This is a genomic window from Daejeonella sp. JGW-45 (genome assembly GCF_029360805.1).
Taxonomy (GTDB): domain Bacteria; phylum Bacteroidota; class Bacteroidia; order Sphingobacteriales; family Sphingobacteriaceae; genus Daejeonella.
Map to the genome: position 1 here is coordinate 115,344 of NZ_JARKNC010000008.1, position 57,671 is coordinate 173,014.

Annotated in this window: 43 protein-coding genes (2 of these 43 cut by a window edge); 6 read left to right on the forward strand and 37 right to left on the reverse strand. The window is 45.1% G+C overall.

All coding sequences use genetic code 11. From position 1 onward, the window contains the following. From P2W76_RS09980 to P2W76_RS10135, 32 genes are all read right to left on the reverse strand, one after another. Positions 1-862, reverse strand: partial view of a hypothetical protein gene (locus tag P2W76_RS09980; RefSeq protein ID WP_276347669.1) — the 5' portion only. The gene continues 665 nt to the left of window position 1, outside the view; only the first 862 of its 1,527 coding nucleotides appear in the window; it begins with the start codon at positions 860-862; the stop codon falls past the left edge of the window. After that, the gene (locus tag P2W76_RS09985) at positions 862-2,328 is read right to left on the reverse strand and encodes a neutral/alkaline non-lysosomal ceramidase N-terminal domain-containing protein (RefSeq protein WP_276347670.1); all 1,467 of its coding nucleotides are present in this window, start codon (positions 2,326-2,328) and stop codon (positions 862-864) included. The genes P2W76_RS09980 and P2W76_RS09985 overlap by 1 nt, the downstream gene beginning before the upstream one ends. A gap of 217 nt (positions 2,329-2,545) precedes the next feature. Next, the gene (locus P2W76_RS09990; RefSeq protein ID WP_276347671.1) at positions 2,546-4,036 is read right to left on the reverse strand and encodes a hypothetical protein; all 1,491 of its coding nucleotides are present in this window, start codon (positions 4,034-4,036) and stop codon (positions 2,546-2,548) included. Positions 4,037-4,186: 150 nt separating this feature from the next. Continuing rightward, complete coding sequence (locus P2W76_RS09995; protein WP_276347672.1) at positions 4,187-4,762, reverse strand: LUD domain-containing protein; 576 nt, start codon at positions 4,760-4,762, stop codon at positions 4,187-4,189. Then, the gene (locus P2W76_RS10000) at positions 4,763-6,127 is read right to left on the reverse strand and encodes a lactate utilization protein B (RefSeq protein WP_276347673.1); all 1,365 of its coding nucleotides are present in this window, start codon (positions 6,125-6,127) and stop codon (positions 4,763-4,765) included. Beyond that, positions 6,124-6,861, reverse strand: a complete 738-nt coding sequence (locus P2W76_RS10005; protein WP_276347675.1) for a (Fe-S)-binding protein — start codon at positions 6,859-6,861, stop codon at positions 6,124-6,126. The genes P2W76_RS10000 and P2W76_RS10005 overlap by 4 nt, the downstream gene beginning before the upstream one ends. Positions 6,862-6,889: 28 nt before the next feature. Next, complete coding sequence (locus P2W76_RS10010) at positions 6,890-7,966, reverse strand: carbohydrate kinase family protein (protein ID WP_276347676.1); 1,077 nt, start codon at positions 7,964-7,966, stop codon at positions 6,890-6,892. 358 nt (positions 7,967-8,324) lie between these two features. Continuing rightward, entirely contained in the window at positions 8,325-9,449 is a 1,125-nt protein-coding gene (locus tag P2W76_RS10015) for a Gfo/Idh/MocA family oxidoreductase (protein WP_276347677.1), read from the reverse strand. A 68-nt stretch (positions 9,450-9,517) separates the two neighbouring features. Beyond that, entirely contained in the window at positions 9,518-10,357 is an 840-nt protein-coding gene (locus P2W76_RS10020) for a hypothetical protein (RefSeq protein ID WP_276347678.1), read from the reverse strand. Positions 10,358-10,571: 214 nt separating this feature from the next. Next, positions 10,572-11,495, reverse strand: coding sequence for a Gfo/Idh/MocA family oxidoreductase (locus tag P2W76_RS10025; protein WP_276347679.1), 924 nt, complete (start codon positions 11,493-11,495; stop codon positions 10,572-10,574). 6 nt (positions 11,496-11,501) lie between these two features. Beyond that, a complete protein-coding gene (locus tag P2W76_RS10030; protein ID WP_276347680.1) occupies positions 11,502-14,588 on the reverse strand; it encodes a PVC-type heme-binding CxxCH protein in 3,087 nt (1,028 codons plus the stop codon). A gap of 41 nt (positions 14,589-14,629) precedes the next feature. Beyond that, a complete protein-coding gene (locus P2W76_RS10035) occupies positions 14,630-15,562 on the reverse strand; it encodes a hypothetical protein (protein WP_276347681.1) in 933 nt (310 codons plus the stop codon). 51 nt (positions 15,563-15,613) lie between these two features. Continuing rightward, positions 15,614-16,390, reverse strand: coding sequence for a PIG-L deacetylase family protein (locus P2W76_RS10040; protein ID WP_276347682.1), 777 nt, complete (start codon positions 16,388-16,390; stop codon positions 15,614-15,616). 20 nt (positions 16,391-16,410) lie between these two features. Further along, positions 16,411-17,433, reverse strand: a complete 1,023-nt coding sequence (locus P2W76_RS10045; RefSeq protein ID WP_276347683.1) for a Gfo/Idh/MocA family oxidoreductase — start codon at positions 17,431-17,433, stop codon at positions 16,411-16,413. Between the two features lie 67 nt (positions 17,434-17,500). After that, on the reverse strand, positions 17,501-18,523 hold the full coding sequence (locus P2W76_RS10050; protein WP_276347684.1) for a Gfo/Idh/MocA family oxidoreductase: 1,023 nt from the start codon (positions 18,521-18,523) through the stop codon (positions 17,501-17,503). Between the two features lie 142 nt (positions 18,524-18,665). After that, complete coding sequence (locus tag P2W76_RS10055; protein ID WP_276347685.1) at positions 18,666-19,709, reverse strand: SUMF1/EgtB/PvdO family nonheme iron enzyme; 1,044 nt, start codon at positions 19,707-19,709, stop codon at positions 18,666-18,668. A gap of 217 nt (positions 19,710-19,926) precedes the next feature. Further along, entirely contained in the window at positions 19,927-21,552 is a 1,626-nt protein-coding gene (locus P2W76_RS10060) for a RagB/SusD family nutrient uptake outer membrane protein (RefSeq protein ID WP_276347686.1), read from the reverse strand. A 108-nt stretch (positions 21,553-21,660) separates the two neighbouring features. After that, a complete protein-coding gene (locus tag P2W76_RS10065; protein WP_276347687.1) occupies positions 21,661-24,687 on the reverse strand; it encodes a TonB-dependent receptor in 3,027 nt (1,008 codons plus the stop codon). Between the two features lie 271 nt (positions 24,688-24,958). Further along, a complete protein-coding gene (locus P2W76_RS10070; RefSeq protein WP_276347688.1) occupies positions 24,959-25,924 on the reverse strand; it encodes a ThuA domain-containing protein in 966 nt (321 codons plus the stop codon). A 193-nt stretch (positions 25,925-26,117) separates the two neighbouring features. Further along, positions 26,118-28,223: a pyrroloquinoline quinone-dependent dehydrogenase gene (locus P2W76_RS10075; RefSeq protein ID WP_276347689.1), complete on the reverse strand. Its 2,106-nt coding sequence runs from the start codon at positions 28,221-28,223 to the stop codon at positions 26,118-26,120. Between the two features lie 79 nt (positions 28,224-28,302). Continuing rightward, a complete protein-coding gene (locus tag P2W76_RS10080; protein ID WP_276347690.1) occupies positions 28,303-30,018 on the reverse strand; it encodes a RagB/SusD family nutrient uptake outer membrane protein in 1,716 nt (571 codons plus the stop codon). A gap of 11 nt (positions 30,019-30,029) precedes the next feature. Continuing rightward, positions 30,030-33,437 carry a TonB-dependent receptor gene (locus P2W76_RS10085; RefSeq protein WP_276347691.1) on the reverse strand — a complete coding sequence of 1,136 codons (3,408 nt, stop codon included), beginning with the start codon at positions 33,435-33,437 and terminating at the stop codon, positions 30,030-30,032. A 241-nt stretch (positions 33,438-33,678) separates the two neighbouring features. Next, the gene (locus tag P2W76_RS10090) at positions 33,679-34,875 is read right to left on the reverse strand and encodes a FecR family protein (protein WP_276347692.1); all 1,197 of its coding nucleotides are present in this window, start codon (positions 34,873-34,875) and stop codon (positions 33,679-33,681) included. 88 nt (positions 34,876-34,963) lie between these two features. Next, positions 34,964-35,554 carry a sigma-70 family RNA polymerase sigma factor gene (locus P2W76_RS10095; protein WP_276347693.1) on the reverse strand — a complete coding sequence of 197 codons (591 nt, stop codon included), beginning with the start codon at positions 35,552-35,554 and terminating at the stop codon, positions 34,964-34,966. A gap of 246 nt (positions 35,555-35,800) precedes the next feature. After that, positions 35,801-36,847: a ThuA domain-containing protein gene (locus P2W76_RS10100; protein ID WP_276347694.1), complete on the reverse strand. Its 1,047-nt coding sequence runs from the start codon at positions 36,845-36,847 to the stop codon at positions 35,801-35,803. A 133-nt stretch (positions 36,848-36,980) separates the two neighbouring features. After that, positions 36,981-38,099 carry a D-TA family PLP-dependent enzyme gene (locus P2W76_RS10105; RefSeq protein ID WP_276347695.1) on the reverse strand — a complete coding sequence of 373 codons (1,119 nt, stop codon included), beginning with the start codon at positions 38,097-38,099 and terminating at the stop codon, positions 36,981-36,983. 14 nt (positions 38,100-38,113) lie between these two features. Beyond that, complete coding sequence (locus P2W76_RS10110; RefSeq protein WP_276347696.1) at positions 38,114-39,202, reverse strand: membrane dipeptidase; 1,089 nt, start codon at positions 39,200-39,202, stop codon at positions 38,114-38,116. Between the two features lie 11 nt (positions 39,203-39,213). Further along, a complete protein-coding gene (locus P2W76_RS10115) occupies positions 39,214-39,615 on the reverse strand; it encodes a Rid family detoxifying hydrolase (protein WP_276347697.1) in 402 nt (133 codons plus the stop codon). Between the two features lie 126 nt (positions 39,616-39,741). Beyond that, positions 39,742-40,740 carry a 3-hydroxyacyl-CoA dehydrogenase family protein gene (locus P2W76_RS10120; RefSeq protein WP_276347698.1) on the reverse strand — a complete coding sequence of 333 codons (999 nt, stop codon included), beginning with the start codon at positions 40,738-40,740 and terminating at the stop codon, positions 39,742-39,744. A 47-nt stretch (positions 40,741-40,787) separates the two neighbouring features. Beyond that, a complete protein-coding gene (locus P2W76_RS10125; protein ID WP_276347699.1) occupies positions 40,788-41,870 on the reverse strand; it encodes a Gfo/Idh/MocA family oxidoreductase in 1,083 nt (360 codons plus the stop codon). 98 nt (positions 41,871-41,968) lie between these two features. Then, a complete protein-coding gene (locus P2W76_RS10130; RefSeq protein WP_276347700.1) occupies positions 41,969-43,672 on the reverse strand; it encodes a GMC family oxidoreductase in 1,704 nt (567 codons plus the stop codon). A 31-nt stretch (positions 43,673-43,703) separates the two neighbouring features. Beyond that, a complete protein-coding gene (locus P2W76_RS10135; protein WP_276347701.1) occupies positions 43,704-44,276 on the reverse strand; it encodes a gluconate 2-dehydrogenase subunit 3 family protein in 573 nt (190 codons plus the stop codon). A 376-nt stretch (positions 44,277-44,652) separates the two neighbouring features. Between P2W76_RS10135 and P2W76_RS10140 the strand changes: the two genes are divergently transcribed. Together P2W76_RS10140 and P2W76_RS10145 are read left to right on the forward strand one after the other, a co-directional pair. Then, on the forward strand, positions 44,653-44,793 hold the full coding sequence (locus P2W76_RS10140; protein WP_276347702.1) for a hypothetical protein: 141 nt from the start codon (positions 44,653-44,655) through the stop codon (positions 44,791-44,793). A 127-nt stretch (positions 44,794-44,920) separates the two neighbouring features. Beyond that, positions 44,921-45,319 (forward strand): GreA/GreB family elongation factor, encoded by a 399-nt coding sequence (locus P2W76_RS10145; protein WP_276347703.1) that lies wholly within the window; start codon positions 44,921-44,923, stop codon positions 45,317-45,319. A gap of 116 nt (positions 45,320-45,435) precedes the next feature. Here the strand turns inward: P2W76_RS10145 and P2W76_RS10150 are convergent, their stop codons facing one another. Both P2W76_RS10150 and P2W76_RS10155 read right to left on the reverse strand, forming a co-directional pair. Continuing rightward, positions 45,436-45,651: a hypothetical protein gene (locus P2W76_RS10150; protein ID WP_276347704.1), complete on the reverse strand. Its 216-nt coding sequence runs from the start codon at positions 45,649-45,651 to the stop codon at positions 45,436-45,438. 3 nt (positions 45,652-45,654) lie between these two features. Next, positions 45,655-45,894: a hypothetical protein gene (locus tag P2W76_RS10155; RefSeq protein ID WP_276347705.1), complete on the reverse strand. Its 240-nt coding sequence runs from the start codon at positions 45,892-45,894 to the stop codon at positions 45,655-45,657. Between the two features lie 171 nt (positions 45,895-46,065). On the opposite strand from P2W76_RS10155, the gene P2W76_RS10160 reads away from it, so the two are divergent. Continuing rightward, entirely contained in the window at positions 46,066-47,361 is a 1,296-nt protein-coding gene (locus P2W76_RS10160) for a M20/M25/M40 family metallo-hydrolase (RefSeq protein WP_276347706.1), read from the forward strand. A gap of 110 nt (positions 47,362-47,471) precedes the next feature. Here the strand turns inward: P2W76_RS10160 and P2W76_RS10165 are convergent, their stop codons facing one another. From P2W76_RS10165 to P2W76_RS10175, 3 genes are all read right to left on the reverse strand, one after another. Beyond that, positions 47,472-49,439: an acetylxylan esterase gene (locus P2W76_RS10165; RefSeq protein ID WP_276347707.1), complete on the reverse strand. Its 1,968-nt coding sequence runs from the start codon at positions 49,437-49,439 to the stop codon at positions 47,472-47,474. A gap of 888 nt (positions 49,440-50,327) precedes the next feature. Next, positions 50,328-53,081: a hypothetical protein gene (locus P2W76_RS10170; protein WP_276347708.1), complete on the reverse strand. Its 2,754-nt coding sequence runs from the start codon at positions 53,079-53,081 to the stop codon at positions 50,328-50,330. Between the two features lie 80 nt (positions 53,082-53,161). After that, positions 53,162-53,827 (reverse strand): lipid-binding SYLF domain-containing protein, encoded by a 666-nt coding sequence (locus P2W76_RS10175; protein WP_276347709.1) that lies wholly within the window; start codon positions 53,825-53,827, stop codon positions 53,162-53,164. A 285-nt stretch (positions 53,828-54,112) separates the two neighbouring features. Between P2W76_RS10175 and P2W76_RS10180 the strand changes: the two genes are divergently transcribed. The 3 genes from P2W76_RS10180 to P2W76_RS10190 all read left to right on the forward strand — a co-directional run. Then, the gene (locus tag P2W76_RS10180) at positions 54,113-54,583 is read left to right on the forward strand and encodes a hypothetical protein (protein ID WP_276347710.1); all 471 of its coding nucleotides are present in this window, start codon (positions 54,113-54,115) and stop codon (positions 54,581-54,583) included. 218 nt (positions 54,584-54,801) lie between these two features. Further along, complete coding sequence (locus tag P2W76_RS10185; RefSeq protein WP_276347711.1) at positions 54,802-56,229, forward strand: SGNH/GDSL hydrolase family protein; 1,428 nt, start codon at positions 54,802-54,804, stop codon at positions 56,227-56,229. 270 nt (positions 56,230-56,499) lie between these two features. Further along, positions 56,500-57,671, forward strand: partial view of a PAS domain S-box protein gene (locus P2W76_RS10190; RefSeq protein ID WP_276347712.1) — the 5' portion only. Its footprint extends 907 nt past the window's final position; the window shows 1,172 of its 2,079 coding nt (coding positions 1-1,172); the start codon lies at positions 56,500-56,502; the stop codon falls past the right edge of the window.

Sequence of the window (57,671 nt, forward strand, 5' to 3'; positions counted from 1 at the left end):
CGACCTGTGTGATATCTCCACAGGCGCCTTGCATAAATACTACAGGCAATGCCGCATTTCCCGTAGCACCCCGGATAGTGCGTTCCATAGATCCGATCCAACTGGCCGAAATACCTCCCGGACTGGTAGTAGCATGGCATGAAAAATTCACTACGGTGCCCAGTAAATTACCTTTTAAATCCCATACGCCAATAGTTCCAACCTGTGGATCGATTGGGCCCGCATAATCTATGATATCAGGATTTCCTGCTCCAGGATGAGAATAACTCAGCCCATTCTTCATCCGTAAACGACGGTTGAACGATACTTTGTCCTCGTGGCCGTTCCCAACAGCCAGCTTTGCATCTACGCGATTCTCATATGCAAATACGACCGCGTCTACGATCTGCTTTTTCAGAAGCTGAGTATAGCCAGGATTGGACACAATTGAATGATTATTTACCAGGTCTTTGACCAGGGGCGAGGCTTTATCGAAATCCCCTGGTTCTCCCATGCCAATCGGGCCCGATGAATGCGAATGCGAAGCGCCGATCATAACTGCCTCGGGCCGGATACCACAACGCTTTTGAATCTCGGCACGAACCTCTTGTACCAAATGTCTGGTTACAAAAAGAAGGTCGATACCCACGAGCGCCACAGGCTTCTGCCCGTCATCGAAGACAACTGCTCTAACTTTACACGGGTCGTGGAAGCTTTTATGATGCGACTTTCCGTAATTTCCAGGCGATTCCATACCTATGTCCGGTGTAATATCCTTCTCGGCAAAACCCGCCTTAAAAACAGATGCAGGTTTTGGACCTCCTGCCGACACTGCCGACAATGCCAGTAAACATAATATGAGTAGTGGTAGAACTTTCTTCATTACTTTATTTGATTGAAAAGATTTAAGATTTCAGCGACTATTTTTCTGGATGCCTCAGTTTCCACCTTGTTTGTTCCAAGCCAGGTCTCGTACCCTCCAACCTTGTGTTGCTCCGGAGTAGGCAGATACCCATAGGATCCATTTGCTATTGAAATGGTAAAGGACGGTTTGAACGGACTACGAGCTTTTATATCAAGACCGATCTCGGTAAAGACTTCAAAAGGGATAGCTGCTACGCCCAGGTCGCCAATGCGAAAAGCTTGCATCACCGCATTGATATTTGCTGGCCAGCCATTTAGCTGCATGGTCCGTTCTGCATAAGTCTTTTCCAGATTATGTACCGGCTTTTCCGTGTCTGGCTTAGCCAAGACTTTCTGTGCATAAGCGAGCATCTCAGGTGTCGGCTTACGTACCTTCAAATTAAGTTCTGATTGTGCGGCACGAAGCCGAACCCAATTTTTGTATTGGATCGTCTGATAGACCCGTAAAACTTCCGTGGCCACATCGTTCGCCACAATACGCATTTTAGCATACGGTTCGTGCTTTTCGGCAGGCCCGCGGAAATTGATATTATTTACATCTCCGGATGTTCCGTTCGACATAATACCCACAAACGGTGGATCCTGCCGGTCGGCTTTAAGCAGTTCCTGTATACGATCAGCAAAAACTGCGAAGTAATCGGCAGAAATATGGTCTCTTGGTACTCCCCCTACATAATGCAAAGAATAATTAGCTAGCAGGCCAATCGGGCGCCCTTTAAGAGATTGTACCGAAATGAACGAAACCTGCGGATCTGTAGGGCCGGCTGGCTCCACCAAATCAGGATTGCCGACTCCCGGATTCATCCGAACCTGATCCATCCCGCCGAAAGGATTTACAACCGGGGATTTCATCTTCCACCGGCGGTTAAAAAGATGCTGCGGTACATTCCCGGCACCCCAACCAATACGAGCGGGTTCCAGGTTGTTAACTGCAACACGTACGCCGTCTGCAATGCGGCGAATTAAAAAGCGCTGGTACTCATCGAAAGTTTTGCCTTGATGAGCGTTTCCTCTTAGTGCACCTATGCCGCTGGCGCTGCTGGCCGAATGCGTATGATCGGACGAAATAAGCACTTGTGCTGGCGGAATCTTTGTTTCCTCAAAGATCAGGCGCTTTGCCTCATCGAGCACTTCACGAATCACACCAACGTTGTCGATAACAACAAAAACCAGTTTTGTTGTCCCGTCATCTAAAACAAGGCTGCGCGCATGCAATTCGTCATGCACATAGTTTGCGGGAGGCGGCACACCAAAATTACCCACTAAGCCTGAGCCCAAAGGCGGAGTAATATTTGCAGTAGATGCCCCAGCTTTAAAAACGGCGTTTTGAGCATACAAATTCGAGGCAAAAGAGAGTGTCAGTACTATAGTCAAGATCGGCATTAACAGCTTGCACGATTTCTCAACATACAGAATCCTGGTCATTTTTTTCATACTGATTCGTCATTTAGTCCATTTAAATTATAAGAAACCTTATTGAGTAATATTGATATCCAGAGCAGGAGGATAAATGAAATTAAAACGCTTGTTTCAACCAAATCTACCTTCCAGGGCACACACAAACCAATACTTATTTCGCCAATACCAATACTATATTCTGTCCGGCTGAACGTTAAGGTCGTGTAGAGTACCAAAAAGCCATCTATTTAATCTGGCCAAAAAGTTTGAGGATCTCTCTCACTATTTCCCGTGATGCTCCTTTTTCTACTTTATTTACACTCAACCAGGTTTCGTATCCGCCCAACTCATGTTGTTCAGGCGTAGGCAGGTACCCATAGCCACCATTGGCTAGCCCTATTGTAAACGATTTCTTAAATGGACTTCGGGCTTTGATCTCTAAGCCTGTTTCAGCAAATACCTCGAAAGGAATTGCAGCAATTCCTAATTCTCCTATTTTGAGGGTTTGGAGAATTACGTCTATTTTCTCAGGCCATTCTTTCATCTGTATTGCCCTCTCGGCGAAGATCTTCTCCATGGGATGGTCAGTCTTTGCCTTCAACATAATGTTCTCAGCCCAGGCTAGCGTTGGTCCGTCCGGCTTCCGTACATTGAGGGTAAGTTCAGTTTGAGCAGCGCCGAGTGGTACCCAGTTTTTATATTCTATAGTTTGATATATTTTAAATACTTCTTCTGCTACGTCATTAGCAACTATTTTCATTTTAGCATATGGCGGATAGCTTGGAGATGCTCCCCGAAAGTCTATATTATTTACATCCCCTTCAGTACCATTTGACATGATGCCTACAAACTTAGGTTCCAGGCGATCGGCCTGCGCCAGCTGCTGAAGCCGGTCGGCGAATAAGGCAAAATAATCCGCGGAAATATGCCCCTTGGGAACCCCTCCCACATAATGCAACGAATAATTGGCGAACACCGCTATCGGACGACCCTTAACTGACTGAACTGAAAAGAATGAAACCTGCGGATCGGTAGGACCAGCGGGTGTCAATATATTAGGGTTTCCGATTCCTGGGTTCATCTGCACTGCTTCACTTACCCCAAAGGGGTTGGTTACCGGTGATTTCAATTTCCAACGGCGGTTGAAAACATGCTGAGGAACTTGTCCTGTTCCCCAGCCTATCCGGGCTGGCTCCAGGTTGTTCAATGCGATCCTCACCCCATCTGCCATACGTCGGACAACAAATCGCTGATAAGCATCCAGAGGCTTAGGATAGTTTCCACGGGTGTTATCCCGAATGCTGAGAGCAGGTTCGGGTGGATCGATCTCATGCCCTGCCCAGGTAGACGAATGGGTGTGGGTTGATGACATAAGGATCTGTTCTTTGAGAATTCCGGTTTCTTCCGAAATCAGTCTCTTTGCCTCGTCAAAAACCTCCCGTGGGAGTTCAACATTATCAACTACCACCAAAGCCAGTTTTATTTTTCCGTCATCCAATACAAGGCTCCTGCTGTGCAGTTCATCATGTATATGAGTCGCTAATGGTAAAGGCATCCAGCCACCTGCAATTCCCTGGCCCAGATCCGGGCTAATGTTTGCCATGGACGCACCTGCACGAAATACTTCACTTTGTCCGTAGATGATAGATGTTCCGGTAAACAGCAGTATTCCAATATGAAACATCTTTTTGACGCCAACTTTCATGGCTTGCTTTGCGATAGCGATTTTTTTCATGATCCCATTTAAAGTTTAGCTTTCCAGCAAGGCCGATACGCTTAAATCATTCGCTTTTTAAGGATAGTTGATTTCCTTTTCGTACTTTCCATGGCTATTTTTTACTTATCTAAATAAAGAACGTTCTCCCGCTAATTCTTCCTTTCCGTTTTAGATTACATATACACGCAAACTTCGGGCACCATGGGCTCCGATCACAAGATTTTGTTCAATATCAGCTGTTTTTGACGGGCCAGCTATAAAAACTCCGAAACCATTGTGCCCTGTTTTGATCTGCTGGTAGGCTTGGTGCATGTTATCAACAATATCTGCCGGATCCAACACGATCACAAGATGCTGACATATAAAGGGAAGAAGGCGGTTGGACATCTGTTCTTCCGAAATCCACATGGCGCCATTTTCAGCGACACCGAGCTGTGCCCGAATGTAGCAAGTATCCAACCCTTTCAATTCAGACGCCGTCAGCTCCTCCCACTCTTGCCTCTCATCCTTTTCCAGAAGATTGATCATAAAATCACCCTGCTGTTTCACAGAGTCGATATCAGTCACAAGTAAATTCCCGCTATTTTCAAAAAACGTATCAGCTCCCGAGGCTTTCAGTACGTTCATAAATTGTTCTACCAAATTACTGTAGCGAACTGCCTGCGAAAGGTCCATTTCCGGCAGCTCGATCAGATCGGGCTTATTTGCGGTTACCGCCTGTAAAATTTTTTCTCTGGCTTCCATTTATTGATTCACTTTAAACCAGTCCCTGAAGCTTAGCTCCGGTGCTTTGGGCATTTCCCGTTGCTTATACCAAACATTAAGAGGATGGTTTATTATAAAAGGAAACGTTCGCATAACCCAGCGCCCGATCTTTCCGGAAATCCGGTAAATACGGGGATTTGAAAGGATCCAGGCCGCACCGTGCATTCCAGCTTTCTTAGCCTTCCCGACATAGCCGTTAGCTACTACGACCTGGCGCCATTTCCAAAGCTGATCATGAATATCTATTTTCACCGGACATACATTGCTGCAGGATCCGCAAAGAGTAGAAGCAAACGGCAGGTCTGAATTGGCCTTCATATCGAGATTCGGATTTAGAATCGAACCTATCGGACCTGCTACCGTCGAATGATAACTATGCCCACCACTCCTTCTGTATACGGGACATGTATTGAAACAAGCTGCACAACGGATGCACTTCAGCGAATTCCTGAAGTCGGCCCGACCAAGCTGCCTGCTCCTTCCGTTATCGACAATAACAATATGCATCTGCTGTCCGGGACGGGGCTTATAAAAATGGCTGGAATATGTTGTTATAGGTTGTCCGGTTGCACTTCTTGCCAAAAGACGAAGAAATACACCAAGGTGCTCAGTTTTGGGGATCAGTTTCTCAATACCCATACAGGCGACATGAATATTTGCAGAATGCACACCCATGTCGGCATTGCCCTCATTGGTACAAACAACAAAGCTTCCTGATTCAGCAACGGCAAAATTAACGCCGGTAATAGCAAGGTCTGCTTCAATAAAACGCTCGCGTAAATGATGCCGGGCCGATGCTGCGAGATATTGCGGATCGTAATTTCCTTTTTCTGTGTTCAGGTGCTCGTGAAAGGTTTCACTTACATCCTGGCGCTTCAGGTGAATAGCCGGTAGAACGATATGACTGGGCGCTTCCTTTCTCAACTGTACGATGTATTCGCCCAGGTCGGTGTCCAATGTATTTATTCCACGATCTTTTAAATATTCATTTAAATGGCATTCTTCTGTAAGCATGCTTTTGCTCTTCACAATTTTACAGACCTTGTTATCGGCAATAATTTTGTAAATGATCCTGTTGTGCTCTTCGGCATCGGAAGCCCAGTGAATTTTTATACCGTTTGCAATGGCGTTATTCTCAAAGCTCTTAAGGTAGTGGTCAAGATTGGAGAGCGTATGATTTTTTATTCGGGATGCCCAATCGCGTAGCAGCTCCCATTCGGGCAAGGTATGAACGGATTTGTCTCGCTTCTGCCTGACAAACCAAAGCGTTTCATCATGCCAGTCGGTACGCGGTTCGTCACGGATGAATTCCTGAGCAGCTTCAGCATGCGTTTTTATGCTCATAAATTACTATTCAAAATTTCAGCCAGGTGAATGGCTTTTACGCCGCTCCCCTGCCTTTTTAAAATCCCCTCAAGATGCATCAGGCAACTCGTATCACCACCAGTAATGAATTCGACATCATTGCGTAAGTGCTCCTGAATCCTGTCTTTACCCATTTTGACACTCACTGCTTCTTCAAACACACAAAATGTTCCTCCGAACCCACAGCATTCGTCTACTCTCGCGGGCTTCAGCAGCTCCAGGCCATCAACCATATTCAGTAGCTGCTCCGGTTTCGAAAACCCGGGATCGACAAGCTCGCTCATTGACGACAGGTGTAAACCTCGTTGCCCGTGACAGCTAATATGCATTCCCACCCGGTGTGGAAAAGAAGCTTTCAGCCGGGTGACTTTGAGAATGTCGATCAAAAATTCAGTAAGCTCATATACACTATTGCGGATCCTGTCAATTTCAGCTGGGCTGGCGCCCTCATTTAAATGTTCCCTGACATGCAGGACGCAACTTCCCGAGGGTGCTACAATATAATCAAACCCACTGAAATTGTTTACGAAATTTTTATCGCAGGCTTTGGAGAGGCCCGAAAATCCACTGTTAGCCATGGGTTGGCCACAGCAGGTCTGATCCATCGGAAAGCCCACATCGCAACCCAATTTTTTGAGCAGTTCATACGTAGCAATAGCGACACCAGGATAGAACTGGTCTATATAGCATGGAACAAACAAACCTACTTTCATGATTCTCTCAACTCAGCATTAATTGTTATTATTCTTTGTTAAATCCGGAAAGCTCGCCCAGCTTCAGGCATTCCTGCCACGAAACAATGCTTTCGGAAGAACTCGCATCCATTAGGCTGGCCGCTGCAACACTTACTCCCAGCAACAGGCTTTGATCCATCGTCCAATTTTCGTGCACCCCGGCTAAAACCCCGGCAGCAAAAGCATCGCCGGCACCAACCGTCCCTTTTACCTCTTCACACGGCACATTGACACAGGGCTGATACAATTTCTCACCCCTTTTATTCAGAGCAATTGCGCCTTTGGGAAAATGAATTATTACCCAATCCTGTACGCCCATCTCTAAGATATCATTTGCTGCCTGATATGCGCGCGCCCGGGAACATTCACCCTGTTCATTACAGATCTCTACACCGGTAAGCATGTTTGCCTCGAATTCATTCACGAACAAGATATCAATAAATTGTAAGGACAACGGAATGATACTCCGAAATCTTTCAGATTGCTCACTAACAAGATCTGCCGACGTAATCATGCCGGCCTGCTGCGCAGATCTCAACACTTTGGCAGCACCGGTAAACCCATCTTCACCTATAATATCAAGTTTGTCGAGCAGCAGTAAATAACCTAAATGAAATATCTTAGCCTCCGATCCTGAAAAATCAAAATAAGATTCATCTAAAAAAGCATTCGCTCCCCTGGAATGAAAAAAGGTACGTCTGCCTGTTCCCTGAACTGTCATTACATCTGTATAAGATGTATTGGTGTGTTCTACCTTCCTAATCCGGCCAGAGTCAATTCGGAGCTCGCGGCACTCCTTTAAAATAAAGTCTCCCCTGCTATCATTTCCGATAGCCCCAATTCCCTTAAGCGGGAACCGAAAGCCCATCTTACTCAAGGCTTTTAAAACGTTATATGGAGCTCCCCCATTACTGGTACTTTCCCTCAGGATATTCGCCAGTTTTTCTTCTTTTGGGTAAACGTCAACGAGCTTCACATTATCAATGATCCAGTTGCCGCCAGCCAAAATCCCGGTTCCGGTATTTTCTTTCATATCGAATGCATTACCTTTCAGCAAGGTTTTAATAGCAAATTGTTTTTCCATGAATGTCCGGTTAAAATTATCTATTAGTAAAGTATGCTTTTATGCTTTGCATGGAACGTTTTCAGTCGATTTCCAAAAGGAGGCCCTATACAAACACAGGCAAGCTTGACCCCGAAGGTGCCCGCCCGGATGAACACCGTTCGGACGGGGTCACATGTTTATAGAAAAATTCATTCTAACCTTTTTCCCGACCCCGAAGGCGGTCGTATGTGTTTGATACTTTCACATACGACCACCTTCGGGGTCGGTTGTCGTGTATATCGATAAACTATAAACATACGACCACCTTCGGGGTCGACGAGCAAAAACTATTAACCGGACACTAGTAATTGTTTTCTTATAATTATTAAAACTTAAATCATACCAAATCCACAACAGATTTAGTTTCGTGAGATTTTAAAGCTGCGTCAAACAATCGGTGACTCATTAAAGCCTCTTCAGGTGTCACACAGCCGAAGCGGCCATTTAACAGTCCTTCCCGCTCTGCGAAATAAGCTGCCAGCATCTGGAAAAAACAGTCAGAGAAGCCCGGTTCAAATATTGAGCCGGTGTTGGTTGGAAAAGGTACCTGGAACCCGAGATCAACTCGTTGCCACAGCTGCTCCTTTTCGCGCTTAAAAGTCCATAATGCTTTTGTATCCTTCGTATTATATCTTACGCCGCCCTCAGTTCCAAGAATTTCAATATACCATGAGTTAGTTTCGCCCGGTTTCAAACGCTTCATTTCAAGTGACATGGGGATGTCATTACCTTCTATTTTTACGGAAGCAGAAAGTGTTGCATTATTCCATGTATCCCCTTCGGCCCATCCGCCTTTTCCATCCGGTCTTTTAGTTATTATCTTTTGCAGGTGAGCATATACCTTGTCAGGTTTCCACCCCAGTCTAAGTGGAATATGCATCACATGCATGCCGAGGTCGCCCATTACGCCTATCTCACCACAAAACTTCGATTGTCTTTTCCAGTTAATAGGTTTGAGCGGATCCATATCACTGGAGTGGCAGAACCCTGCGTTTATCTCAATGATCTCCCCAATTTTTCCTGATATTACTTCATTGATAACCCTCTGAGGACCGGGTAAAAAAGGCATTTCTGAACAACATCTTACAAAACAGCCGGACCCGGAAATTGCCTCGTTGATGTTTTTTGCAGCATTAAGGTCTACCCCGAATGGCTTCTCGGCCAGGAGATCCTTTCCTGATTTAATCACCTCTATATAATACTGTTCGTGAAGAAAATGAGGAAGAGCTACATAAACCACATCTACTTTCGAAGATGCAAGCAGCTCTTTATAATCCGTAGTTAATAATTCCACCGATTGTATTTGCTCATACCATTTCAGGGCGTTTGCATCCAGGTCGCATACCGCTTTTAATTCAACTTTAACCGGGTAGTCGTTCAGAGAGAACCACCGTCCAAATGCGGAGGCTACTTCCTTACCCATTAAACCACCACCAATGATGCCTACATTTACGACTTTCATTCTTATATATATTTTTTTAATAAAAATGAAGTCCGTCGGGAAAACCCAGCGGACTTGCATAATTGTTCTTATTTATTCCCCTTAACCCAGCCTATTACGTCCTCTGGTTTGGCATTATCGTGAACAATCGCCATCAAAGCCCGTGTCATGCCCCCAGAATTAACATGCTGCACTACGTTTCTGCCATAAACGATCCCTTTAACACCCTGCTTCATTAACCTGTAAGTACGGTCTAAAAGCTCCTCATCGTCAGCACGCCCGCCGCCTCTGACCAGGATCGGCACAGCACCGGCTACTTCAACAACCTTGTGGTAATCTTCTACTTTATCACAAGGATCGGCTTTGATTATATCAGCACCCAGTTCTACAGCCTGTCTTACTAAAGGCAATATGATATCGATATTGCCGTCAACCATATATCCGCCTGCCTCACTGTTCGGACGGAACACCAATGGCTCGATCATCAAAGGCATCGAGTAGTGATCGCACATTGGCTTTAATTTCAGAATATTCTGGATACACTGATCAGTTACCTCCGGGGCTCCGGGTATACGGAACAGGTTAACAACCACACAGGTAGCATCAAGGCGCACGGCCTGAAGCACCGGTTCTTCGATCATTCTGCTATATAAAACTGATTGCAATTCCAGGCCGTAAACGTTTGCAACATCTGTTCGCAGCACTAAAGCCGGCTTCTTTTTGCCAGGTACTGATTGTAAATGATGCGCTTGTCCAACAGTTAATTGTATAGCATCCGGATCAGCGTCAATCAGGATTCTAACTGACTTTTCAATGTTCTCTATACCTCCTAAAAATGTCAATTCATTGAAAAATCCATGATCGATAGCCACATCAAAGCATTTGCCTGATTTTTCATTGAACAATCTATTTAGTCTACTCTTTTTCATCTTCTTTATTTTTATTTAATTAACAATTACTTTAATTTTCTCTTCCGGCCTTCAGATATTTCGAAAGAAGCTGATTCATTCCTTCAGCATTAGAAATACCAGAGCCTGCCGACCTTCCAGCGCGCTCAATTGAACCGATATTTTAAATGATCTGAGAAGGCAGAAGCCTTTGCATGAAATTCAAAAAGTGAGATCCATCAGGAACGCACTTTAATTATTTATTTTTTTTCCTACGTGATAATACATCCGACACGCTGACTGGGATACCACCCTTTCTCTTGCTTTCGTCAGCAGCATCCATAAATGCATAAATTTCTATAGTTTCATCCTCAGACACAGGAGATTTTCCTGTACGGAAAAACTCTACTATGGCGACTACCAGTGGACGATATCCTGCAAATACACCTATAGAAGCTATTTTTCCTTCTCCAAATGCCGTCCCTCCAAAACCGCTCTTTCCCTTCCTGACGCCACGAAAAACTCCTATGCGTCCATCACCCCAGTCGCCCACAACGACATCTGCACCATCGGTAAAGGTCCGGGTAACAGTCTTACAACCGGTTCCTCCCATTACTGTATAAAGAGACTCGACTGCATGAATACCATCCCAAAAAAGATCCACGTGCGACTTCTGTATCGGGGCAGGCCCGTAGGTGTTTGCTCCCAAAACCCTTCCAACAACTTTTCCTTCACGGATATCCAGGGCCTCCTTGACGTAACGGAGAGGCGAGCACGAAAAAGTCGGAACCTTATATTTTCGGGCCATTTTAAAGATAGCCAATACATCAGACAAGCTTGCTGCAAGTGGCTTATCCACATAAACGGGCTTTCCCGCCTTCAGTACCGGCATGATCTCTTTAAAGTGAGGCCGGCCGTCGTTTGTCAGCAACATAACAGCGTCTACCTTTTTTACCATCTCTTTAATAGAGCCTACAAACTCGACACCCTGACCTTTTATCGTTTCAGTAAAATTTTGAAGCTGTGCTTCAGAGAACTCTACATCCGGGTTACCCGGAGGATGAAAGATCGCTACCACCTTGCAACCGCTGAATTCAGGGCTGGAGCCGCCGGAATTGATAATTTCAGTATAGGCGGCGCTGTGAACTGAAAGGCCGATAACTCCAACTCTGATTTCCATTATAAATTAGTTTACCACTTTCATAATACCCCGCATCGTAAAAGAATGACCCGGGAAAGTACAAACGAATGGGTATTCACCAGCGGCTGAAGGAGCGTTGAATTTGATGGTTTCCTTGCCACCGCCATTTAGTAATTTCGTAGCATAAAGTACCATCTCGGTGCCAGGATTAAAATGCTTTTCGGCACCTTTTTCTCCTAACTCAAGCGCCTTTTGCGCTACTACGTCAGCTGTCCCCGGTTTAGAAATAAGCAGATTATGCGGCATCAAGCCTAAATTCTCTACAGTCATTTCCACAGGCTGGGAGGCCTTAACACTAAACTCTGACAAAAGCTGGCCTTTAAATTTAAACCGTAGTTCGTCGGTTGCTTCAATGGTAAGAATAGCCGTCTTGTCATTTTGAAATTCAGGACCCTTACTTACCACCGGCGCTGCAGGCTTTGGAGCCGCCGCAGGCATATTGTGGTTTTGGTGCGGATTAACAGCTGCCGTGTTTACCGGTGCTTTCCAGAATTTCTCGTAACCAATTCGGTGATTCATACCACTTACTGTTGAGTCAGATTTAGCCGGCTTAAAGGTATCTTTACCGCTCCAGAAGAAGTTTACCTTCTGTGCCGCCAGTCTTACCTGATATTCCGGCGAAGCAAGAACCTTTACAAGCAGCTCCCGGTTCACCACATTGTGCTGCTGGTGCAGCCACAGGATCTCAAGCATGGGTAACGCATCTTCCTTTTTCTTTGGATCTAATTTAGCGGCAAATTGCTGCGCTTTCTGGATCACTTCATCAGTATTTCTACCGCTAAGTTCAACACGCACTGCATGACGGATCCCATCAATCGGATGTCTGAATAATTCCAATAGATTTTCTACAGGTTGACCGTATATTGACACGGGCTTTTGTAACGGTCGGTTAGTAGCAACCATCCGGTAGATCCTTCCATGCGTATGATCACGGCTTATGTCTCTCAAGTTATAGGGAGAGTGAGTAATAACAGCCTGGTGCCAATCAGCGAAGTAAAGTGCCCCGTCAAATCCAACTACCCCGTCACTGGGACGGAAATTAGGATCTCCTGTATAGTCTTTACCGATCACACGTGGAGTAGCTTCAGAGCTTGGAGCAAATTTGGGATCGCTTCCGGTAAAGATCAAATTACCTACCTCTTCTCCTTCAATTACCCCTTCATCGAGGTAATTCAACTTATATCTTTTAATTCCCTGGAAACCAATCACATTGTACACCAGATAATTATTCTGGTACTCTTCAGGGAAGTTTCCACTCGATAATATCTGATTCGAAGTAAATGGCCTGATGGTTTGCTTGAATAAAGGACGTTTTTCAAAATCACCTTTATCGGTGGTCGAAGTCACGGTACGCTTGAAATACACCTGGTATGACCTGCCGCTCGTGCCGTCAGAGATAAATTGATTCCCCCATTTATCAAAGCTAATTCCATGGGGATTAGGACTGTTATCTACAACAAGCGAGAAGTCAAAGGTGCGCGGGTTAAAGCGATATAAGCCAGACTCGCCCGACTCAGCGCTTTTACGCCATGGTGTCTCAATGTTTTCAAGAATGAAAATACCACGCTGATAGTAGATATTCCCGTCAGGACCATAAATAAGGTTGTTTGCAGTATGGTGAGTATCATCAGAACCCAAACCGCCTAACATACGGTATCTCACATCCGCTACACCGTCTCCATTGGTATCCTTGAGGAATAAAATATCGGGTGCTGATACGACGATAACACCACCGTTCCAGAACTCGAAACCTGTAGGATTAGTAACATACGCAAATGTCGTGGCCTTATCGGCGACACCGTCTCCATTCTCATCGGTGAGTGTGACTATGCGGTCCCTCATTGGTTTCATAGGCTCCCACTTCGGATAATCAGCCCAGGAAGCAACCCACATTTGTCCTTTAGTATCCACCTGCATAGCAACCGGATTAGCGATCTCAGGGAACTTATCCTCGGCTGCAAAAACTGTAACCTTCATATCTTTGGGGATAGTCATTCGCTTGATCGCGTCTTCTGCGCTTAAATATTGCACGTCGCGGGTGATGTGTGTACCAACCGGATATGGCGGCGGGACGTTGCTGTCATCAACTTTGGCATCTTTACCCTGTGCCCTGACCCAAATACGCTTGTCGCGATTGGCGGTCATAGCTTCAAACATTTTCAATTCATTCTGCAGCGTAACGTGGTTACCATCCTGAATAGTACGCGTTCCCCAAACATCATTACCACTGGTTGAGCGGTAGCGGTTAAACCAATGCCAGTTCTTGTCTACTACGGCACTACGTAATGAATCAAGACCAACTTTTGCCATACTGACTTTTTTTCCAAACAGGGTCTCAGTGATGTAGAGCGCTACTCTCCGGTTCCCCTCATTGTTCAAATGAATACCATTGATCGTTAACGGTTCCTTGGTAGTGTCATACATCTTCTGGGTTGCATTAAACAGATCCACATATGCGACACCTTTTTCCCGCGCAACCTGCGACATGGCAGTTGAATAAGCCAGTAAACGGCGGTTATTCTCTTTTCCATCCGGCAAGTTCTTTGACTCCAGATTTTCGTGAGCTATAGGCGAAAACAGCACCAAACGCGGAGCCGCCTTTTTATCATATTTCTGTTTACGAGTATGATCTATAAAGGCAACCAATTGCTTTTTAAACTCAGCCGGTTTGTCTTCGAACGACTCATTATAACCAAAAAATGCAAAAATAACACTCGCGCCAACGTTTGTCAGATGCGTATCACTATCTCCGAAACCCGAATGGGCACGCGGGCGGTAGTGAACCTGATCACCGGTGTACCCCAGGTTCCTAAAAACTAATTTTCCTGTCGGGTAGGTAGATTGAAGGTAAGTCTCCAACCAACCGTCATGCTGCATCCGGTCAGCAAGTCCGTTCCCGATAATGGCAATCTTATCACCCGGCCTGAGGTCAAACCTGGCACTCTGTGTCCAGCTCACCAGGAAAATTATCAAGGGGATTAAAATTACAGGCGCAACCAATTTTAGAAGGAACCTGCCTTTTAAAAAGGCAGGTTGAACCGGTAATTTGTTTAGTGCTTTGAATCGATTCATCGTTTTATTATTATTATTATTTCTCTCAGCAATATACATTATTAATGCATTTCAACTGAACATGTACCCAGGCCGGACCTCAAAAAGTTGAACTGAACATTTGGGTGATCGGCAAGCACCGACATCGGCACAGATACGTCTGGAATATTGTTGGAAATCATGTATGTTGTCAACCTTTGTCCGAAAGGATTGTCATGCGCACCTGCGTGCCAGATTGAAACTTTCTCAGACTGCCAGGTTTCTTTAGGACCAACTGTTACTGCCTGCGTTGGGATCGTTGGAGCATTTCCTCCGCAATGTAATCTCGAGTTCTGTGCGATGGTTATTGGATGCAGATCGAGAACACGGGTGCTGAGTTGTTTATATTCTTCCACTGTAGGCGGGTTGTCGATGTACTTGCCCTCACGCATAGGTGGCTCATTAAAAGCCCAGTGCTTCACGTCGCCCTGACCTCCCTGCATAATAGCACATTTAGCTTTCGACCAGCTTTCTATATATTCTTTTGTATCAGCCTTTGCAAAATGGACGTTTTCATCAGGCATAACTAAATCCTTACGGATCCTGTTCAGACATAATGTTTTGAAAGCCCGCTTAAACGACAACGGGTGTGTTTCGGGTACTTCTTTACCATCGATTACCCACTCGTCCATGCACCAGAAATGTGCGTGTTTAAGAGACAAACCCATCTCGTTTACCAACATGGCAACCAAAGGCAATTGCTCTGTCGGACCGATCGGTCCGCATATACCTACAGGATTGTCAGCAGTAGCCGATTTCCAGGTAGTAATAAACTCAAGAGCCTCAGCCAAATAAAATTCTTCTATTGTATCATAGAATACAACTTTGAAGCCCGGCCTTGACATACCAATCATATCCTCAGCTGTCAAGCTTGCAATCTTATCTGTTACTTTCTGACCTAAATCCAAGGTAGTATAATCCCACCAACCCGGAGCAATCGAACTTTTCTTACGCATAATATATTTTTAAAAATGTTATAATTTATTGTTGTCTAATTCGTGTTGTTATTATTCAAACTTATAGTCATTATTAACCAGGTAGCACTCTCCCAGATCCTTCAAAGGATCAAATCCCTCCTCAGAAAAGCCCACATGCAGGTGTCTTCTCCATCCCTCAGCATGCTGAAAACGGCCAGACATTGTTCCTACAGTCAAAGAGAACTGCTCCATCGACTTGATGTAAGAGTTCATCTTCTGGCTATCTTCCAGCCAATTTTGCTGACTCCTGTGAGCTTCAAGCGCCTCACGTTTAACATGATGAACCGAACTTGTATCAATAAAGAGTTCAGGAATTACCTTCCGTCTTAACGGATCTAAAAGAGAGTGAGGCAAAGCATGGTAGACAGCACAGTCGTAATTATTGGTGGCGGAGTAGTCAGCAGCGAAATTCGGAACTCCGCGGATAAACGCAGCTGTAACGGCCAGGCGGCTGGTATTCATATGATCTTCCATGTAGTCTGAAGGTGAATGTGTCAATATCACGGATGGCTTTACCAACCTTACAATACTTGTCAACTTCCTGAGCAGGTCGAGCTCATAGAAAATCTCAAAGTCGTTGCATATCGGATCGTGGAATTGAGCTCCCATGATCTTCGCTGAATTTTGAGCTTCCTTCAATCTTATTTCTGTAGTTGTAGAAGAATCGGTTTCGATACTCCCACAATTACCCGTGGACAGATTCATATAATGGATCTCGTAGCCTTGATTTTTAAGTAAAATCAGGGTTCCGGCCATCAGGAATTCAATATCATCAGGATGTGCTGCTACTGCTAATGCTGTCTTCATCTTTTCCCTTCCGAATAATATTACAATCTCACTGGTTTGCCGGTTGCTGCAGATTTATCAGCTGCGAAAATGATCTCATGGGTTTTGATTCCATCTTTCAGGCTTGTAAGCGGCATATCCTCACCAGCTGCCAGGCTTTCGAAAAATGTATCGAACTGTGCCTGATAAGGGTGATCTGCTACATCTCCCGTATCGAGCATTTTCATGGCCAATGAACTCCACAAATGATGATCAGTTCCGAGTTTCTCGGAGTGAAACTTATCATCCAACAGGCTTCCTTCGCTGCCAAAAAGATGAGTATGGAAATAATATGGTTGAATACAATCAATAATAGCTGAAGACTTACCCACTCTCCCATCTTTAAATTTGAAGATACTTACCCTGCTAGTTGTATACTCATAAGCCTGAAAAATCGGGTTTTTAGATTTCGTCTCGTAGCTTGTGACTTCTTCAACGTCGGTTCCCATGAATAAAAGCAGGGCATCTAATGCATGGCAGCCAGCAGTAAGAATAGAGCTGCCACCTTTGTCCTTTTTAATATTCCAGTGGTACTGACCATACCAAGGACCAAGCCCATGAAGATAATCAACCTCAGCATAGTGGATGTCTCCAATCAATCCTGTATCCACAAGTGATTTAGTAACCATGAATTGATTAGAATAACGGCACTCGAAACATACGCAAACCTTTACACCTGCTTTTTTCACTTCAGATTCGATCATTAAGCAATCTTCCCACGAAAGCGCCATTGGCTTTTCAAGAATGATGTGCTTTCCTGCTCTTGCTGCAGCAACTGCCTGGGCTGCATGCTGGTCTGAGTAACTTGTGATTGACACTGCGTCGATGCTCTTATCAGACAGCATAGCGTCTAAATCAGTATAGGTTTTGATTGGAGTCCCCCATTTTTCACTTTCTGCTGTATCATCATGCGGTCGTGATGAATAAATAGCCGTCACCTGAGCATTTGGACTCTTATTAATAGCTGTAATATGTGCAGTAGCTACCCAGCTATAACCAATTATTCCTACATTATACTTTTTCATAAATGCTTATTGTTTAAAAAATTAGAATTGTTGTATTACTTACATGATTTAAAGACCGTTACTTTCGTTATTTTGCTTTGGCAAGGACACTTGCTAAAGTCACCGGCACGCCACCGAGCTTCTTACTTTCATCAGCTGCTTCCATAAATGCGTATATCTCCAGCGTCTCTTCTAAACTGACAGGAGATTTCCCGGTGCGGAAAAATTCTATAACTGCAACAAGCAATGGCCGGTATCCCTCGAACGTACCCAGATTGGCAATACCTTTTTCTCCAAATGCAGTTCCACCGTAACCTTTACTGCCTGTTCTGATTCCCCTGAACACGCCAATACGCCCTCCTTCCCAGGTTCCAACGATGACATCCGCTCCCTCTGAATGTGTACGCGTGACTTGCTGGCAACCAACTCCACCCATGATCGTGTAGAGCGACTCGACGCCGTGGATCCCGTACCAGAACATATCTGTATGCGCTTCCTGCAATGAGGCAGGGCTATACGCGTCTGCACCCAGAACTCTTCCTACTTTACCATTCCGGATCTCTTGCGCGCTGCTTACGTAGCGCAGACTTGAAGAAGAGAACACAGGTACATTATATTTTCTGGCTTCATTTAAGATGGTGATTACATCTTTAAGATTCGCAGCTATAGGTTTGTCAATGAATACCGGCTTCCTGGCCTTGAATACTGGCATCAGCTGCTCAAGGTGTGGTCGTCCATCGTTCGTCTCCAGCATTACCACATCCGACATTTCAAGCAACTTATCAACCGAATCAACGAGCTGGATACCGCGTTTTTTGGAATTCTCTGTCCACGTGGCCAGCGACTCAGCCTTGAACTCAACATCAGGATTACCTTTAGGATGATAGATTGCTACTACCGTAAAACCGCTGATGTCCGGATTGTTTGTTTCCACGTTCAGCATTTCCGAGAACGCCTCAGTGTGAACCGACAAGCCAATAATACCTACTCTAACCTTTTTTTGACTAGTGCTGTTTGCAAACAGTAAGGGCGACATGCCGGTTACTCCAACGCCTATTCCGGCAATTGCTGCAGTTTTCAGGAAGTTACGACGTAGAATTCTTTCTTTCATTTTAAACGTATTAGAGGGAAATCAAATTTCACTTTCTTGAAGAATTTAATCAGATACTCCTGTTTACATTAGTGATACTTTTTTCTATATCTTGTATTCTAATGGGAGATTGTTTCATTTATAGCAATTAAATATAAATTAATTACTTTTTATCCCGCGCTACACCTAAGGCGATTCTAAAACCGTCCCTGGAATCGGAATAGGCAATGCCCTGAAGTCCCAGACGGACCGCAATACGTGCGTTACCGGGAACGTCAAAATAATTTCCGCTGCGGCAAACGGGACGATAGTTCTGATCCACAAAAAGAGGCTCTTCATGACCTCCCTTAGGATCAAAATGGTCCAATACAATTTCCCATACACCACCGCACATATCCGCCAGACCAAAACCATTTCTTCCTTTTTCTCCAAAATGATCAACTGGAGAAACAAATGCAAAACCATCACTCCAGGGCGCTTTAGCTAATGGCCAGGTCTTATTTCGACCAGGCAGAAAGTCAATAGCGGAAATGTTCAACCGGCCTTCACCTTCGCTCAGATCATTGCCCCACCAGTAGTAAGTATCTTCACGTCCACCCCTCGCTGCATATTCCCATTCTGCTTCAGTAGGTAAGCGATATTCAAGTCCTTTTGGAAGCCGGCCCGCAGCCCTTTCCCGCTTAGTCAGCCACTCGCAAAATGCTCTGCCATCATTCCAGCTCACGCAGACCACCGGATATACATCTCTCAGGGGGAAACCGAAATTAGGATCTCGCCAGCTCTTACCGCTTAGAGATATCCAAGGATGAGGTGGTGCCTTAGCGGTGATCTTCCATTCAGGGTCGAAAACCTGGGTTTTGCCTCCTGGCTTCTCCGCATCTGTAATATACCCGCTTTCCTCAACGAAGCGTCTAAACTGGCCGACGCTAACTTCTGTACGACCCATCCAGAAACCATCCTTCACGCGCATCGGACGTGGGTGTTCACCTTCATAGGACTCGCGTGAAGTTCCGGGTGTTGCGCCACCTTCAATACCTGTAGCCCAGGCCTTTTCTGCAGCCGTGCTGCCCATTTTAAATTCCCCGGGCGGGATATAAAGCATCTCGAGAGACACACCTCCTCCCAGATCAAGTTTTTTTACCGTATTCTGCCCAGGTCTGTCTGCATCAGACTTGAGCTTGTCTGCGTTACCCTTAGCTGTTGCCATGACCCCAGGTATGGATCGTAAATCCAGAAAGACAATAAATACCAAAAATAAAATAAGCAAAAAAGTCCTTTTCATGATATTGATTTTGATAACTTGATTAAATTGTCAGAACAGAAACAATCATGTTATAAGCTTTTCCGGCCTGCAAATGCAGGCCGGAAAAGCTATATACTTCTTTCAATACAGCATAATTTTCACAAAATCCTATGTTTCCTGATCAATGGTCAGGGTTCTGAATTAACTTTGGATTCAGCTGAGTTTCAGTCAAAGGAATAGGGAGTAGTGCCCAACCCGGTTTATGTGTTCCTTTTTTATTTATCGTCTTCAGGTGACCTCTGTATTTTCCTGTAAGCTCAACTGATGCACCCGTAAAAGTTTCCGGAGTATCGGTTAGCTTCATTCCGTGGAATTGTTGTTCCATCACAGTAAACCAAATACCCCATCTGCGAATATCCATGTACCGGATATCTTTCTCCAGCGCGAATTCGATGCGCCTTTCAAGGCGCACTATCTCTCTTAATTTGGCGCGATCCAATTCCGTAACGGCAGGCATAGCTACTTCTGCCCTGCCCCTGACTTTGTTTATGGTCTCATCAAGCAGTTCCTGGGTGATAGCTTCATTATTTTCAAGTTTAGCCTCTAAATAACTTAAAAGCACTTCTGCATAGCGTATATGTATTACATCGTCACCAGATGACCCCATATCTCCGAGATAGCCTTCTGTAGCATACTTTTTCCAGCCATATCCGGTTGCACCAACCAAAGTCCCTATTGCGCTGTTTGCCCTTGTGAAGAGCTTCCCATTAAATACAGTATATCCAGGTAGGAAGACAGTAGCATACAGGCGAGGGTCGCGATTCTCGAATGGCTTAGCCGGATCATATAATGGCGATGTTTCAATGGGCAATCCGTCTTTCATCAAGTAGCTGCTTATTAGCTCCTCATAAACGTTAGTTTCCTGATAGCCACCGTAAGCGTCCGGAAGATAATTACGCTGAGCTTTGGTATTACCGAAAAGACCGGCGATGAAATTGGTTGACAAGATAGTTTCTTTAGTATCTTCTCCTCTTTCTTCGAATATAGCCTTGTAACGAGGGTCAATAATATGTACTTTCAGATCAATAATCTCTTTATAGGTTTTAGCGGCGTCAGCCCACTTCTTTTCCATGAGTTCTAATCTTCCTTTAACAGCAAGTGCTGCGGCTTTCAGTATACGCCCTTTTTCGCTCGCAGGTCTGGTGGCCGGCAAATCTTTTGCAGCTGCCGTCAGCTCAGCTTTAGCAAAATCCGATACTTCTGCCAGGGTAGCACGGACCTGGGTTTTCGACTCATCAACAGTTAAAACTTGCTTAATTAATGGAACCCCTCCATAAAACATTGCAAGTTGCCAATACTCGTAAGCTCGCAAGAATTTAGCTTCAGCAATCAGCTGGGCTTTCTTCGTTGCATCCATGGTTACTTTGTCTATATTAGCAAGAAAATAATTGGCCTTAAAAATGGTGCGATAACCCCTTGTCCAGATCGAACCAGCTACCTGGGCATCACTGGAAACCACGTATCCGCTATAAATAAGTCCCACTTTACTATTTTTATAGTCTGAATCATCGGTCATACTTGACAGGATAAGCAGCTCATTACCATTGTTATTACCAGTACCTACGCTACTCCCGTTGTACATCCCCGTTAAAGCCAGAAGAGCATCACCTTCACTATTCCAAAACGCACCCTCCGACAGGTCTGTCAGTGGCTGTTGATCCAGCAGATCTTTTTGACATCCGGATAGACTGACTATAGAAATCAGTATGCCTGCGCTTACTATCCTTATTCTATTAAATATTTTCATCTGTTTATTTGTTTGTTTGTTATTGGTGATGAAGCAATCATGATTTGATAATCATACCCCTGCGGGCTTTGGCAAAATCATGATGGTTTCATAATCGTTTTTGATTGATTAAAATTTCAAACTTAAACCTGCAACATACATTCTCGTAAGCGGGTAGTACCAGTCAGCACCACCGGTTACCATTTCAGGATCCCATCCTTTGTAGAAATCAGAAAGGGTGAATAAATTCTCACCGCTAACATATAAGCGTAGACTGCTTACACCCACTCGGCCCAATAAGCCTTTAGGCAGTGTATATCCGATTTGAGCATTTTTCAGTCTTAAGAAGGTTGCATCACGGTACCAGAAATCAACACGGTTGGTATTAAAAAATCCGGAAGCTATGTTACGTAATTTAGGGTATGCAGCGTTCGGATTTGGATTTGCCGCAGTCCAGCGGTTCTCATAAGCATCACGTTGCACGTTGCTGTTGTTTTCAAGAGGAAAGAAAAACTGGCCCAGAGTTACCTGATCATTTCTTCCGCCCTCTCCCTGCAGCATGAAATTAAAATCGAAGTTCTTATATCCTCCGTTTAAAGTAAGTGCATAGGTTGACGTAGGTAGAGGCTGTCCAATGATAGTTCTGTCATAGGCTGCATTTACAACACCGTCAGGCACACCATTTGGACCGCTGATATCTAAATATTTTATTCCTCCGCCTTGCGCCTGATCAGCAAAGGGCTGAGTCGGATAACCGGCAACATCTGCATTACTGCCAAACAAGCCATCACTTTTGAAGCCGTAAGTACTACCGATAGGATATCCAACAAATAATCCTCTGGCAATATCCTGATTAATATTTGTTAGTTTGGTCACCTTATTATCGACAAGTGATAAGATAGCAGAGACGCCATAAGAAAAATCTCCAATATTATTCCTGTAATTAAGGTTAAAATCCCATCCTCTGTTTTCAACTGATCCGGCATTAGCCAACGACGGGGTCGCACCTAATGTGCTGGAAACAGATACACTATAAAGAATATCCTCAGTGGTCTTTACAAAATAATCAGCTGAAAGCGACAACTTATTGTTAAACATGCCCAGATCAACCCCGACGTTATTGATGGTTGTGGTTTCCCAGGTAATGTCTTTATTAGCTATCGTGGTAACCGCAGCACCCGCACTTAACGTACTGCCGAAAGGGTAAACCGGTGCGAGTGACAACAGATCCTGGTAAGGATAATTTCCAATAGATTGATTTCCTAGCTGTCCCCATGAAGCACGAAGTTTAAGATCGCTTAAGAATGATATCGCATCTTTGAAGAAGCCTTCTTGCGATACCCGCCAAGCTGCTGAGAACGAAGGAAATAACCCCCATCTGCTGTCTTTCGGGAAACGGGATGATCCATCATACCTGGCATTCGCCTCGAACAGATACTTCTCACGGAAATTGTAATTGAATCGCCCGAAATAAGACTGTAGGGTATTTCGTGATGCACTTCCTGTCTGCGTTCCACGAGCAGTTGATCCAGCGTTAATTTCATAAATACTATTATTCGGAAACGCGTCTCTGAAAGCACCAAGACCTCTACCGTCAAAAGTCTGACCTGAAACTCCACCGAGCACATAAAATGTGTGATCTTTCACTTTTTTGTTATACTCGACAAGAGTTTGTAAGGTAAGTGCGGTACTTTCAGACCAATCTTCTCTTAAACTATTTAACGCATTACCATAGGTTGGAGTGATGGCGTATTTCGCAGTATACGCTTTTGTTTGAAAATTTCCATATGTATATCCCAACTGTCCTGTAACCTTCAGATCTTTGAATACATCCCATATTACGCTTCCGTTAGTAATAAAATTAGTGCTTCTATTATTCCGAAATGAAGCGCTTTCCAAATCTGCTTCGGGATGAAGAGTTTCATTTCTACCGTAAAAGCCATCCGGCGTTCTTCCCGGGATAGTATTTGCATTACGCATTGCACCACCCACTATATTACCGAGACCACCGCCGCCGATCCCTGACGGCTGACCATTCTTGTTTAAATTTCCGGCGAGCTTAAGGCTGAACCTTAGTTTATCATTTAGCCTCGTATCAAGGTTCGTACGAATATTATAACGATTTGCATTGTTTTTGGTAATGATACCGTTTTCATTATAATAGCCTAATGAAAACATATACTGCGTTTGCTCAGATCCCCCGCGAACACCTATATCGTGACGGTTGGAAATCCCATTGCCTGAATTGAATAAATTACCGATGTGGTCAAAATTTGGAAAGTTAACCGGATCTTCACCTGATCTGAATTTCGCGATATCGGCATCAGAATATCTTTTAGCTGCGCCGGCATCCACAAAGACCTGATTAATTACCTCTGCGTATTCCCATGAGTTGATCATCTCCGGAACCATTGTAGCTTCTGACTTACCTACATAAGTATTATAGGTAAATACCGGCTTGCCAACAACGCCTCTTTTCGTTTCAACCAGGATAACTCCGTTCGCAGCTTTGGATCCAAAGATGGCCGCAGATGCCGCGTCTTTCAAAACAGAAACACTCTGAATATCGTTAGGGTCAACAAGGTCAAGCGACCCCTCTATCCCGTCAACCAGAACGAGCGGGCTATTACCGGCGCCACTGAATGTACCTTGCCCTCTGACAACCAGGGAAGCCCCGTTATTAGCCGGGTTACCTCCACCTTGCCGCACCTGGATACCGCTCATCTGTCCTTGTAATACAAGTGACGATTTTGTTGCCGCTCTCTTTTCCAGTTGTTCAGCAGATACTGAAGCCACCGACCCTGTCAGGTTCACTTTCTTTTGTGTACCAAAACCCACAACAACCACTTCATCTAATGCCTGTTGATCGCTGACCAAAGTGATATCAACTGAAGTTTGATTGTTTACAGCAACTTCCTGGGTTACAAAACCGATGTAGGTAACTACCAACGTACTGTTGTTATCCGGTACATTGATTGAAAATCTTCCGTCCGTGCCCGAGCTAACCCCCGCAGAGGTTCCCTTTAGTTTAATACTAACTCCGGGAAGAGTTTCTCCTTTCGAATCAGTTACTTTTCCAGTAACAGTTCGACTTTGTGCACTTGCATAGTACGAGGTACTAAACAGTACGAGAAATAGTAGTAAAATACTTTTCATAATTAATTATTGTTTAAGGTGAAATCAAATTTAACCTTAGAACAAGCCTCATTCCAGTACTTATATTTACATTCATAATACTATATTCCAAGAAACCTGATTTATCGATAAATCAGGTTTCTTGTTAAAATTATCGCTGCCAGAATCGTCTGAGGGTCGATTTACTGCAAGTGCATTATTGAAATGCGTATTCAAAAGGACGTGATCATGAGTACCAGAAGACTTCTTTCCGGCAAATACTATTAGTCGGTAAGATCCATGGTACTTTATTCTATTTAAAATCCACAGGCTTTTTACCCTTCTTGAATCCTTCCATTCCGAACATGGTGGGTTCGTAAGTTCCTACATAATCCACATTGCTCTTCTCTGGTATGTTTTTCTCCAGGCCCACGGCCCAGTATGAAGCATTAACCACCAAGCGACGCAGATCTTCACTTATAAAATCAATCGCTGCACCCGTGGTGGTTGTGAAAACCCTGCCCACCCTTCCTGACTCACTTAAATAAGTCCTTGTCCAGGCAAGCGGCATGATAGTTTTGGTCCAGATGGCCGGGCTGGTTGCGGTTAAGCCTTCCGTTCCCTGTCCCCATAGAAGAATCTTTGAGTTAGCAGGCAGGCTCTTAATCCCATAAACTTCCGTCGTAGTCCAGATATCATTGATACCCTTTAATATAGGATTTGCATCGGCAACCTCAAGACCGCTTATCAATGCACGGGTTCCCTCCTTGGCATTTGCACCATGATGATTTACCCAATTCTCCCCGAGTATGCGTTTACCAAATCCGCCTTCCCATCCTTCGGTGGTACTTCTGAACCCATACTTTGCATACTTATTATTCGGGTCACGTTTATAATAGAAAGCGTGGGTAGCAGTTCTCAGGCCGATTACCGGCTTACCTGCAACCAGATACCTGTGAATATGCTCCATCTGATCATCGGGCAGTTCCCTGAACCTCGTAGCTATGATCATCAGATCGGCAGCTGCGAGAAACTCCAGTCCGGGAATATTCTGATGATAATTCGGATCTACGAATTGGGTTTCCGGGTTGATAGAGAATAGTACTGTTGTGCGGAAGCCGTGCCGCTCAGATAATATTTTAGCCAGCATAGGCAGTGATTCTTCAGAACGGTATGCTTCATCCCCCCCGATAAGGACGATGTGCTTTCCGTTCGCCTGTCCGGCAGGGGGTGAAAACTGCAGCCATGGACCGGTTTTCTGCGCGAATGCGACGTGCATACACAGGATTAAAATGCCGGTTAAGACGTACTTCATAAAAATTGAGCTTCTGTTTAAAAAAGGGTTTGCTTGTTTGTTCATTGTTGTATTTTTTGAGACATGAGGTTTGAAGTGTGAGATATGAGCAGGGTAGTCTTGGTTTTGGTTCTTGGTTCTTGATTCTTGATTCTTAATTTGTGATTCCTGATCCTCCTTATTTACCAAGTTTAAAAGCAACAACATGGTCGCCTTTTTCGGCGCCGAGCCTTGTTCCACCGCAGGCCACAACAACATATTGGACCCCATCGACCATGTAAGTGCTCGGTGTTGCATAGCCCGCTGTTGGAAGGTCAGCTTCCCACAATAGTTTCCCGTTGATTTTATCGAATACCCGGAACTTACCGTCCTTTGTAGCCGCAATGAAGATTAAACCACTGGCCGTCACTACCGGGCCCCCATAATTTTCGGTACCGGTCGGGGGAAGTCCCTGGTCTTTATATTTTTTAACATCTCCCAACGGCACTTTCCATTTATGTAAGCCAGTATTCAGGTCGACGGCTGTCAGGATTCCCCAGGGTGGCTTAATACCCGGATCGCCGTTGCTATCCAGAAATTTACTGTAACCTTTCAGGTCCCAGGGCTCCACAGCACTGAATACATCCTTCGCCGAAGCTGCTTTATCCTTGGCGCTTTCATCATCAAACAGATAGCTTATGATCGCATTTCTGTCCTCACTCGAAATTTGCGGGAATCCTGGCATCTTTCCTTTACCTGTGGCTATAATCTCGTAAACTTCTGTTTTCTTTAACGTGTTTTTGATAGTTTTCAGCGCAGGAAAGCCGCTTGCCGGATTTCCAAATCTATCTACACCATGGCAGGGACTGCAGTTTTGCACATACATCGCCTGTCCCCGGCTCATTTCGCCCAGGTTTGTGTTTGATTTAATAGTAACAATCCAGGGAACTTCGTTAGAATTGACATATAAAATACCATCCTTATCTGCCGCAGCTCCGCCCCACTCTGCTCCGCCATTAAGCCCGGGCACTACCAGTGTGGGTTTATCGCTCAGCGGATGAAATATACCCCTCACAGTTCCTCTATATACCTGGAGCAGAGAATCATAATCCGGAGAGGATTTATGAAGATCTGATTCGGTGATCAAATTTCTGGAGACCGGGGCCGGTATAGTTGGCAGAGGTTGCGTCGGCCAGGCCTCCTCCTCTGCAACCGGTGATTTTGGTACTGCGACGTCTTCGATCGGGAAAATTGGTTTCCCTGTTTTTCTGTCGAACACAAAAACATGACCGGATTTTGTAAACTGGGCAACGACATCCATGCTTTTGCCATTCCTTTTTATGGTTATCAAGTTTGGTGGTGAAGGGATATCCCTATCCCAGATATCATGTCTTACGAATTGATAGTGCCAGATCCTCTTACCCGTATTAACATCTAAGGCAAGCAGCGTGCTGGCAAATAAGTTTGCTCCTTTCCTGCTCCCGCCAAAAAAATCCGGAGCTGCCGATCCGGTAGGCGCGTAAACAATACCCCGTTTCTTATCGATCGCCATTCCGGTCCAGTTATTCGCACCGCCCACAATTCCCTTGTCATGTACGTCCGCAGGCCAGGTGTCATGACCAAACTCGCCTGGCAAGGGTATCGTATGAAAAACCCATGCTATCTTTCCGGTCCTGACATTGAAGGCTTGAATAAAGCCAGGTGCGGCTCCGGCGCTTTCCATCATCACAGTTGGCATAATGAGCAGGTCTTTGTAGATGGTACCCGGGGTTCTCGACATCAGATACTTCTTTTCCAGGGCTTCAGGTTTACCAAGGCCAGATTTTAAGCTTACCCGGCCATTGTTGCCAAACTCTTTAACAGGCTTCCCCGTCTTCGCGTCGAGGGCATATAACCACTGATCATAACTGCATAATATACGCTTATCCGCGCCATCCTCCCAGTAGGTCACCCCCCGGTTAACAAGAAATCGTTTAACGGTATCGGGATTAAATCGCCACTTCTCTTCGCCGGTCGCCCCATTTAAGGCAAATACATTACCTGCTGCAGAGATCCCATAAAGTACTCCTTTGATAATTATCGGATTACACTGGAACACTCCTGAGTCACCTGTGTTATATTGCCAGGCGACTTCAAGCCGGTTAACGTTCGATCTGTTTATCTGATCCAGCTTAGAATAATGATTCATTTCTGAGCCTCCAAGATATGCCGGCCAGTCGCCTTCATCATTTACTTCCCCGGTAAACGCAAACATGCCCAACACCAGCATTGATAAAATACAGAGAAACAGTAGTAGTTTTTTCATACGTTTTTATTTACAGATTCTTATCGGTGTCAGGTATGAGGTATCAGGCCGCTCAAACCTGATACCTCATACCTGATTTCTACCACCCCGGATTTTGTTTATAGTTTTTATTTAATGTAAGCTCTAATGATGCAAGTGGATTTAAGTAATCCCGCTCCGGTTTAAAGCCATATCCCGCGGGCAGTGCTTTTAAATAAGGATCTATGTATCCGTTTGCATCCAGGTAAATATTAGTACCTGGTTTCATTTCCGGGAAATCGGCCTGAACGAACCTCGCCCCCAACGATCTTTTGTTCACAATTAAGTGATGTGCCCGCCATCTCAGGAAATCTTGCAGCCTTAATCCTTCAAAAGCCAGCTCAACTCTTCTTTCCCTTCTAACCTCATTTATGATAGGTGATAAAGAAGGGAAATCCCAGTTAGGGTCATTTGTGATACCATTCAATTGCAAACGTGCCATTCCAACGCGGTCTCGCAATTTATTTATTGTCAGGTCTACATCTGCCTGGGTAATCTCTCCCAACTCAGCACGGGCCTCTGCATAGTTCAGCAAGGCCTCAGCGTATCTGAAAATGATTGAACCAATCTGCGACTGGTAATAATTTTGCTTCAAGTTTTCACCCCATGCGTTTGAGTGTTTTTTTAATTGGTACCCGGTTACGTTCAAATAAGAACCTGTTTGATGAAGGTCCGCTCTTTTAAAGAACGTGGTATCATTAGCGCCGAGAATATTAAGCGCATCACCGGGAACCCAGATACTTTGTGCCAGACGCGGGTCTCTGTTTTTCACAACATTGGTCAGGTTTGCATCACCGGCATACAGCGGGCTTCTGGATATAGGCATACCGTCTATTGATAAATAGCTATCTACCATATCTTTCGTAACACCCATACCCATTCCCCATATACTTGGAGCCCAGCGAACCAATCCAAGGCTTGCATCCCATTTCTTCCAGAGCATCACCTCTGGATTACTACTGTAATCATTCTGTCCGAACAGGTAAGCATAGCTGTTCCTGGGATTGCCAGAGGTATAAACATTATAATCTCCGCCATCAATAAGTTGCTTTGCAGCATTACGGGCCAGTTCCAGATATTTCCTGCCGTCAGAACCTGTCACTCCAAAAGGAGTTCCCGCGTGATATTTCTCCCAGGTACCTTCAAAAAGCGCAACCCGGGATTTGAGCAATTTTGCCACCTGGCTGTTTAAGCGCGACGCAGAAGCCTGGCCTTTACCCTTCATTAACAGGACGGCTTTGTCCAGGTCGGCTAAAACTGAATCGACCACTACGTTGCGCGGTGTCCTGGCCATTTGCAGCTCGCTGGAATTTTGATCCAGGGGCTTATTTACCCAGGGCACATCCCCGTAATCGCGCACCAATGCAAAGTAAAAGTAAGCCCGGAAAAAATAAGCTTCCCCTATAAATTGGTTAATCGAAGCTGCAGGTGCGGATACTCTTTTGTAATTTTGAAGGAAGTAGTTTACGCTTCTTATGTTAGTCCACGACGACGACCATGCACCACCTGAAGCCGGTACGATACGGGTTCCTGCTAAAGTTGGGTTAAACCCAACCAAGATCAGATTATCGCTATTACCGTCCAGCAGGTTCATATCGTTCCTGGTTTCATTTGGAAACACCGTGTAATACTGGTTCACATACATTTCCAGGTCCGCAGCAGTTTTCCAATACACATCGCCGGATACGGCATCCAATGGTTGCTTATCCAGGAACTCCTCCTTACATGAACCCAGAACAAGAATAAACAGGATGATATATAAATTATAGATTTTCATGACTGTAAAATTTAAAATGTAATGTTTAGACCACCTACAAATGCGCGGGATAGCGGATATACAGGAGTGCCTGCAGCCGATCTTACGTTTGTTTCAGGATCAAATGATTCCATCATTTTTGAAAACGTAAATACATTTTCACCTCCTACATAAAACCTGGCTTTTTGAATACCCACCCTTCTGGATATTTGTGTAGGTAATGAGAACCCAAGTTGAATATTCTTCAGACGCATGTAAGCGGCATTCTGAAGATACCTGGACTGAACCTGCTGATTCTTGAAGTTTTCTGCAGTCAGGTATGGTCTGGCGAAATAAGAATCGGTATTGGACGGACTCCAGTAATCCAGCGTATGTGCAGGAATGATCGTACTGGTCCAGGATCCGCCGAAGCCGTAGAAAAATTGGCTGGACATCCACAGATCTCTTTTTCCTACACCCTGCAAGAACATAGAGAAGTCGAATAACTTATAACTTACGCTTCCGTTTATTCCGAATAAATACCTGGGAGAAGTATTTCCAATCACTTTCATGTCCCCAGGATTAGCCAGCGTCTGATTGCCATTAGTAATTTTCCCGTCACCGTTCAGATCCTTATACCTTACATCACCTGCGCCCCACCTGCTATACAGACTGGCCTGGTTAGGCCCCGCGGCTGCTTCCGCGTCAGTTTGAAACAGTCCTGCAGTTTCATAGCCCCATACCTCGCCGTAATTCTGGCCGTTATAGAAGTTACCTATAAAGTTGGTCGGATTATTATATTTCGTAATTACTGTTTTGTTATCTGAAAGCACTAACCCTATATTATAGTTCAGATTATTGTTTACCGATTGTCTCCAGTTAATAGCGAGTTCGATACCTTTTGTTTCCAGGGTAGCGTTGTTATTCAGCGGAACACTCGCTCCGTAAATAGCCGGCACAGATTCTCCCGGCCCGAACATATTTTCCGTCTTCCGGTTATACCAGTCTAAAGTAAAACCTAAGCGGTTATTAAGAGCTTCGGCATCAATACCGAAATTGAGGGTCTTAGATGTCTCCCAGGTTAAGCCAAGGCTTCTGTTAGAGGGTACGGTAGTATATACCGGCCGCTTTCCATCAATTATCCAGGGCAAATTAGTCTGTACCGGAACGGTCTCCACGTGCAGATAGTTGGCAACGTTCTGGTTGCCCAGCGAGCCGTAAGATGCGCGGAGCTTCAGTGCATTTACAACATTGGATACAGGCTCCCAGAATTTCTCTTTCGAGATATTATACCCAACCGAAGCAGACGGGAAGAAGCCCCATCTCCTGCCGCTTTGGAACCGCGACGACCCGTCATACCTTCCGTTTAGCTCAAGGAGATACTTTTCACTGAAATTATATGAAAATCGCATAAATGTGCCCAGAGTAGACCAATGCGACATGTTTTCATCCACGTCCTTATCACCTATCGCGGTGCTGATCGCAGGTACCTCTTCACTGATCAAGTCCCTGCGCCAGCCGTTAAGAACCAGGTCGTTGGACAGTTCAGCTTGCCCGCCCAGCATTACAGCGAAGGAATGATTTTTAATCTGCCTGGTATATTCTGAATACACGTTAGAAGTGAAATATTCATTATAGGATAATTCCTGGAACATTCTGTTCCAGTTTTGGCTATAATGCTTAATAGGCGTTACCCCATCAGTGGCTAATCCCCAAATAACTTTTCTATGATCACTCCTTCTGTAACTATTTGTATTAAAGCTGACATCACCGTTAACCTTCCAGTTTTTAGCCAGTTTCAATTCAAATGAAGGGTTTAGCCATAAATCGGTAATGTACTGCTTATCACTGCCACCATTTGCCAAAACCGGGGGTTGGTTCTTGTCCATCGCAAAATCCCCATTGGGAGTATAAACCGGATCCGTTGGCCATGATATTCCCAAACTTGAGAAGAAACTCTGTCTGTCGCTTGCAATCTGTGATTGAAAATATTTTTGATAACTCCGGTTAAGTTTGGCTTTCACTGATACGGTAAACTTCTCAGTAACCTTCATGGAGATATTTGAAGTCAGATTATATCTTTGAAATTGTTCATCAGCAAAGTTCAGTTTACCCGGCTCACTCAACCAGCCCAAGCCAACGTAGTAGTTTGTATTCTTAGAACCGCCGCTTATCCCTGCATTATGCCGTTGCGATAGAGCCCAGTCTTTATAAAGTACATCATACCAGTCCGTATTGGCATTTCCCAGGTTCCAGTATCCCCACCCATTAGGGTCACTGGGATTTTTTACCATCGAGGGAGTATTAACGGGATCGGCCTGATATTTAACGATCCTGGCAAGGGTTTCATCGTTAAATATCCTGTTCTGGCCAGAATTGGTTGCCGCTTCGTTTATACTATTGGCAAATGTCAGGGAATTAACGAAGCCGGGGAGATACGTAGGCTGCGCCATGGCAAAGCTATTATTATAGCTTACCTTCATCTGTTCGTTTAATTTGCCTGATTTGGTAGTGATCAAAATAACACCATACGCAGCCCTTGATCCGTAGATTGCGGTCGACGCTGCGTCTTTAAGTACAGATATCGATTCCACATCATTCGGATTAACACTATTCAGATCCATAGGAGCGCCGTCAACAAGAATGTATGGGGAACCGCCTGAAAGGGAGCCAATTCCCCGTATATTGATGCCCATATTTGCGTTGGCTTCACCTCCAAGACTAGGGTTCGTAGAAATATTCAGGCCAGGCGCAACTCCCTGCAGGGCCTGATCAATATTGGTTACCGCCCTGTTTTCCAGGCGTTCTGATGTGATCTGGCTTACCGCACCTGTTAAATTCTCTTTCTTTTGGGTACCGTAGCCTACCACCAGTACCTCGGCCAGCCCCTGCATATCCTCTGCCAGTACTACATCGATTCTCGTCCGGTTGTTCATATTTACCTCCTGGGTAGCATATCCTATTGACGAAAATACAAGTATCCCCTGTCCGGCGGGTGTCGTGAGTCTGTAATTTCCGTCCGCATCAGTAACCGCCCCCGAACCGCTTCCTTTATATTTAACACTTACACCGGGCACAGGAAGCCCGTTTTTATCGGTAACTTTTCCTGAGATATCGATCTTTTGGTTTTCATCCGCTATTTGCGGCTTCGGAGCGGGACGTTCCAGTTCTTTAATAACGATCGTCCGATCCTTAATAGAGTAGGTGAAAGGCTGGTTCTTAAAGCATATTTCAAGCACTTCCAAAAGAGGGGCGTCCGCCACATGAATATTGATCTTTCCTGCTTTGGTAACCAGACGGTTTGAATAGATAAAATCATAATCACTTTGTGCCTGGATTGCCTTGAAAACATCAACAATTGACGCATTATTTTTAGTCAGGGTTATTTTCTGAGCATACGTTGATGCACTAACCTGCAGTAAAGCTGTTGCCATTAAGATCAGGACAATATTAATCCTCATAATAATTTTGCGTTTAAGTGCCGGATTCAAAAACGAAATACCGTTATCTAAATTCAGCCTGGCCCTACTTATCCTCCGGAATTCTCCGGCGGGACCACAATCATAAAATTTCATATCTTTGTTTGGGTTTTAGTTAACAATCTTGTGTCAATCAATATTATAAGGCATAAACCCATACTTCGCCGGAGGTGTACCACCACCTCCGGTTTTTTTGGGCTCCACCTAAAACGAGTGTAAAAGTCTAAGGCATCACCGTAACCCTCCTTCCTTGTATTTTAAAATGAACGTCACCGGTTAATTCCAGCAATTTCAAAATCTCGGAAATATTCTTAGACCTCGATACAGATCCTCCGAACCCGGTTCCGATCATCTCACCTTGGTATTCAACTTCTACATCATACCAGCGCGAAAGCATTCGCATGATAGTCTTAATGTCTGCATTGGAAAATTGTGTCTTCCCGTTCTTCCAGGCTACTGATTCGGAAATATCTGCCTCCGTTACAGCAATGGTTTGATCTATCAGCGATTGCTGGCCTGGTCGCAATTTTACGGTATTATTTCCCGAGCGTACCTTCACACTGCCCTCCAGCAAGGTAGTCTTAACCGATACCTCTTCCGGGTAGGCGTTTATATTAAAATGGGTTCCCAATACTTCAACCACCTGCTTATGACTAATTACCTTAAAAGGCATAGTCTTATTTTCAGCAATCTCGAAATAAGCCTCACCAGTTAATTCAACTTTACGCTCATTACCTGCAAATGCCACCGGATAACGTAAGGAAGAGGCAGCATTCAGCCAGATCCGGGAACCATCAGGCAAGTTTATTTGATACTGTCCTCCGCGAGGTGTTTCTATGGTATTAAATAAGGCAGCATTAGCAGCCTCCTTGGCTGAATTGCCTACAGTGTATACCAGCTGTCCGTCTTCGGTTTTTACGATGCTAATCCCTGCCTGTCTGGCCAGCTCGCCATCATTAGCATCAGTCAACGATAATTTCGTTCCGTTTGCCAGAGTTAAAAATGCCTTATTGCCGCCTGGTAGAACATCCTCTACCACTTCAGCTTTTGCAAGATGCTGAGGTTTTACCTCGTCTCGATGCGAATACAACATAATACCCAGAGACGCAAAAATCACGATTGCAGCAGCTGCCATCAGGCTGTACAATGAGCGTTTGTAGATATAAGACGACGATTTTTCTATGGTTCCCAAGTCAATATCCGCCTTGATCTTGTCGTGAACTTTTGCAAGCCTTGTAAGTTCTTCGAATGTGACATCAGACGGATCATCAACTGAGTCCAGTTCCTGCCTGATCAGTTTATTCAGGTCTTCTAAACTGGTGATCTTAAAATGCAGGAACAGTAAATTTAATTCCGCATCGGTACACTCCCCGCTTAAAAACTTCTGATAAAGTGGTACTAGTTGTTCTCGATTTTGCAAAACAATAATTCTTTTTATTGCTATTACGCATGAGATTAGTCCGCCATCTACCTGGAGGACAAAAAAATATTCGGAAAGACAAGGAAGTTTAGAAACTGGTCAGGACCAGTGAGAAGATAAAGAAAAAGAGAGCATTCTGTTCCCTGAAGATGTACCCTTTCACGCTTCTGGTCGCTTTAACTATATGACCGTTAATAGTGGATGAAGAAATTCCTAATGCAGCACCTGCGTCTTCATAGCTTTTTCCCTCCAGTTTGCACAATGTAAAAACAAGCTTCTGCTGCGATGGTAAATTGTTTATGGCTTTATTCAGTATTTCATTCGTTTCCTTTAGGAAAATTTCCTCTTCTACATGCACATACATCTCTGAGTTGGCAGATTTAATTAATCCCTGGAGTTTCTCCTCCCGGGCCAACTTGCGATAAAAGTCATAAACAAGGTTTTGTGCGATTGTGTACAGGTAAGACTTAAACGACTGGTCCGGATCAATGCCCTGGCGTCGGTCCCATATCTTGACGAAGACATCCTGCATCAGTTCTTCAGCGATTACTTCAACACGCACCATCTTAAGAACCTTTCTATAGATCCTCAGACTATATTGATGATAGAAATAATCCAAGGCCTGACAGCTCCCGTCACGGAGTTGAATCAATAGCTCTTTTTCATCCTCAGTATACACTTAATTAGTTTTTTAATAGAGTCTTTAAGATCTGACTGCTCAAGTATCTAAAATTACAATCTGACTATTTGCTCGTTTTGAATCAAACTAATAGTTGATCATAATGATGAGCAAAAAATTGTGCAAAGGAACTCCTAACTCAAATTTAGCCTGCATTCCCAGGATAATCTGATACTTTTTTTCATATTGGTAATACTATATTTCAGAAAGTATAACAGGGTGTTATAAACGGAAGCTGCAGGTCGTTTACTTGTAATCAGCAGGCTTCTTATTCTTTTTGAAACCGTTCATGCTGAACATAGTCGGTTCATAGATACCAACAAAATTCACATTGCTTCTCGCAGGTATGCTTTTCTCCAGACCAACAGCCCAGTAAGAGGCATTAATCACGAGTCGCCTCAGATCCTCGCTGGCAAAATCAGTAGCAGCACCCATTGTCGTTGTAAAAACCCGGCCGGTCTTTCCCGATTCACTCAAATAGGTCCTGGTCCAGGCGATCGGCATGATGGATTTTGTCCAGACACCCGCGGCTGATGGGGTCATACCGTCTGTTATCTGCCCCCATAGGAGCACATTAGAATTGGATGGCAGGCTTTTAATGCCATACACATCTGTTGAAGTCCATATATCGTTAACACCCTTTAAGATCGGGTTGGCATCAGCTGCTTCAAGCCCGTTTATTAAGGCCCGGGTGCCCTGCTTGGTATGGGTACCATGATGGTTTACCCAATTTTCTCCCAATATGCGTTTACCGAAACCACCTTCCCATCCTTTAACCATACTTTTATAACCATACTTTGCATATTTATTATCAGGATTCCGGCTATAGTGGAAAGCGTGTGTTGCTGTTCTCAGTCCGATGACAGGCTTACCCGCAAACAGGTAATTGTGAATATGCTCCATCTGCTGATCAGGAAGTTCCCTGAACCTGCTGCCAATAATCATCAGGTCGGCAGAAGAAAGGAATTCAAGACCCGGGATGTTCTGGCTGTAATTCGGGTCGATGAGCTGCGTTTCCGGGTCAATAGCAAAAAGCACGGTCGTGCGAAAGCCATGACGGGCAGATAATATTTTTGCAAGCATCGGCAAATATTCTTCAGAACGGTATTCTTCATCACCGCCCACCAGAACAATATGCTTTCCATTCGCCTGCCCTGCAGGAGGTGTAAACTGCAGCCAGGATCCGTTCTTCTGAGCGAATGAAAATTGTATGCAGAATAAAAATGCTGCGGTTAAAGCATATTTTATCGGGATTGACTTTCTGGTTAACACGGAGCTTAGTGTCTTCTTCATTAGATGGCTTTATGAATGCTGATCATAATATACTAATGTCCGGTTAAAAGTTCTTAATTAAAATATGTTTTTATTCCTTGCAGTGGATATTTAGTAGCAAGATTTATGTAGTCAGAGATTGTTCAACCCCTCCTCAATAAGTAATCACTCTGTCTCTGGCTACTACCCTCCAGGTATCCGTCAATTCTCCGTCTTGCACAACTAAGGCGTTCTCAAATAAAGCCACAGTTGGACAAATATGGACCGGCACGGCGTAGAAAATATCACCTATCTTAAAACTGTGACCCTTCTCGACCTCTATCACCATATGCTCCTCACTATGTCCTGAAGGCTTCAGCTCTGGATAGTTCAAAAAGCCGACGCGGTTGGTTAGCTCATTTTCTGAAGCAACCGACTTATAACCCAGATCAATGCAAATTTTATTTTCAGCCGGAAGAGACACTACCCTGGTCATTACGAGGGCTGCGTACTTGAAATCCTGTTCGGGCAGAGTGTCACGATATCCTTTATCCCAGAAAACAAATGTTCCCGGGCAGCATTCTGTGTTCACTTTCTTTGAATGAATTGCAAAAGTAGGTGATCCACCTGCTACCAATAGCGGAAGCTGCCCCCCTTCCTCCTTTATCTTTTCCCGCAGCACTTCTGCTTCTTTAAAATCATTTTCGCAATGAGCTGTGCGTTCGGCAAGGTCAACATCCCTTATGTGGCCATCATAAGCATGAAATCCTTTAAATTCCAACTCCCTGAGGCTTTGAATATCATTGAACAAGCCATATGCCGCACCAGGTTTGATGCCAGTACGGTTCATGCCCACGTTTAGATCTATAAACACTGGAAGCACTGCTCCCCTCTTTGCCGCTTCTGAGTTTGAAAACAAGTCGGCGAACATCCGGCCGGATTCGATATTATCAAGCAGGCAGGAATACCTTGTGCCCGGGTATTCTCTTATAAGGTTCAGGAAGCGAAGAAATTTCGGTCTCCCAGGCTGATAAGCTAACATTACATCTTCTGCTCCCGCTATTCCCAGCATTTCTGCCTCGGCTATACTTGCGGCCTTAAATTTCCTTATCCCTGCGTCCTGCATCATCCGGCAGATCTCAGTCAGTTTATGCGTCTTAACATGCGGACGAAGTTGCTTGGGATCCCTAACCATGGTCAAAACCTGACGGATATTATCCAAAGCCCGGTCCTTGTAGACAAGAAGAGCAGGAGAATCGATGTTCTCAGCGTTTTTGACTGTATACCAGTGCATAAGAAATTAATTAATCAGGCCCAGGCTTTGCGAAGGAACCTCAGCCAGTTTTTATAAAATATATTCTCAATGTCCTCGGTCGAATAGCCCCGTCTTTGGAGCATGCCATTGAGCTTCTGCAAATCTGAAATGTCTTCCAGGTCATATGGGGATTGCTCTTTTCCATAGGCACCGTCCAGATCGCTGCCAATGGCAACATTGAGGCTATTACCGGCAAGCTGGCAGATGTGGTCATAGTGGTCAACGATCAGCTCAAGGTGTACATTTCTTTCTTTAGGATCATCTTTACCCCGCACCCAGTTATCCGTAAGCATCCAGGTATCGAAAACTCCACCAATAACAGAATCCCTTTCGATCAAAACACGAATCTGATCATCAGTCAGCTGCCTTTGATGATCGACCAGTTTTCGGCAATTATGATGACTTGCCCAGATAGGTCCCTTGTACATCGCTGTTGCTTCTTCAAAACCTTTGTCTGTAAGATGGGTAATATCCAATATCATATTCAGCCTATCCATCTCCGCAAGAAGCTCCCGTCCCGCGGCGGTAAGCCCCTCTGTCCTGCCAGTACCTGCTGCATACCTGCCGGGACCATAGTGCGCAGGGCCACAGGCCCGGAGGCCGTAGCTATAAGCTTTTTCCAGGTAAGATATATCAACCAATGAATCGGCCCCCTCAAGGCTCAGAATATACCCAACAGGTTTGCCCTCGTCCGGTATCGTTTTATCAAGCCAAAGAGTCAGATGTCTCTCCAGCTGCATAAGATCAACTATCTGCACCATCTCCCCCTGATCTTCCATGGCGCGGTACCAGGCCAACTGCGCCTGGGAAATCCCCCAGGCAATTTCAGGTGAATTCCAGCCGGGAATAAGACTGCCAGCGTCAACGTAACGGGCTATCTGGGTGGCCACTACCAGTCCGATATTTCCTTTTCGCAATTCAGGTAATGCCACCGTCCCGAGCGCACGGTCCAGCTTATCGCTCATCCCCTTTTCACGCTCCCGGATCTCGTAAACAGATTGTTTAAGGTCGCGGTTCCACTCAATCGCATTCATCGAAAGATCGAGATGGCAATCGAATATAAATATTGATTCCTCAGGCATTTTAGCGGATGTTATTTTCCGGGCTGGCGCACAGCGATCGCATCGATCTCCACTTTAATACCATGACCTAAAACCGACTGTACGGTGGTCCTTGCTGGCTTCACCTTGGTAAAGTAACTTGCATAAACCGCATTGTAACGGTCAAAGTCTTTGATATCGCTCAGGTGAACCGTACATTTCACAATGTCATCCAAAGTGAAACCGGCTGCTTCACAAATACGCTTAACATTATGCATAGTCAGGTGCGTTTCTTCTTCAATAGTTCCCAAAGTAAAAGAACTGGTTGTAAAATCTACTGCAGCCTGGCCGCTTACAAATAGCCAGTCTCCTAATACCTGTACCCCGGCCGAATAGGCTCCTGTGGTAAATGACTTATCTGCTTTGTCCGGGTGATGTATTTCTATCTTTTCCATTTTTAATATATTTAATAGTTTAGGTTGCTTTGGGCTATGAGCCATGGGCTTTGAGTTATGGGCTTCACAAAACAGCTCACAGCTCACAGTTCATAGCTCACTGCTCACTACTCATAGCCCATATCACTAACCTTCTTTTTCTTCTTTCAATTTTGCGAGTTTCCTTTGGACGATATCAAAAGGATATTTCATAGCCAGTTTCCTGATCTCGTAGTTGAAATCCGCAAAAGTTTCTTCCCACATTTTCGATTCTTCTGGTGTGTATTTATAGAAGCCATGACCGTTAGCCACACCTTTGCCGCCTGCCTTCACTATATCATCGATGAGTTTAGGCACATGTGTATCATTGCACAGGGTCGGGTTAAGGTCTTTCATCACATTGTGATACGCAGGCACACCGGTAAGGTCCATCCAACCGAAAACTCCAACCAGGGTCATCCAGTAACCGGTATTATTGCGGCATGCACGGTCGACATCTTCAACCGTTGCGTAACCATTTTCAACCAGGTAAAAAGCTTCACGATACATCGCGTACATCAAACGATTGGTAATAAACCCGCGGATATCTTTTCTGACCAAAGTCGCTTCCTTATTCCAGTAATTCGACAACTCATAGAGGAACTCGCCTTTTTCGATGTCGCTTTGTTCTCCACAGATCACCTCAAGGAAGCGGGTCGTGTGCGAGGGTTCAGCCCAGTGCAGACCAAAAAACCGGTCGGGGTGTTTGGTCATCTTCTGCAGGATACTGATCGGAATTGCCGAGGTGTTGCTCGTCATGAGCGCGTCGTCTGCAATTACAGCTTCGATCTTCGCATATACTTCTTTTTTTATTTCCTCGCTCTCCAGCGTACATTCTATAGCCAGTTTACAAGGTCTTAACGCGGCGTAGTCTTCCGTAATGATCAGGTTCTTAAAATAGAATTCCGGATCTTCTGTAACCATTCCCTCCTCTTTTGCTTTAATAAAGTGTTTACGGATACGTGACTCCGCTGTCGTCATATCAACACTAATCGGGGCAATGGCTACCACCGGATGCCCGGCCATCAGGAGGCAAGTGGTAATGCTGCAGCCCATAAGACCCAGGCCGATAACACCTACCGGGATTTCATTTGTTTTAATTGACATATCTATTTTTTTCTGATCGATAAGAAGTTTCTGGGTAAGCCGGTATGTTATAACTTAACCACCTGTCCGGTTCTAACAGACTCATCACAGGCAAAAGCGATGCGTAAGCTGTTCACCGCATCATCCCCGTGATCGGTCAGATCAGTGTCTTCTTTTATAGCTTTCAGGAAAAATGCCTGCTCACGGTTACATAGCTCCTGATGATCAGGTTCATCCTGCAAGTTGATCCAGGTATCCTCTTTTGCAAACAACTCATCCTTGGTAAGATCAGCGTGATGGAAACGTATAGATTCAGTTTTGGTATGAGCCTCGATAGAAGAAGATTTTCCGACACCTCCGGCATCTTTCGCAACAATAGATACAGAGCCTTTCGGGCCAACCACGTCCTTCACAAAAAACGCTGTTTCACTCATCATCGGACCCCAGCCTGCTTCATACCAACCCACTGACCCATCTTCAAAGCGGATCTGCAACTGACCGTAATTATAATTTCCTGCCGGAATATCTTCTGTTAACCTGGCTCCGATCGCATACACCTGTGTTGGTTTCGAACGTGTCATCTGGCACATTACATCAATATAATGAACTCCACAATCCACGATCGGGCTCAGAGCATTCATCAGGTTACGGTGAAGTGTCCACATAGCACCATCGCTCTGCTGGTTCAAGTTCATCCGCATCACCAGCGGCCTGCCCAGTTCGCCGGTCAGCTCTATAAATTTCTCCCATGACGGGTGATGACGCAGGATATATCCGACCACTAATTTCTTATTTGCCTTCTTTGCAGCAGCAACAACGCGCTCAGCACCTTCAACAGAATCAGCCACCGGCTTTTCAATAAACACGTGACAGCCAGCCTCGAAAGCCATAATCGCGTAGTGCTCATGGGTATCCGGATAAGTCGAAATACAAACAGCATCAGGCTTTGTAGCCTTCATAGCTTCATCCATATCATTAAACAGGGCATATTTATTGCCCATTTTCGCATTCAGCGTTTCCTTTGATTTTCCGCGAGATACAAGCCCGACGATTTCGAATCCATCATTCGTGTGATAAGCCATGGCGTGAGACGCACCCATGTTCCCGCAGCCCAGCACAAGGACTCTCACGGGTTTAACCTGATTTGACATAATATTAATTGTTAATTATTTTTGTTAATTGCTAGTTGCCAGATTCCTAGTATTTCCGCGGATCCACTTTCAACTTTCAACTCTCAACCTTCAACTGTTTACAAATTTCCTTTCTTTAATTCTTTAACGGCATGATCACAAGCCCTGGCTGTGAAGGCCATATAGGTTAAAGATGGATTCTGGCATGCATTTGAAGTCATGAATGCACCGTCAGTTACGAATACATTCTTCACATCGTGCATCTGGTTCCATTTATTCAGTACCGAAGTTTTAGGATCGTGTCCCATGCGGGCCGTACCCATTTCGTGAATAGCCCTTCCCGGAACTGCTCCATTATCGAATGTCGTAATATCTTTCATTCCGGCAGCTTCGAGGATCTCTGCGGCATCATTCTTCATATCGATACGCATTTTGCGTTCATTCTCTCCGAACTCGCAATCGACCGCCAATAAAGGTATGCCCCACTTATCTTTCTTTGTCCTATCGAGGAAAACCTTGTTTTTATACTCTGGCAAGTGTTCACCGAAAGAACCAAGTCCCATAACCCATGGTCCCGGTTCGGTTGTGGTTTCCTTGAAGTCTTCGCCGTAACCCATTTCAGGAATGGCGCGTTGCCAGCCGGTTCTGCTGGCACTTCCGCCGTAATGGAAACCACGTAAGTAATCCCGCTCCGGCTTATCACCAAGGTTACGGTAACGTGGAATATAAATCCCTATCGGACGCCTTCCGTAATAATATTTATCATCAAAGCCTTCCGCCTTTCCTGAAGCTCCAATCTGGAAATGGTGGTCCATCAGGTTGTGCCCCAGCTGACCACTGCTATTGCCCAGTCCTTCAGGGAAAGTATCAGACGTTGAGTTCAGCAGGATCTGCGTAGTACCCAGGGTCGAAGCGTTCATAAAGATCACTTTGGCAAAGTACTCAATATGCTCGTTCGTTTCTGTGTCGATCACCATCACCCCTTTTGCTTTTTTTGTTTCCTTATCATAAAGCACCTCGCTCACGATGGAGTATGGACGAAGAGTAAGGTTGCCTGTAGCTACTGCGGCGGGTAAAGTTGCCGACTGGGTGCTGAAATAAGCCCCAAACGGACATCCTCTGGAGCAAAGACTTCGGCTCATACAGCTCCCACGTCCATTGTGAGGGACAGTGAGATTGGCCATCCGGTAAACAGTCATCATCCGCTCCCGATTATAGTGCTTTTCAATACGTTCTTTCACCGCCTTTTCCACACAATTCATTTCGAAGGGAGGCAGGAATACTCCGTCAGGCAATTGTGCAAGTCCCTCGTTTTGTCCGCTGATACCAGCAAAACGCTCTACATAATCATACCATGGCGAGATATCTTTGTAACGTACAGGCCAGTCAACGCCATAGCCATCTTTTGCGTTGGCTGCAAAATCCATTTCACTAAGACGCAGGCATCCGCGTCCCCACATAAGGGATCTACCACCAACATGATATCCCCGGATCCAGTCGAAGCTTTTTTCTTCTGTATAAGGACATTCTATATCGTCTACCCAAAATTTTGCGTTAAACTCAGTGTACTGCCCACCGCGAATCTGGACCTGGTGCCGGCTTCGCTCTTCAGGCGTTATTCTTCCCCTGTGTTTAAATTCCCAGGGTTTCATCATTGCTGTATCGTAATCTTTTACATGTTCCACATTACGGCCACGTTCAAGCATTAATACTTTCAATCCTTTTTCGGTTAATTCTTTGGCTGCCCAGCCACCGCTAATACCCGAACCAACTACGATCGCATCATAGGTATTCTGCTGCGTTCCTTTTATATTAATATTCATTTCTTTTAATCAATATTCATGAATCAATTACTTAAGTTGCCCATGCTTTCTGTCCTGGCTTCAGAGGAACGCAAGCCTCATATTTACCAGGAATATCGACATATCTCAAAGCCTTCGTAGCACCTATTTCTGAGGTATAATAACCCAGGCATGTCAATTCGTAAAACAGCGGAAAAAAATTCGAAGTAGCCGTTCCAGCTTTCCGCTGGGCTATGGCCTCTGCTTTGAAAAGTTTAAATATCTCTTCACGCTCTTTTAAAGTCAGCGCTGTAAATGGTCTCTTATACTGGTTTTGAGAGACCTCGTCTACTTTCATCAGACCATCTGCGAAATTCTTTTGGACATTTGCTGTGTAACAATCCTGCAGCATCATCACCACAAAGGGTCCAACGCCTGCGGCTTTTGCACCCGGCACATCTTTGGTATCCGGAATGATCGTATCGGCAATTGCTGCGATCAATGCTTCCTGGGACTCAATTGATTTAGCTTCCACACCACTCCCGCTCACCGGGCCGAGCACTTCAGCAAGGGCTCCAAAGCCCGACATAGTCAGCGCGCCACCCAACAAAAAGGTAGCCCGTTTGACTGCTTCTCTTCTGTTCATCTGTCTTTTTTCTCTAGTTATTATTCAAATTAACCACCGGCTATTAACCGGTTGAACTCGTAGGTTTCTAATATTTGACTATAATAAGTATTTTTCTTTAAACTGGAGGTCTTGAAAAAAATTGCATTAAGCTTCAGGATGAATCAGGCACATATGCATCTTTTCTCAATCCGATCCCGCATGCGCTTGTTTCCCCGAAAAATCCGGCTAGGAACTTGTCGTTCCCTGTTTCAAACCTAGTCATCACGCCCGAATCAAACTGATACTATTAACCAGAATAATTGTACTATAGTGTAATGGTAAACACCATTACAGATTTGACACAGAACCAACACATGCCGTTTAAACCCACAGCTATATTTCGTATCTTTGTTTTATGGGCAGTAAATTTCATATTTATTCTAAAAACACCGCGCTGCAGCTTCAGGTTGCTGCGGCAGGGTTTTTACGTGTCCTGACCAGTCAGTACGAACTTGGAGATGCTTTCCTGAAAAGCAGCAAAGACTTCATAATCTAATCCCGATCCTTTCCAGGACGGGAACCTTCTAAACTTTAAGGAATTAAAATGGGTTGCAATCGCGACCGTTTCCGTGCTGCGCGCATGCGCTTGAACCAATTTATATTTCACTTAATCTCAAATTATTATGAACACTGAAGTAAAAACTTCCGCGCAACCAATTATGGTTACGACCGCAATGTATGACCTTTTAAAGGAAGAGCTCCGAAAGCGGAAACAAAGCAAGTACAATGAAGAAAAGCTGAGGCTCGAACTGAAAGAAGCACGACAGGTTTTAAGGAAAGAAATACCAGAAAATGTTGTAACAGTAAATAAAGCTGTTAAAGTGAAAGATGTGAATACCGGAGAGGAGTTTAACTATAAGCTAGTTGCCCCGGATAAAGCAAAACGTAAAAATATGACGCAGTCTATCCTTTCGCCTATTGGTGTGGCTATCCTTGGTTACAGCGAAGGTGCCGAAGTGGTATGGGAAATGCCCGACGGCATTAGAACGTTCACTATACTCGAAGTTAGGAACATACAATAACCGTTGTACGCTTGTATGTTAGTACAAACGCAGTAACCGAGGCTGCATCCGCACATAACATGATGACAATGAGGGGCTGAAACAGCCCCTCTATTACAACTCATAATTTCTACCCATCAATGGCTCCGGTCCAGCGTGGTATCTCCTATTCCGATGTTGGCAGAATCGATCACCCGATTGGTACTATCCGGCGCCCGGCCCATAATTGTATCATGGCCAGACTCCTTTGCCGGATCCGGTTCCTGGCCTTTATGGCTATCATAATGATTAGGGTCGCCGCAGGCGCTTAACAGGCCGAATAGAAACAGCCCTCCAAAAAATTTCGTTCGCATAGCTTATTTTTTATAGGTTGGATTGATATTGTTAGCAGTACCTGTTTTGCGAGGCTTCTGATAGATCTCCTTAAACACCTCCGGGTCAAGCTCTCCCCTTTCATTAGTCACCGCGTCTACGCCAGGCAGCAAGGTATCATCATTATTTTCGGGTGATTCGCTCATCGAATCTTTCATACTTTCGCCAACTTTTTCCGACTGGGCGGCGATGTTTTTCCCCGTGTTTTCAGCTGATTTATTCATAAGGCTGTTTAATATGTTTAACAACATCCATGTCAGCCGGTTTTATAAATTTGAGAAGCTTCCATCTTTTCATTCAGTAAATTGAGTTAATTTCCGTGATTGCTTAATTTATACTATCAATATCCATATCAAATAATATATATATTTAGTTTCTCAAAGCTATTCCACTATATGAAAAGAATACCTCTTCTTATACTCTTATCCATTACAGCATTTTCGGCCTTTGCACAGAATGAAAAGACCATTTCAGCAAAAACGTTATACAAAACGGAGATCGATAAGATCGCAGCAGATAAAAAAGTAAGAAAGGCATTCGAGATCATCCAGGAACTGGAACCAACAAGTATAAAAGAACTGATCGAACTTACCCAGATCCCTGCTCCTCCATTTATGGAACAAAAAAGGGCGAAGCGCTTCAAGGAAATGCTCCGTGAAGCAGGTATTGATTCAGTGTGGGTAGACGAAGCAGGCAATGTGCTTGCTTTACGCAGGGGAACTGGGAACGGCAAGACCGTCCTCTTTGAAGGCCACCTTGACACGGTGTTTCCGTTAGATACAGATGTGACCGTAAAAATGAGGGGCGACACATTATTTGCCCCCGGAATTGGTGATGACACCAGAGCCCTTAGCGTAGTGCTTACTGTGATGAAAGCAATGAACAAAGCCGCGATCTCTACAGAATCTGATATTTTAATTGCAGGAACCGTCGGCGAGGAAGGTCTTGGTGATCTACGGGGTGTGAAGCATTTATTTAAACCGGGAAACCTGAAAATCGACTCGCATATTGCATTGGATGGGGGAGAGATCGGTGCATTGCTGACGAATGGCCTCGGATCCGTTCGCTATAAGATTACGTTCAAAGGCCCTGGAGGACATTCATGGGGCGCATTTGGTTTAGCAAATCCGCATCACGCCATGGGAAAGGCGATCGATTATTTCAGCACGGCGGCTGGAGCTCTAGTGGCCAGTGGACCCAAAACCAGTTATAACGTAGGACGTATCGGAGGCGGCACTTCCGTAAATTCTATTCCTTTTGAAAGCTGGATCGAAGTAGATATGCGATCCGTCAGCCCGGACAAGCTGAAAGACATAGAACAAATTCTATTAAACCAGGTCAATAAGGCGATCAATGAATATAACTCCGTCATTAAAGCCAAAGAAAAACTTACTGCTCATGTTGAAAAAATAGGAGAACGGCCATCAGGCACACAATCCCCCGATCTTCCCCTGATTCAAAAAGGCCTTGCAGCTATCGAGTACTTCAAAGCTAAGCCTTCGATAACTACAGGATCAACAAATTCCAACATACCGATCTCTTTGGGTATACCCAGTATTACCATTGGAAGAGGCGGAAAAGGCGGCGAATCTCATTCTCTGGGTGAATGGTGGATCAATGAGAATGGCGCAGAAGCGATCAGGTTTGCGTTAGTGGTACTGCTGGCGGAAGCAGGATTGAAAAGTGATTGAGCCGAACCGATATTTTTAACGCAAGGATGCAAAGTGACGCGCAATCACCCTTCCATAAAAGCTTCGCGTCCTCCGCGCGTACTTTGTGGCCTTTGCGTTTTTTTTTAACTTTACTGGTCTCCGAAGCTAGTTTCGCCCGGTTGCTTACTTAGCTTTCGGATCCTGGCAAACTCCGCGGCATACTCCTGGAGCTTTATACCGCTGATCTTTTCCCCGGACATGCTCACCGGGCTAAGTATTCTGACCGGTTTACCGCCTAAAGCTGCCGCCAGTGAAACGTCGCCCCAGTTCAAAAATCCCGGGAGATGAATGGCCATACTGAAAAAGTCGATATTCTCCCGGCCGTCAAAAAGATAACTAACCGGGGCATCGCGCATCGTTACACTGCTTACGTTCCCCCCGGTAGCGGCCAGAAATAAACCCGCTAAGCCGGATTCTTTATTACCATCAATAATTACCGATTGTGCCTTATACGTCGATCTTAGAAAATCAGTCACGATCCTGAGCTCCTTTACCCATTCTCCCAAAAGGGTTTTACCCAACCACAACTCCGATCGCGACAGGGTATGAAGAACCATGCTTTTATTATTTGCGATCTCTGCCCGGGAGAATAGCTCGCCTGTACCCGACAGGTCGACAAGTACAATACCTTGTCCCTTCTTCTTAAATCCCTCTATAAGCTCAGACGAAATGGATTGTTTGCCCCCGGTATTACTAACCAGCATATAACCCAGTGATGGGTTGACCGGGGCCAGGTGCAATATTGGAATTAACTTCCCATCACTGGTTTCCAAAGCAAAACGGTCCCAACCGCCCTGGCTGACATACCTGTGTGCTTTCTTCAGCTCCGGCAGTTCATTGATCCGCAGCACATTAAGCAGTTCATTTCTTTTTAGTCCCGCATCAAATGCATCTTTGCCGATATAGGCAGAACGCAGATCAGCGCCCCGAAGGCGGCAGTATGCAGCAGTGGTCATTACTCCATGATCTCTCTGGCCTTTTGTAAACGTCATTAATTTCTCCTCAGGTATCAGCTCAAAAGCCTGCTCCTCTTTTGCTTCCCCGGTTCCTGTTCCTTTCAGCTGCAGGTCAAACCATCCCAGCATGGCTTTCCTGTCTTCGGTATGGTAACCATGTGTCAGGTCAAATACCCTGTTTGAGATTTTATGCCCCGCTCCCAGCATGGCAAATACATCCTTCGCGTTCTCATAACTTCTGAGCATTTCCTTTGGCAAAAAGGAAGGCGCATCCCTGATATGATTCGAAGGCATAATTGCCCGGGATAAAGCCAGCACGCCAGCTTCTTCAGTAAAGGTCAGTCCATCTATCAGGAGCTCGCATATGCAATTTGAACGCATAACATAGGATTCAAATGTGCCTACACTGACTACCGGAACTGCCGCTTTAACACGTCCATCCAGTGCTGCAAGCCACATCGTCTGGTTGCCCCCGCCGCTGGCGCCTGTAGCACCAATCTTTGCAGGATCAACAAAAGGCAAGGTACTTAACAGGTCGACAGCCCTGATATTATCAGAAATCTGCATCCCCATTAATGATTCCCCGATATTCATTAATGAAGCCCCGAGGCCGGCGCCGTGATACTCGGATATCCCGTGGCTGGTTGTACGTTCACCGGCTCCCCAGGGGTCGACTGCCAGCGCAACATATCCGTTCAGCGCCAGGGTATGTCCCACTGACTGATAATTGTTGTAAAACCTGCCATTGGAAGAATGTCCGGCCATCAGAACGATTCCGGGAAAAGGCCCCTTCCCATCGGGAATATAGAGGTTCGCTGTGGCATAAACCCCCGGAAGGGTTTGAAAGGATACATTCCGGATCGTATACCCCTTCAGTTGAAGCGAACCTGTTTCCTTCATATTCAAAGGAAGTTTCGGATTAAAGACCACGCCGGCTTTATCAATAATGTTAGCCCGGAGCCGGTCACGATATTTTTCCCAATCCTTCAAATTATCGGGTAGCTGATGAGTTCCGAATTTCAATATGGCCTGGTTCCTTAACCTGCTTTCGACCAGGTCTGCATGATTTTTAGGTAAAACTGACGGCAGGCTATCCGCCATGGAAAGTCGCCCCTGTAAATTAACGGTCCCTGATACACCTGCCGCCAGGAAACAGGTAATTATCAGCGGGAAGCAGATGCATATTATTCTAAAGGTCTTCACTTTAATGTGCCGTAAATTTTACAAAGGGAGAAATTAGTATTTCTTCCCATCATTCTGCAGATAAATTTTGTTTTATTTGATTAACTAAAGTAACCATTGCAGTATAAGCGCGAAGGCGCTAAATTATCAGTTCAGTTTACCTTAGTGTATTTGCTTTGTTTCAAGTCAGAAATTAACCCCACGGATAGTTCCCTTATCCCTCCAGTCAATCCGGCCATATACTCCCTTTCACCCGGCTCGAAAGGAGAAAAAATGCGACTTCTCTAATTTGCATCAAAACGCGTTTTTAGACTAAAATAGAAATCAGTATAAAAAAGAGGTTTTGTTCGTACCTTCTTCGTCTCTCCTTCGTCTCGAAGGCCATTTTGACCATCGCCAGGCAGATAATAGACAAAGAAGGTACGAAGAAGGTACGAAGAAGGCCCTAACGGGGTGTTTTGCTGACTAAAAATCAATGAAATCCGAATCAGAAGCAGGATGTAGCTGGTACTTTAAGTTCCTGAGCCAAAATTAGCCCTCTGGCAGACTTTTTTCACAATGTCTGGTCTCTATGACTGGCTGTCGTAAAAATGCCGCCATAGAGGAGCATTTGACAGAAACCCTGGGGGCGGATGTGAGCCGGTGAAATACAACAGTACATCTATGGAAAACTTCTTGTAATTACAGGCACGGATACGGATAGTCTGCGGGGCGCTTATGCAAACAACTTAGTGTAAATCAACATCGATATCCATTTATACATTACTCCCTCTGCGGCCCAGTTCTCTATTCCCTATTCCTTCTTCCCTATTCCCGCTTCACCACCTCAACACTCACCTCCTTATACCCGATCCTGCCGTCAGCGGCTATCGCCTCCACTACCACCAACTGTAATCCTGTATTATCTGAATTATAGAAAGAAACAAATGCCTTTCCCTCTCCGTCAGTTCTTATCGCGGGCTGCCAGTGTACCAGGGTACGTTTATCGGGCTTTTTCCAGTCTTCCGGTGTAAGCTGTTCATATTTGGGAGTATAGAATTCCCTGGGAGCGGCAAAGACCGGAACGGTGTGCCGGGCCAGCCCGACGGGAGATTTTACACCGAATAAGCCCTTGCCGGCATGGGTGTAAATAGCTATAACATTCCCCTTGGTTGGTGTGTCCATCCCACACTCCCCTGTTGTTTCGCAAAACAGGTTCCTGAAATTCCTGGCATAAGGGATCAGCTCAAAACTCTTCACTTCGCCGGGCGGGATACTTGGGATGTGGCCATAGTTATCCCACATGACAGGCATGCCATCAATTACAACCAGGGTGATCTCGCCATTGGGAATATATGCATACAAACCACCCACACCATACGACCTCACCTTGACCTCGGGAAAACTGAACATCAACACACTGTACAGGCCGTATGACCATTTTTCTTCTTTTGCCCGGATATCTTCTCCGCTGATCACGGTTTTTGCCTTACCATATGTGTCTTCCACTCGTTTTTTCTCAGGCGTAAGCACAGTTTCAGAGACCACTACTTCCTGCAATGTTATTCCTTCAATTGACCGGATATAAGCCTCATCCGCTTTCTTCCGGTCAAGGCTTCGACTGACATAAGCCCGCTCGATGCTATCGGGCTTCTGCAGGGTAAAGAGCGGATCAAAAGAGGTCTCTGGGGATGTCTTTTTATCGAAGATCATCGTATAATCTCTCTTTTTACCTGATTTGTTATTGCTTTGCACAAGAACCTGGACAGTGTGCCCTTCCTGTTCATCAATGTTAAAGCTGAACCTCCCTAAGCTATCTGTATTCGTCGCCTGTGCAAGGGGAGTGCGCCCAAAGACCATCATGGTTAGGCCAACACCAGTCTTTTCTTTCTTTTGAGCAAGCAGGGCGCCAACATACCCTGATACAGCCAGATTTGGTTCGACTGGAAAAATTATTTTGCCCGGCGGCGGACTCGTGTATTTATACTTGCGCCAGCCCTGCGTCAGCAGCAGCGCATCCAGGTCCTGGTACCGGTTTATATCTCCCCTGAAATATGACCCGGGTGATTCTATCCTGCCCTTCAGGTCTGAACTCAGCAACATATATGACAGGATATTTTCACGTGAACCCTGTAGCTCGCCGATGTCAGCTTTGTTCAATACCAAAACCGACAGGTCGACATCTAAAGCCCTTCCTGCAGAATCCCTGGCTGTGATAGCCAGTTTACTGAGTTCACGTTGTGTATAACTCGCTTTATCCGCTTCCACCGAAAGTTCGATCCGGTTTTCGGGACGAATATTAAAATACAGGCGCTCGGCAACAGGTTGCCGCGATAAGGTCATCAACGTAAAGCAAATCACTCCTTCAGGCAAAAGGTCAGAGGGCACGAAGAACTCCCAGGTTCCATTTCGCAGGCGGCTCTTGAACTCGAAATGAGCTTCTCCGCGACAAGAAGCTTTTACGATCATACTGTCATTAAGCAGGTAATTTGAAGTCGCTTTCAGGTAGGTCCTTCCAGTCAGTTTTCTTACAGTGAGCATATTTCCCTTGCCAACGGGAGCGGGCAGCGGATATCTGACCTGGGCCTGGTTTCCTAAGGGTATTAAACGGGCAGTGTACTTTTCCGCACTATCGACGTCCAAAAGCATGAAAGATCCCATTCCAAACTCGTTACTCGCAAAGGTAGTAAGCACCTGATCTTTGGCATTCAATATTTCCCCGCTAACCCTAATACCTTTGCCCGACCCGTCCAGGGCTTTGAAGCCCACCACATTGTGCGCACCATGCAGCATTTCACCGCTTTCGGGGAAAAACTGCAGGTCAAGGAAACTCTCATCCAAAACTATCGTACGTGAATACGTGGAATTGTTCCGCGTATTCAGTTTGAGTGTGACTAAATTCGATCCCGGCGGTATCGCATAATCAAGCTGATAATTGTTCCCGCTACTTCGCGATACCATGACTGTATCGTGCCTGGCTCCTGCCGTTATTACAAGAGTAAGATCCCTTTTATGCAGGCTGTCGATCGCTGAAGGATTGATGGTCGCCCTGATCCGTCGCTCAGTTTTAGCACCTGTCAGCGTAATGTTCTTTATCGGGTTGGGCTCAGCAAGGGTTCCGTCGCCATACAGCTGTATATAGCCCTTAAAGAAAAAATTTTCTCCGAAGTTCCTGTTCCATTCGGTATATGCCCTCAACTGGTAATGTCCATCCGGGTAATTTGAATTCAGCTGGAAAAATCCGTCGCCTATTCCGCCCGTTAGCCGGATCAACTTCTTATCCACAATTTGCTGATTTTGATCGATCAGGTCTACATGCAATACCCCGCTAATCAAGGAGCTTGTGTGATCTGTTGACTGCGTTACTATCGCTTTGAACCATACAGTTTGATCGCTAGTATAAACTTTATTATCCAGCTGAAGATATATCTTTTCGGGTGGCGGTAACGGGTCGCTTTCATCCCCGAAAACCTTAGACTGATCAGGTATTGCTGACGATTCCTGGTCCTGGGCTATGGCAGTAATTACGCAACACAGGATAACGGCTACCAGAAAAATTTTAAATCGAAATCCAGTTATCAAATTAAAAAGTGTATCTGTCCTAAATATAAGAAACTTCTACTGCCTCTAAACACTTAAGGAAAGATACGAAAAGTCCTGAATCAAAGCCCCTTCACCGCAGCCTTCAATGAAGCCACCTCCCCATTATCAATTGCACCGCTGTTAAAAATAGCGGCTGCGGAGCCATTGGTTTTATAAAAAGCCGAATTAGCATCCTGGTCGACCGAAAGTTTGGATCCGTTAAGGCTAATTCCAGCGAAGAGCCCTTTGCTGCGCGAGTACGAATATACTGCGGCATCCAGCTTGGTATCGGTACCTGCTGAACTGCTTCTTCCGTAAGGGCCGGCTGCTACCGAAGCACTGCCGCTGAGATTAAATTCTCCCTTCTCAAGGCTTGGCAAAATACCTCCGTCGGTAAACACCAGCACTAGGTCGATGGCCTGGACGCCCGCCTGGAATCCGATGCTTCCGCCGGTAAGAGTTACAAATACCGGATTGCTCCAGCTGCCGTCAGCTTTTTTCACCATCGCAACACCTTTACCGCGCTGCGCGCCAATACCCAACCCGGCATTGATCAGGTTAGGGATCACCACGATACCCTGCGCCCGCTGCATTAGCTGCGCGGGGATATTTTCCCGGATGCCGCCGAATTCACGGACGACTTCCTCCGACTTCCTGATTTTTTCATCCTGTTTCTCCTGCGAAAAGACCACAAGGGAGCTTACCATCAAGGCTACTACCAGATTAATTTTTTTTAACGCTTTCATAATATGTGTATTTGATCTATAACATCAAGACTGCGGCCAGAAACGGCTCGCCCAGTCCATTTCATGTCGTGTATTAACCCGATCATGCGGGGTGATTAAGCTACTTTTAAAAGACAAAGGTTGCGGGGAATTAGTTTTAAAAAATGTGCTTTTCTGCCTTGAGCGCTCGACCGGGCAGAGTTCACTTCCCCGAAACTTTTGATAAACAAGAATAGTTTACTTTAAAACAAGAATCCGTACTTTGACTTGAGTAAACGGTCAAATCCTTCATTTAAAAAGGCAAAAATGAAAAATCTCACATTAAACGTCCTGGCCATTGCCCTGTCAGCTAGTGCTTGCACTTCTGGTACAGACAGAACTAAAATAAAGGACAGTGTAACCACTGCCACAGAAGTGGTAAGCAGCGAATGCTATACTGGTGTCCAGGGCGGTGACTCCGCATCCATGAAACTTAATACATCAGGAAACGGCAAAGTCACCGGCGAGCTGGTGATCAAATACACTAAAAACCCGGCCAATACCGGCACTCTGAGCGGAGAGTTTAAGGGTGACACTTTATTTGCAGATTACTACTTCACCACGGGCGAAAGCAAAACGAAATATAAAAATCCTATGGCTATTCTTCGCAAGGGTGACCGGATGATTCTTGGCGTCGGCGAAATAGAGTCGTACCTGGGCAAGTCCTATTTCAAAAAGGGGGTGCCTATTGATTTTGAAATTGCAAAATTCAAATTGGACAAGGGAGATTGTAAATAACTGCCATTCAAAAATCCATAGTAACATTTAACACGATCAGGTTACGCAATCGCCAGATCTCTTTATCATTTAAGCTGATATGCCGCTTGTTTCATTCTTTGCTGAGCTAATCATTTCCTATGCAAGAACTATGGCAGCCAACGGATTTAGAGATGCCACAAAATAATTTCACTATTTTAATCCGGAATTAAACCACCCAACGCAATTATTTCAGAATAATGAAAAAACATGACAAGCAATTTTCCAGAAGAGACCTTTTTAAAGGTGCTGCCCATGTGGGATTAGCATCGGTTCTCATCCCGCTATCCACTGCTTCAGCAAGCAGCCCTTATCACAAAGAACATCCACAAGCCCGGTCCGTAATAGAGTCTCCAGACGTAAATGCGGCGGCGGCGATCTACATGCCGTCAGTAATTTATACGGTGGAAGGAGTGGAAACAAATATCTATTTCGATAATGTTGTATTTTCAAACTTGCCAAATGAGTTGTTGGCCATTGATGTTGTTTGTGGAAAGGGGCGGCAATATGACAAATTCTGGAGGATCACTCCACAGCCGGGCGATGAAGGGATAAGCTCATTCAGGATAGACGTTAGTTTTGCAGGTCAATTGATAGCTTCCAAAACTTCCGAGCTGATCATTACTTCTAAGTCTAAAGGTTCTGGCAAATCGCTGAAGGTGCTCTGCATTGGCGATAGTACAACCGCTGGAGGAAATTACATCAGTATTATCAATACCGATTTCCAACCATTAAATAGTCCTTCCATGACTTTTCTGGGCACGAGGGGAACCGGTCCAACAAAGCATGAGGGAAGAGGCGGATGGAAATTCAGCCAGTATGCGGGCGATGGCGGCCAGAGCACCTACCAGTTTAGCATGAGCGGGATAGACGAAGCTCCGGGCAGTGCGTCAGTCTATACGGACGGAAGATCGGAGTTCACAATAAGTGAAATAAATATTACCGGCGGCAAGGGGTATGTGGCTGGCAGAAGAAGCAAAGGAACTGAAAGCCCTGCTTCCAGCGGAACGCTTACTAAAATATCCGGAGTTGGCGCTGCAGCAATACCATACAGCAATTCGGTAATGACAGCCGCCAATCCATTCTGGAATCTGAAAACCCAGCGTCTTGATTTTAAAAAATACCTCGCCGACCATGCTTATACGATGACAAAGGACGACCTGATTACTGTCCACCTGGGGATAAATGATGTTTTCCTTGAAAACTCGCCTGCAAAACTTGCGAGCATTAAGGATGACTTCAATAAAATGGTAGCCGAGTTTAGATCCGTTGTTCCGCAGATCAATATCGGACTTTGCATCACAATCCCTCCTTCCATTTCGCAGGATGCCTTCGCCGTGAGCTATGCGTCGGGGCAAACATTAAAGGGATATATGGAAAATTACAAGCAATTGGTTGATTTCCTGCTTGTAAATTACGATACAACGCAAATGAGAGCGTCCAGGATCTATTGCATTGGCTTTAATTACTCCATCGACAGGACCAATAATTTCCATAAAACAACGATGAAGGCTAATGCAAGAAGTAGTCAAATGGTCGAAACCTGGGGTAATGGAGTTCATCCGGACAATTCAGGATACTACCAGATGGGAGACGCGTTATATGGGTTTATAAAGAGTTTAATTTAACGCCGCTCCCCGGCTTTAGGCCGAACGAACTGGTCAGTTCGATCGTGCGGTTCAGGGGAAGCGGCGGCCTTATTGCCTGTTTAGGGCTGCATCGTCAGATTCCTATTAAAAACGCTGGGCTTTTGCTTTGAAACAATTTACATCATTAACCGTATTTAGAAATACGCGGCGAGGTGTTGGAGGTGTCTTCTGCGACCGTATCAAGAAATACTGCCTTGACTATACGCCTGCAATATCTGAGAACTATGTTCCAATTTCCAGGCTGATATAATGGACTATACATTCGAATATCCTTTATTTGACGATTATCCGGACCCTGTGTTTACGCTCGATCTGAAGGGCAAATTTACCAGTGTCAACAAGGCCCTTGTTCGGCTGGCCGAATGCTCAAGGGAAGAGTTACTTCAAATGACATTTGATGCCTTCGTTGACGCGGAAAATATCGGAAAAGTCTCAAATATCTTCCAAAACGCCTCAAAAGGCGAGATCCAGAACTTCGAAGCGGAGGTGGTAAGCGCAAAAGGCACGCCATTGACGCTCTGCATTACCAATATCCCTATTGTCAGCAATGGGATCGTCAAAGGAGTATATGCGATCGCACAGGACATTACCGACCAAAAGAAAACGGAACAGAAACTTGCCGAATATAATCACCAGATATCCGCGATCCTTGAGAGTATAACCGATGCATTCTTTGCAGTTGACAAAAACTGGATAGTAACCTACTGGAACCGGGAGGCTGTCCGTCTTTTAGACACACCCCGGAAAGAAATTGTAGGAAAAAGCCTTTGGGAAGTATTTGAGGATGCCCGTCCGCTCAAGTTTTATGAGGAGTATCATATAGCAATGGCTGAACAGATTTCGCGAAGGTTTGAGGAATACTACCCGGCCGCTAATCTGTGGGTGGAAGTTTCCGCCTACCCTTCCCCTGATGGGCTTTCTGTCTACTTCCGAGATATTACTGGCCGGAAAAATGCTGAGAATCAGCTTAAAGTTGAGAAGGAAAGGTACCATACCCTTTTTAACCTCAACCCTCTCCCACAATGGGTATACGAGGTAGAATCACTTAAATTCCTGGACGTTAACGCAGCTGCCATCAGGCATTACGGGTATTCAAGAAAAGAGTTTTTGTCGCTGACCCTTCGGGACATCCGCCCTTTGGACGAACTCAAGTCCTTCGAAAAGACTCTGAATGTGGGAATAAGGGACAAGAGCTTTCACCAAAGCCTGGTCCGGCATTTGAAGAAAAACGGTGAGATCATCATAGTTAAGGTTCAAGGCAACCACGTAACTTATGAAGACAAGAATGCAAGGCTGGTAGTGGCTGTCGACGAAACCGAAAAAATCGGCGCACTCCGGTCGCTGGAAGCCAGTGAGAAACGGTTTAAGGCATTGGTGCAGGATGGCTCGGACCTGATCGCTATTCTCGATAATAATGGGAA

Coding starts and splice junctions, on each gene's coding strand:
- P2W76_RS09985 (WP_276347670.1), bottom strand. CDS start 2,328: ATGACCAGGATTCTGTATGTTGAGAAATCGTGCAAGCTGTTAATGCCG.
- P2W76_RS09990 (WP_276347671.1), bottom strand. CDS start 4,036: ATGAAAAAAATCGCTATCGCAAAGCAAGCCATGAAAGTTGGCGTCAAA.
- P2W76_RS09995 (WP_276347672.1), bottom strand. CDS start 4,762: ATGGAAGCCAGAGAAAAAATTTTACAGGCGGTAACCGCAAATAAGCCC.
- P2W76_RS10000 (WP_276347673.1), bottom strand. CDS start 6,127: ATGAGCATAAAAACGCATGCTGAAGCTGCTCAGGAATTCATCCGTGAC.
- P2W76_RS10005 (WP_276347675.1), bottom strand. CDS start 6,861: ATGAAAGTAGGTTTGTTTGTTCCATGCTATATAGACCAGTTCTATCCT.
- P2W76_RS10010 (WP_276347676.1), bottom strand. CDS start 7,966: ATGGAAAAACAATTTGCTATTAAAACCTTGCTGAAAGGTAATGCATTC.
- P2W76_RS10015 (WP_276347677.1), bottom strand. CDS start 9,449: ATGAAAGTCGTAAATGTAGGCATCATTGGTGGTGGTTTAATGGGTAAG.
- P2W76_RS10020 (WP_276347678.1), bottom strand. CDS start 10,357: ATGAAAAAGAGTAGACTAAATAGATTGTTCAATGAAAAATCAGGCAAA.
- P2W76_RS10025 (WP_276347679.1), bottom strand. CDS start 11,495: ATGGAAATCAGAGTTGGAGTTATCGGCCTTTCAGTTCACAGCGCCGCC.
- P2W76_RS10030 (WP_276347680.1), bottom strand. CDS start 14,588: ATGAATCGATTCAAAGCACTAAACAAATTACCGGTTCAACCTGCCTTT.
- P2W76_RS10035 (WP_276347681.1), bottom strand. CDS start 15,562: ATGCGTAAGAAAAGTTCGATTGCTCCGGGTTGGTGGGATTATACTACC.
- P2W76_RS10040 (WP_276347682.1), bottom strand. CDS start 16,390: ATGAAGACAGCATTAGCAGTAGCAGCACATCCTGATGATATTGAATTC.
- P2W76_RS10045 (WP_276347683.1), bottom strand. CDS start 17,433: ATGAAAAAGTATAATGTAGGAATAATTGGTTATAGCTGGGTAGCTACT.
- P2W76_RS10050 (WP_276347684.1), bottom strand. CDS start 18,523: ATGAAAGAAAGAATTCTACGTCGTAACTTCCTGAAAACTGCAGCAATT.
- P2W76_RS10055 (WP_276347685.1), bottom strand. CDS start 19,709: ATGGCAACAGCTAAGGGTAACGCAGACAAGCTCAAGTCTGATGCAGAC.
- P2W76_RS10060 (WP_276347686.1), bottom strand. CDS start 21,552: ATGAAAATATTTAATAGAATAAGGATAGTAAGCGCAGGCATACTGATT.
- P2W76_RS10065 (WP_276347687.1), bottom strand. CDS start 24,687: ATGAAAAGTATTTTACTACTATTTCTCGTACTGTTTAGTACCTCGTAC.
- P2W76_RS10070 (WP_276347688.1), bottom strand. CDS start 25,924: ATGCACGTCGCATTCGCGCAGAAAACCGGTCCATGGCTGCAGTTTTCA.
- P2W76_RS10075 (WP_276347689.1), bottom strand. CDS start 28,223: ATGAAAAAACTACTACTGTTTCTCTGTATTTTATCAATGCTGGTGTTG.
- P2W76_RS10080 (WP_276347690.1), bottom strand. CDS start 30,018: ATGAAAATCTATAATTTATATATCATCCTGTTTATTCTTGTTCTGGGT.
- P2W76_RS10085 (WP_276347691.1), bottom strand. CDS start 33,437: ATGAGGATTAATATTGTCCTGATCTTAATGGCAACAGCTTTACTGCAG.
- P2W76_RS10100 (WP_276347694.1), bottom strand. CDS start 36,847: ATGAAGAAGACACTAAGCTCCGTGTTAACCAGAAAGTCAATCCCGATA.
- P2W76_RS10105 (WP_276347695.1), bottom strand. CDS start 38,099: ATGCACTGGTATACAGTCAAAAACGCTGAGAACATCGATTCTCCTGCT.
- P2W76_RS10110 (WP_276347696.1), bottom strand. CDS start 39,202: ATGCCTGAGGAATCAATATTTATATTCGATTGCCATCTCGATCTTTCG.
- P2W76_RS10115 (WP_276347697.1), bottom strand. CDS start 39,615: ATGGAAAAGATAGAAATACATCACCCGGACAAAGCAGATAAGTCATTT.
- P2W76_RS10120 (WP_276347698.1), bottom strand. CDS start 40,740: ATGTCAATTAAAACAAATGAAATCCCGGTAGGTGTTATCGGCCTGGGT.
- P2W76_RS10125 (WP_276347699.1), bottom strand. CDS start 41,870: ATGTCAAATCAGGTTAAACCCGTGAGAGTCCTTGTGCTGGGCTGCGGG.
- P2W76_RS10130 (WP_276347700.1), bottom strand. CDS start 43,672: ATGAATATTAATATAAAAGGAACGCAGCAGAATACCTATGATGCGATC.
- P2W76_RS10135 (WP_276347701.1), bottom strand. CDS start 44,276: ATGAACAGAAGAGAAGCAGTCAAACGGGCTACCTTTTTGTTGGGTGGC.
- P2W76_RS10140 (WP_276347702.1), top strand. CDS start 44,653: ATGGGCAGTAAATTTCATATTTATTCTAAAAACACCGCGCTGCAGCTT.
- P2W76_RS10145 (WP_276347703.1), top strand. CDS start 44,921: ATGAACACTGAAGTAAAAACTTCCGCGCAACCAATTATGGTTACGACC.
- P2W76_RS10150 (WP_276347704.1), bottom strand. CDS start 45,651: ATGCGAACGAAATTTTTTGGAGGGCTGTTTCTATTCGGCCTGTTAAGC.
- P2W76_RS10155 (WP_276347705.1), bottom strand. CDS start 45,894: ATGAATAAATCAGCTGAAAACACGGGGAAAAACATCGCCGCCCAGTCG.
- P2W76_RS10160 (WP_276347706.1), top strand. CDS start 46,066: ATGAAAAGAATACCTCTTCTTATACTCTTATCCATTACAGCATTTTCG.
- P2W76_RS10165 (WP_276347707.1), bottom strand. CDS start 49,439: ATGGCGGATAGCCTGCCGTCAGTTTTACCTAAAAATCATGCAGACCTG.
- P2W76_RS10175 (WP_276347709.1), bottom strand. CDS start 53,827: ATGAAAGCGTTAAAAAAAATTAATCTGGTAGTAGCCTTGATGGTAAGC.
- P2W76_RS10180 (WP_276347710.1), top strand. CDS start 54,113: ATGAAAAATCTCACATTAAACGTCCTGGCCATTGCCCTGTCAGCTAGT.
- P2W76_RS10185 (WP_276347711.1), top strand. CDS start 54,802: ATGAAAAAACATGACAAGCAATTTTCCAGAAGAGACCTTTTTAAAGGT.